The organism is Schaalia sp. lx-260 (genome assembly GCF_021083645.1).
Taxonomy (GTDB): Bacteria; Actinomycetota; Actinomycetes; order Actinomycetales; family Actinomycetaceae; genus Pauljensenia.
The window spans coordinates 1-57,428 of record NZ_JAJNRQ010000007.1; the positions used below are offsets into that span (position 1 = coordinate 1).

Annotated in this window: 44 protein-coding genes and 1 tRNA gene; 11 read left to right on the forward strand and 34 right to left on the reverse strand. The window is 51.2% G+C overall.

The genetic code is table 11. The annotated features are described in order from the left end of the window. The first annotated feature begins 900 nt into the window (after positions 1 to 900). Complete coding sequence (locus tag LRP57_RS07755; protein WP_231206030.1) at positions 901 to 2,364, forward strand: alanine/glycine:cation symporter family protein; 1,464 nt, start codon at positions 901 to 903, stop codon at positions 2,362 to 2,364. Between the two features lie 179 nt (positions 2,365 to 2,543). Here LRP57_RS07755 and LRP57_RS07760 read toward each other — a convergent pair whose 3' ends face one another. From LRP57_RS07760 to LRP57_RS07830, 15 genes are all read right to left on the reverse strand, one after another. After that, positions 2,544 to 2,732: a hypothetical protein gene (locus tag LRP57_RS07760; RefSeq protein ID WP_231206032.1), complete on the reverse strand. Its 189-nt coding sequence runs from the start codon at positions 2,730 to 2,732 to the stop codon at positions 2,544 to 2,546. A 693-nt stretch (positions 2,733 to 3,425) separates the two neighbouring features. Continuing rightward, complete coding sequence (locus tag LRP57_RS07765; protein ID WP_231206034.1) at positions 3,426 to 5,054, reverse strand: alcohol dehydrogenase catalytic domain-containing protein; 1,629 nt, start codon at positions 5,052 to 5,054, stop codon at positions 3,426 to 3,428. Positions 5,055 to 5,105: 51 nt separating this feature from the next. Then, complete coding sequence (locus LRP57_RS07770; protein ID WP_231206036.1) at positions 5,106 to 6,122, reverse strand: SDR family NAD(P)-dependent oxidoreductase; 1,017 nt, start codon at positions 6,120 to 6,122, stop codon at positions 5,106 to 5,108. A gap of 168 nt (positions 6,123 to 6,290) precedes the next feature. Then, the gene (locus LRP57_RS07775) at positions 6,291 to 7,595 is read right to left on the reverse strand and encodes a PHP domain-containing protein (RefSeq protein ID WP_231206038.1); all 1,305 of its coding nucleotides are present in this window, start codon (positions 7,593 to 7,595) and stop codon (positions 6,291 to 6,293) included. A gap of 150 nt (positions 7,596 to 7,745) precedes the next feature. Continuing rightward, positions 7,746 to 10,196 carry an alpha-ketoacid dehydrogenase subunit alpha/beta gene (locus LRP57_RS07780; RefSeq protein ID WP_231206040.1) on the reverse strand — a complete coding sequence of 817 codons (2,451 nt, stop codon included), beginning with the start codon at positions 10,194 to 10,196 and terminating at the stop codon, positions 7,746 to 7,748. A 33-nt stretch (positions 10,197 to 10,229) separates the two neighbouring features. Continuing rightward, on the reverse strand, positions 10,230 to 11,597 hold the full coding sequence (gene lpdA, locus LRP57_RS07785; RefSeq protein WP_231206042.1) for a dihydrolipoyl dehydrogenase: 1,368 nt from the start codon (positions 11,595 to 11,597) through the stop codon (positions 10,230 to 10,232). A 31-nt stretch (positions 11,598 to 11,628) separates the two neighbouring features. Next, complete coding sequence (locus LRP57_RS07790; protein WP_231206044.1) at positions 11,629 to 12,975, reverse strand: dihydrolipoamide acetyltransferase family protein; 1,347 nt, start codon at positions 12,973 to 12,975, stop codon at positions 11,629 to 11,631. Positions 12,976 to 12,987: 12 nt separating this feature from the next. After that, on the reverse strand, positions 12,988 to 13,734 hold the full coding sequence (locus LRP57_RS07795) for a DeoR/GlpR family DNA-binding transcription regulator (RefSeq protein ID WP_231206046.1): 747 nt from the start codon (positions 13,732 to 13,734) through the stop codon (positions 12,988 to 12,990). Positions 13,735 to 14,000: 266 nt separating this feature from the next. Continuing rightward, positions 14,001 to 14,432 carry an RbsD/FucU family protein gene (locus LRP57_RS07800; protein ID WP_231206048.1) on the reverse strand — a complete coding sequence of 144 codons (432 nt, stop codon included), beginning with the start codon at positions 14,430 to 14,432 and terminating at the stop codon, positions 14,001 to 14,003. Between the two features lie 20 nt (positions 14,433 to 14,452). Further along, positions 14,453 to 15,445, reverse strand: coding sequence for a LacI family DNA-binding transcriptional regulator (locus tag LRP57_RS07805; protein ID WP_231206050.1), 993 nt, complete (start codon positions 15,443 to 15,445; stop codon positions 14,453 to 14,455). Beyond that, positions 15,426 to 16,832 (reverse strand): rhamnulokinase, encoded by a 1,407-nt coding sequence (locus tag LRP57_RS07810; RefSeq protein ID WP_231206052.1) that lies wholly within the window; start codon positions 16,830 to 16,832, stop codon positions 15,426 to 15,428. The genes LRP57_RS07805 and LRP57_RS07810 overlap by 20 nt, the downstream gene beginning before the upstream one ends. Positions 16,833 to 17,152: 320 nt before the next feature. Further along, complete coding sequence (locus tag LRP57_RS07815) at positions 17,153 to 18,913, reverse strand: L-fucose isomerase (protein ID WP_231206054.1); 1,761 nt, start codon at positions 18,911 to 18,913, stop codon at positions 17,153 to 17,155. 114 nt (positions 18,914 to 19,027) lie between these two features. After that, positions 19,028 to 20,032 (reverse strand): ABC transporter substrate-binding protein, encoded by a 1,005-nt coding sequence (locus LRP57_RS07820; RefSeq protein WP_231206056.1) that lies wholly within the window; start codon positions 20,030 to 20,032, stop codon positions 19,028 to 19,030. 84 nt (positions 20,033 to 20,116) lie between these two features. Continuing rightward, complete coding sequence (locus LRP57_RS07825; protein ID WP_231206058.1) at positions 20,117 to 21,121, reverse strand: ABC transporter permease; 1,005 nt, start codon at positions 21,119 to 21,121, stop codon at positions 20,117 to 20,119. After that, entirely contained in the window at positions 21,118 to 22,635 is a 1,518-nt protein-coding gene (locus LRP57_RS07830; RefSeq protein WP_231206060.1) for a sugar ABC transporter ATP-binding protein, read from the reverse strand. Before LRP57_RS07830 ends, LRP57_RS07825 begins: the two co-directional genes overlap by 4 nt. 507 nt (positions 22,636 to 23,142) lie before the next feature. On the opposite strand from LRP57_RS07830, the gene deoD reads away from it, so the two are divergent. After that, on the forward strand, positions 23,143 to 23,871 hold the full coding sequence (gene deoD / locus LRP57_RS07835; protein WP_231206062.1) for a purine-nucleoside phosphorylase: 729 nt from the start codon (positions 23,143 to 23,145) through the stop codon (positions 23,869 to 23,871). A 118-nt stretch (positions 23,872 to 23,989) separates the two neighbouring features. On the opposite strand, the gene LRP57_RS07840 is transcribed toward deoD, so the two are convergent. Further along, entirely contained in the window at positions 23,990 to 24,784 is a 795-nt protein-coding gene (locus LRP57_RS07840; RefSeq protein ID WP_231206064.1) for a glycosyltransferase, read from the reverse strand. Positions 24,785 to 24,974: 190 nt separating this feature from the next. On the opposite strand from LRP57_RS07840, the gene LRP57_RS07845 reads away from it, so the two are divergent. Together LRP57_RS07845 and LRP57_RS07850 are read left to right on the forward strand one after the other, a co-directional pair. Next, on the forward strand, positions 24,975 to 25,841 hold the full coding sequence (locus LRP57_RS07845) for a LicD family protein (RefSeq protein WP_231206066.1): 867 nt from the start codon (positions 24,975 to 24,977) through the stop codon (positions 25,839 to 25,841). Beyond that, complete coding sequence (locus LRP57_RS07850) at positions 25,838 to 27,214, forward strand: lipopolysaccharide biosynthesis protein (RefSeq protein WP_231206068.1); 1,377 nt, start codon at positions 25,838 to 25,840, stop codon at positions 27,212 to 27,214. Before LRP57_RS07845 ends, LRP57_RS07850 begins: the two co-directional genes overlap by 4 nt. Positions 27,215 to 27,360: 146 nt before the next feature. Here LRP57_RS07850 and LRP57_RS07855 read toward each other — a convergent pair whose 3' ends face one another. The 5 genes from LRP57_RS07855 to LRP57_RS07875 are packed head-to-tail and all read right to left on the reverse strand — an operon-like array spanning position 27,361 to position 32,561. Next, positions 27,361 to 28,206 carry a LicD family protein gene (locus LRP57_RS07855; RefSeq protein ID WP_231206070.1) on the reverse strand — a complete coding sequence of 282 codons (846 nt, stop codon included), beginning with the start codon at positions 28,204 to 28,206 and terminating at the stop codon, positions 27,361 to 27,363. 31 nt (positions 28,207 to 28,237) lie between these two features. Next, the gene (gene aepY, locus LRP57_RS07860; protein ID WP_231206073.1) at positions 28,238 to 29,362 is read right to left on the reverse strand and encodes a phosphonopyruvate decarboxylase; all 1,125 of its coding nucleotides are present in this window, start codon (positions 29,360 to 29,362) and stop codon (positions 28,238 to 28,240) included. Beyond that, a complete protein-coding gene (locus tag LRP57_RS07865) occupies positions 29,352 to 30,083 on the reverse strand; it encodes an NTP transferase domain-containing protein (RefSeq protein WP_231206075.1) in 732 nt (243 codons plus the stop codon). Before LRP57_RS07865 ends, aepY begins: the two co-directional genes overlap by 11 nt. A 9-nt stretch (positions 30,084 to 30,092) precedes the next feature. Further along, positions 30,093 to 31,388 carry a phosphoenolpyruvate mutase gene (gene aepX, locus LRP57_RS07870; protein ID WP_231206077.1) on the reverse strand — a complete coding sequence of 432 codons (1,296 nt, stop codon included), beginning with the start codon at positions 31,386 to 31,388 and terminating at the stop codon, positions 30,093 to 30,095. A gap of 36 nt (positions 31,389 to 31,424) precedes the next feature. Continuing rightward, on the reverse strand, positions 31,425 to 32,561 hold the full coding sequence (locus LRP57_RS07875) for a 2-aminoethylphosphonate aminotransferase (RefSeq protein ID WP_231206079.1): 1,137 nt from the start codon (positions 32,559 to 32,561) through the stop codon (positions 31,425 to 31,427). Positions 32,562 to 33,010: 449 nt separating this feature from the next. On the opposite strand from LRP57_RS07875, the gene LRP57_RS07880 reads away from it, so the two are divergent. Genes LRP57_RS07880 through LRP57_RS07900 form a run of 5 tightly spaced genes read left to right on the forward strand, consistent with a single transcriptional unit; the run spans position 33,011 to position 37,147 of the window. Then, positions 33,011 to 33,748, forward strand: a complete 738-nt coding sequence (locus LRP57_RS07880) for an AzlC family ABC transporter permease (protein WP_231206081.1) — start codon at positions 33,011 to 33,013, stop codon at positions 33,746 to 33,748. Next, on the forward strand, positions 33,741 to 34,070 hold the full coding sequence (locus LRP57_RS07885) for a branched-chain amino acid transporter permease (protein WP_231206083.1): 330 nt from the start codon (positions 33,741 to 33,743) through the stop codon (positions 34,068 to 34,070). The genes LRP57_RS07880 and LRP57_RS07885 overlap by 8 nt, the downstream gene beginning before the upstream one ends. A gap of 44 nt (positions 34,071 to 34,114) precedes the next feature. Further along, positions 34,115 to 34,624, forward strand: a complete 510-nt coding sequence (tpx, locus tag LRP57_RS07890; protein ID WP_231206085.1) for a thiol peroxidase — start codon at positions 34,115 to 34,117, stop codon at positions 34,622 to 34,624. Positions 34,625 to 34,628: 4 nt separating this feature from the next. Continuing rightward, positions 34,629 to 35,729: an asparaginase gene (locus LRP57_RS07895; RefSeq protein ID WP_231206087.1), complete on the forward strand. Its 1,101-nt coding sequence runs from the start codon at positions 34,629 to 34,631 to the stop codon at positions 35,727 to 35,729. Positions 35,730 to 35,767: 38 nt separating this feature from the next. Further along, on the forward strand, positions 35,768 to 37,147 hold the full coding sequence (locus LRP57_RS07900; protein ID WP_231206089.1) for a M20 family metallopeptidase: 1,380 nt from the start codon (positions 35,768 to 35,770) through the stop codon (positions 37,145 to 37,147). A gap of 323 nt (positions 37,148 to 37,470) precedes the next feature. Here LRP57_RS07900 and LRP57_RS07905 read toward each other — a convergent pair whose 3' ends face one another. Next, positions 37,471 to 40,611: an LPXTG cell wall anchor domain-containing protein gene (locus LRP57_RS07905; protein WP_231206091.1), complete on the reverse strand. Its 3,141-nt coding sequence runs from the start codon at positions 40,609 to 40,611 to the stop codon at positions 37,471 to 37,473. Between the two features lie 280 nt (positions 40,612 to 40,891). Between LRP57_RS07905 and LRP57_RS07910 the strand changes: the two genes are divergently transcribed. Next, positions 40,892 to 40,965 (forward strand) — tRNA-Gly (locus LRP57_RS07910). Positions 40,966 to 41,146: 181 nt separating this feature from the next. On the opposite strand, the gene LRP57_RS07915 is transcribed toward LRP57_RS07910, so the two are convergent. The 11 genes from LRP57_RS07915 to LRP57_RS07965 form a co-directional block, all read right to left on the reverse strand. After that, a complete protein-coding gene (locus LRP57_RS07915) occupies positions 41,147 to 41,953 on the reverse strand; it encodes a hypothetical protein (protein WP_231206093.1) in 807 nt (268 codons plus the stop codon). Between the two features lie 206 nt (positions 41,954 to 42,159). After that, positions 42,160 to 45,291, reverse strand: a complete 3,132-nt coding sequence (locus LRP57_RS07920; protein WP_442984721.1) for a type I restriction endonuclease subunit R — start codon at positions 45,289 to 45,291, stop codon at positions 42,160 to 42,162. After that, positions 45,281 to 46,324, reverse strand: coding sequence for a virulence RhuM family protein (locus LRP57_RS07925; RefSeq protein ID WP_231206097.1), 1,044 nt, complete (start codon positions 46,322 to 46,324; stop codon positions 45,281 to 45,283). The genes LRP57_RS07920 and LRP57_RS07925 overlap by 11 nt, the downstream gene beginning before the upstream one ends. Beyond that, positions 46,317 to 47,513 (reverse strand): restriction endonuclease subunit S, encoded by a 1,197-nt coding sequence (locus LRP57_RS07930; RefSeq protein ID WP_231206099.1) that lies wholly within the window; start codon positions 47,511 to 47,513, stop codon positions 46,317 to 46,319. Before LRP57_RS07930 ends, LRP57_RS07925 begins: the two co-directional genes overlap by 8 nt. Positions 47,514 to 47,515: 2 nt before the next feature. Further along, positions 47,516 to 49,081: a class I SAM-dependent DNA methyltransferase gene (locus LRP57_RS07935; protein ID WP_231206101.1), complete on the reverse strand. Its 1,566-nt coding sequence runs from the start codon at positions 49,079 to 49,081 to the stop codon at positions 47,516 to 47,518. Beyond that, complete coding sequence (locus LRP57_RS07940) at positions 49,082 to 49,339, reverse strand: helix-turn-helix domain-containing protein (RefSeq protein ID WP_231206103.1); 258 nt, start codon at positions 49,337 to 49,339, stop codon at positions 49,082 to 49,084. A 575-nt stretch (positions 49,340 to 49,914) separates the two neighbouring features. Continuing rightward, the gene (locus LRP57_RS07945; RefSeq protein WP_231206105.1) at positions 49,915 to 50,910 is read right to left on the reverse strand and encodes a zinc-binding dehydrogenase; all 996 of its coding nucleotides are present in this window, start codon (positions 50,908 to 50,910) and stop codon (positions 49,915 to 49,917) included. Further along, on the reverse strand, positions 50,907 to 51,764 hold the full coding sequence (locus LRP57_RS07950) for a carbohydrate ABC transporter permease (protein WP_231206107.1): 858 nt from the start codon (positions 51,762 to 51,764) through the stop codon (positions 50,907 to 50,909). The genes LRP57_RS07945 and LRP57_RS07950 overlap by 4 nt, the downstream gene beginning before the upstream one ends. Beyond that, positions 51,757 to 52,629 (reverse strand): carbohydrate ABC transporter permease, encoded by an 873-nt coding sequence (locus LRP57_RS07955; RefSeq protein ID WP_231206109.1) that lies wholly within the window; start codon positions 52,627 to 52,629, stop codon positions 51,757 to 51,759. Before LRP57_RS07955 ends, LRP57_RS07950 begins: the two co-directional genes overlap by 8 nt. A gap of 60 nt (positions 52,630 to 52,689) precedes the next feature. Further along, the gene (locus tag LRP57_RS07960) at positions 52,690 to 53,964 is read right to left on the reverse strand and encodes an ABC transporter substrate-binding protein (RefSeq protein ID WP_231206111.1); all 1,275 of its coding nucleotides are present in this window, start codon (positions 53,962 to 53,964) and stop codon (positions 52,690 to 52,692) included. 27 nt (positions 53,965 to 53,991) lie between these two features. Then, positions 53,992 to 54,924, reverse strand: coding sequence for a dihydrodipicolinate synthase family protein (locus tag LRP57_RS07965; RefSeq protein WP_231206113.1), 933 nt, complete (start codon positions 54,922 to 54,924; stop codon positions 53,992 to 53,994). 301 nt (positions 54,925 to 55,225) lie between these two features. On the opposite strand from LRP57_RS07965, the gene LRP57_RS07970 reads away from it, so the two are divergent. Further along, complete coding sequence (locus LRP57_RS07970; RefSeq protein WP_231206116.1) at positions 55,226 to 56,005, forward strand: GntR family transcriptional regulator; 780 nt, start codon at positions 55,226 to 55,228, stop codon at positions 56,003 to 56,005. A gap of 373 nt (positions 56,006 to 56,378) precedes the next feature. Here the strand turns inward: LRP57_RS07970 and LRP57_RS07975 are convergent. Then, on the reverse strand, positions 56,379 to 57,428 hold a 1,050-nt coding region (locus LRP57_RS07975; protein WP_231206118.1), incomplete at its 5' end, for an SHIRT domain-containing protein.

Consider the following 57,428-nt stretch of genomic DNA (forward strand, 5'->3'; position numbering starts at 1 on the left):
CCACAAGAAAAACCCCGCAGCACCAAGGCCAGGCACACCACCCAACAAAACCCACCACAACCGGCAAACCCCATCAGGCGACAAACAAAAACAATACCCACCCCACCACACACACGTCAAACCAAAATTTGCGACGCTCGTCACCCCTAAAAAGAAGAAGTTCTGAGCTAAATTTTCATTCCCCTACAAACACAGAATTTTCTCAATGTACCACTCATGAAAGGATGCTAAAAAAGTTACCCACGCCTCACAAAAATTTAGGCCCACTCCACCAAAATCTTCCTCACTACATAACGGAGGGCACACTATTTCATTACATCTCTCCTAGGAATTCCAGCAAAAAGAGAATAAAAATCTTTCCAACGGCACAGGCACAGGGCACAGGGCACAGGGCACAGGGCACAGGGCACAGGGCACAGGGCACAGGGCACAGGGCACAGGGCACAGGGCACAGGGCACAGCCTCACATAGATTTGATTGACTTCACGCACTTCATGCAAAAGTCCACAAAGCCGCAAAGAAACTCGAACTTATAGGACAGGCGACATCCCAATTCTGCTGCTTTGAGAAAACTTCCCTACGTCCTAGTGGACACAGCATAAAAGATGCCCTATTTACCCACTCCCAATAGTCAGCCAACTTACATACCTCCCCTCACCCTCTACGGAATCACGACCCCATGCACAGTAAGGCACACTGAAACGCTTGCCCGGCCATCATCTGCGGAATCACGACCCCATACGTAACAACCCACACCGCAGATCTGCACGCCCACAGCCAACACATACGAAAATTACAATAAAAGATGATGATTGCTTTACAATTTCTCTAGCTTTACACCGCTGCTTAGGCACGCGAAGTATCTGAATAGTAAAAACATCGACAAAACAAAGGTGCATTATGCTTTCGCTTTCACCTGAAAACACGACATTTTTCCAAACAATCGCTGGAAAAATCAACGACCTCATTGGTGAAATCAACGGTTACCTTTACACCTATATATTGGTAGCCCTCTTGATTGGCACAGGCCTCTACTTCTTCATTCGTTCACGCGCACTTCCCCTGCGCCTTTTCGTAGAATCCATACGAGTAGTCGCCGAACGACCCGAACGCAGCGGCGAGCTCTCTTCTTTCCATGCCCTCATGGTCTCAACCGCCTCACGAGTTGGCGTTGGCAACATTACAGGTGTCGCATCAGCAATCGCGCTCGGTGGACCCGGCGCAGTCTTCTGGATGTGGGTCATCGCTACCCTTGGCGGAGCAAGCGCTTTCGTTGAATCAACACTGGCGCAGATCTACAAAAAACGAGGTAAAACCGCTGACGATCATTCAATCGGTGGACCGGCCTACTATATTGAAAGCGCCCTTAAAAAACGCTGGCTCGCAATCACTTTCGCCGTCGCCCTCATTACAACCTACATGGGTGGCTTCAACCTCTTAGCTTCATTCAATGTCGCAGAAGCTTTCACAGCCTACGACTGGTACACCCCCGAACTCACCCCTTACATCATCGGCGGCATTCTTGCTGTCGCAATGGCGGTATCAATTTTCGGAGGCAGTAAACGACTCACAACCGTTACGAGCCTACTGGTCCCCGTTATGGCAACCATTTACATCATCGTTGCTTTATTCGTCATCATCGTGAACTGGCGGAATGTCCCGCACATGTTCTCAACCATCTTTTCCAACGCATTTGATTTCCCAGCGATCTTTGGCGGCTTCACAGGTTCGGCAATGATGCTTGGTATTAAACGAGGGCTCTACTCTAACGAAGCAGGTGTGGGTTCCGCTCCAAATGCAGCAGCCTCAGCTTCGGTTTCACACCCTGTCAAACAGGGACTTGTGCAGATGCTCTCTGTCTTTATTGACACCATGATTATCTGCACCCTTACAGCCTTCTTGATTCTGTCATCCGGTATTCAAGGGGGAGAAGATTTGAAAGGCGGACCGCTGGTTATTCAGTCAATGGAAACTGCCCTACACCAATTTGCGCTCCCGTTCACCACAATTGCATTGGTACTTTTCGCTTTCACCACAATCATTGGGAACTTCTACTATGCCGAAGTAAACCTACGTTTCCTTACTCGTGCGCATGGAACACCGCAATGGCTTTTGCAGGCTTTCCGAGCTTTCGCTGTCGTACTTGTCTTTGCAGGCGCGCTATTGGATTTCTCCCTCGCATGGAATATCGGGGACCTACTCATGGGATGCATGGCATTAATTAACCTTCCCGTTATTTTGTTACTCGGATCTAAAGCTCTGGCATGTGCTAAAGACTACGAAGAACAAAAACGTGCAGGAGTGAATCCTCAATTTGTTGCCTCTCGCATCGGAATTACCGAAAAACTCGACTATTGGCAATAAGTCATTGAAATAGTTTGAACCGTGCCGCCTCGTACACATATTACGTATGAGGCGGCACGGTTCCTATATAGAGGACGCTACATCAATGTCATTGGAGCACAGATAATCATGTTGCAGTGATTGTGCTCTGTTATGAGGAAATTGTCGCTCCGAAATCATTACACGTCATGATGAATGAATTACTCATTTTCTTTCTGTGCAGGGGCATCAGAGGAGAATCGCCTTTGTTGTTTATTCGCCCGATAGAAGTAAAAAATCAGTGCCCCAACACCAATGATGACAGCGAAAATCAGAATCCACATCAAGAGATTCGAAATCAGATATTCACCAAAAGGCACCTGAAGGAAAGATTTTAAAGGATGCAGCATACGATCAGCTCCCTAAACCATAGATGCTAGCTTGATTCCCATGAGTTTCGACCCTGAAACCGACAGTGGTGCTGTAGTAACCGCCGGCAGAGTATGTTCCCAAACATTCCACAATATTTGGGCTTATTCGCTTTGTTCTCAAATCATTGATACTTCCAATAGCCCTGTGCCAAGGATCCGAAAAAGAATCAATTTGAGAACCATCAGCATATCTACTTATGTTCATTACACTGTCTTCAGATTCCAATTTTGAAGTAAAAAGAATCCTCGGCATGCGCTTCATTGTTTTCCTCCATCGGAAACAAATACAAAATAAATGCTCAGGCAACGCATGCCACCAAAGCGTAAGGCAAAGCCCTAGAAAACAACTGCGGAGCCGCGCTCAACGCATCACGATCAGATTAAGCGTTTTCCTTACACACGTCAAGCAAAATTTCAAAATATGAGCAAAATGGGTAAATTTTTACCCGCGCCAGGACCAGCGAAAACAAAGATGCCCAAAACAAAAACAAAAAACTTTGCTTCGCATACCCTACAAAACTTCGCTTCCCTACCAGCAGCAACACATTTTGACCTACATTCTTCCCCCCATCTTTGTGCCCCTGAAAACTCAAAACACGTCGGGGGTGCGCCGAAACGCACCCCCGAAACGCTCTGAGAACCACAAGCAATACCGCTCAGGTCAGAAAAAAGTCACAGTGACGACCCCACCGCTTCAGAACTAGCCGTCGCAAGTAAAGCTTCTTCTGCTTCCTTTGTCCACAAACCATCCTTCAGCAATGCAGCAACCTGCGGCAAAGTATCAGCAAGCTCAGATAACGGAGTCAGCCCCAAATCATGCAAAGACGGGAAAACCATGATTTTACCGCCAGAAGTCCGGTTCATCACCGCATGAATCGCGTCAGAAAAACCAGCCATACCCGTCACCGCATACAGTGAAATAGTCGTGTCAATAATGCCGTCCTCGATTTTACGCAACACAGTACGCATATCTGACACATCTGAACCTGACGTACCCAGCATGAAAATGTGGCGCTCAATAATGCCCTGCAAATCAAAATCACCAAATGTGCCCGCGGGAATACCGGCAAAAGCATTGATAATAGCGCCCTGAGCTGCCAAATCTACCGCTTGAGATACCAAAGCCGGAACAGGAACCATACAGCTCAGATGAGTGTACCCCGCCTGTAAAGGCGTTACCCCTGTATTAATGACTTCCAACGGCACCCCACGCGAAGCTGCCACCGGTCCAACAACCGCACGCAAGCCCTCTAAACGCTCATCCGACACATCTGTACCAGCAACACTAATCCCTGATACTCCAGAAGTCACCGCACGCATCGTATGCATCTGACCCATAGGACCAGCAGCACCAATAATTGCAACCCTATCGCCCTCACGCAGTTCACCTGTTGCAGGAATCCATGCATACCCATCGCGCGGATCATCACCGGTTGTCCCACAAAAACGTATGAAGTCATAGTGAACACGACCAATATCCAGACTCACCTTACGGTCGATCTGCGTCCCTCCAAGAACCACACACATGACAGCGCGAGTCCCCAGCAACAATGACAAAGCCTCAATCACATCCGCATTCGCACCAAAATACACGATGTCATCGAAAGTCTGATCGGCCAGACCCAATGCTTCAGCCTCAGAAACGGAGACAATTTCCGCAGGAAGATGCTCTGCCACAAGTCCAGAAATATCGCCCTGACCCACCACAAGCAAACGGCCATCATCAGCAACATGATTGCGTTCACGCCAAGCGTATGAACCTTCCACTGTTGCCCAAGGTTCAATCAAACCTACTGCAGCAGCCGATGGACCTTCTGATACATGAATCAGGAACTCTTCACCCGAAGGTGAAACCACACAGCGCTCATCAAGAACCACATATTCTTGCAAAGCACCCTCAAAGTTATAACCGAAAGCCCCATTCGACTTCGCAGTACGCAGATGCTTCCAGTCAGCCTGAACAAGCACGCGATCCCCCACCTTGAAGTGCGTGACCTGATCGCCTACCTCCACAATTCGACCCACCGGCTCATGACCGGGCACTGTTGGAAGCGACGAAGGCTTATAACCTGGGATTTCCTTCAAAGCCTGCGGATCAATACCTGAAATTACTTCCGCTTTCCGTGGGTGTGTATCAAAAGCATGAAGCAGCTTCGTATCAGAGAAACAAATACCGCATGCCTCCACTTTCAGCATCATCTGATGCGGACCTACCGCGTCCACAGGTTTCTCAGTATTCACAATAAAATCATCAGCACCGACAATCTGAATCGCATACTGACTTTCAGGGTACGTTGTCATTAGAAAATCTCCTCAAAACATGAAATGAAAGTTCTGACCTGCCGCATGCTCCTAATTCAGCATGACCTGCCCACCTGTCACAGGCACAGCTTGCCCAGTCTCATAAGCCTGCTCCACGATGTAATAGATTGCCCGCAACACGTCAATACCAGTCGCCCCTCGGCGCATCGGTACCTTCGATTCATAGAACTCTTTCACATCAGCAACTGTGCGCGCCCCCGGAACCTTACCGGAATTCAAATACTGAACAAACAGACCCTTTTCCGGATCAGACCACAAAGGCCCATCATAGAAATTCCCAGGGCAAATCGCATTAACTTTCACGCCATATTCCACAAGCTCCAACGCGAAAGATTGAACCAGCCCGATACCACCAAATTTGGACCCAGCATAGGCGGCATTCTTATTCGACCCAGCTAAACCTGACTTTGAATTGATTTGGATAATGTCAGTCAACCAGGTAGGTGCTGTTGAATGTTGACGCGCAAGTAAAGCACCCAAATGCTTCGTTACAAGGAAAAAGGCCACATAGTTAATATCCGTTGACAGGCGGAAAGCTGAAGCATCCTGTTCCAACACAGAACCGGCACGAACAATACCCGCATTCGATACCACAAGGTCAAGCCCCCCTGTGACACTTTCAATTTCCTGAACCATTGCTGCGACAGAATCTTCATCTGCCACATTCACTGTGATCGGGTGTGTCGCATGTGCCCCCAGTTCCGCAGATTTTGCGGCAGCACCTTCACCATTCAAATCAGCGATATAGACAAAACAGCCCTGATTGACAAGGCCCTGTGCGATCTCAGCTCCAAAACCCTGCGCTCCGCCTGTCACCAAAGCAACACGACCAGTAATCTCACGTTCACCACGCGAAAGAGCCGTCACCTCATACGCAGTTTCCCCATATGAAACTACGACAGGTAATTCAACAGCCGCTAAAACATGCGAAGCCTGCGAAAAATCATCTGGAAGGGTAAGGCCCGCAGGCGCATCTGTGGGACGCACAATAACCGGACGGCCAAGCGCCTCTAAAAATAAGCCACGAATTTCAGGTGCGTGAGTCATTATTTTCCTTTCATCATTGACGAGGTATAACTCAAGTCGTTATATTTTCTTTCCTATGCGTTCAGCGTATCCAAGCCGATCAGACTCATATCTTTCACAACCACGCCAGACCCATATGTGCGATATCTGTTGCTTTGACACCAATCGTCATGTCGTATCAGCACACCATCACGACACTGCTGTTGCACGCTGAGCAAGATCAGATGCCTGCGCACCCTCTGCATAAGCGCGGCCAAGCGGAGCATACTGACGAATACGTTCAGCTAGACGGTTAGGTGTCAGACGCTGCGTTCCCAACAAGGTCAAATCAGGGTCTACGCTCGCAAGAGCTTCATGAGCAACCAACGCCCAGGTTGCCTCATTCAGATCAGCAAATTCCGGACGACGAAGTTCAGGACAGTTAAATGACTGACGCGGCTGATTAATATCTACTCCGGAAATTTCAAGCATCCCGTAACGTAACGCCAGCTCATGCACTCGTCGTAACTGTTCAGACGTATTTCGCGGAGGCATGTAGGTGATCGCTCGCAACCCGCGGTCAGCGGCAGCTTCCACCAGTTCATCAAGGAATTCATCCTCAAATTTTTCTGCTTTCTTATCACCCGTCGGAGAGGCAGACACATCACCTAAATACGCATATGTCGCAATGGCGCCGATCGAATCAGCAAAAGCAACCACTTCTTCCGTTGTCAAACATTCTGTTGTCGGCTGAATGTATATGCGTTCCAAATACGAGGATTTCAGCACACCAAGGAGGTCATACATCACATGAGGATTTGCTTCATCACCAAGCAAACCACCAAGCGAGTCAGGAATTACCACTCCCATCTCTTTCAAGCCTCTGACTAAAGATTCACCTTTACCAAATCCACGAATCAGAGCAGAAGCCATAGCAGAAAGCAGATGACGCTCAGTAATCCCACCGCCAGTTGCATACTGACTTATATCCACCATGTCAGTTTGAGGATCGAAAGGTTCCAAACCTAAACTTTCAAGGATGTCATTCGCAGCCTGAGCCATCGTAAGGGTACGTTCCAAGCGAGCGCTGCGTTGAGGAGCTAACCACTCAGCTACACGATGCCGCGCATGAGAAGGAACACCCTGCACCGTCATATATGCGATACCCGCAGAATCAGGGTTATTTAGCTTACGCGAAGCAAAAGGACCATTCGGATCAAAAAAGGCACGACATTCAAAACCCGTGACGGAGCCCATGCCAAGAATTCTGGTGGCCTCAGACATTTCAGATGCTGCCGCAATAGAATCGTGGTCCACTGAACCAACCACACGCAAACCGGCTCTGCGAGCACCTAAAGCAGCTCCCGTGGGAGTGTAAGGGCTGAACGAGTAGCAGGTGTGAATATGGTTATTGGACTCTGGAACCCACTGTGGGAATACTTCCGTCGCAGCAACCTCTCGTAAAGCGTCGAGACGTTGTTGGGGGGCAAGAGCAGGATCGTTTGTTGGTTCCATTGGTTAAGCCTTCCACAGGGAAAACAGGTACCGGCATTGAAATTGAATAGGAGAAGGAGGGGAGTCTGGCTGTGTCACTTTTACTATGACAGCGGCACAGCCAGACTAGGGTAATCACACGAAAGAGGACTATTTCAGCCCTAGTAAGGGTCAGATACCCAGTCGGTTGCGACGAGCGAGTTCACCTTCAGTTTGGTTCGTTGAAGGAAGATGCCCCGGCAAAGGAACGATACGCTCATGAATCGCATCGATCATCCATTCAGGCTGAGGGAAGAAATAGGATTCCAACTCAGGTCCGGGTGTGATGCCGTTACGTGAACCCACAACAGTCACAGGAGCATCCAAAGCGTCGAAAGCTAAAGACTGAACATTCGTTGCGACTGTGTGCAAGAAATTACCACGTTCAACCGCGTCAGAGGACAAAAGCAAACGCCCTGTCTTTTTCACAGAAGCAATCAGTTTGTCATAATTCAGTGGAGCGATAAAACGCAAGTCAATTACTTCAGCGCTCATTCCGTACTTCTCTTGCAAGATATCAGCTGCTTCGAGGGCACGGTACACGGTTGCACCGATTGTTGCGATCGTAATATCGCTGCCTTCGCGCCGGATAGCGGGTTCGCCTTCAGGTGTTTCGTAGTATCCGGTCGGTACACCTTCCGGCTCAAATTCTTCACCCTTGTCATACAGCAGCTGACTTTCAAAGAAGACCACGGGATCTGTTCCGCGCAAAGCAAGGTTCAGCATACCCTTCGCGTCAGTTGGAGTGGTGGGGAAGAATACTTTCAGACCTGGAATGTGTGCTGTTAAAGCAGTCCAGTCTTGCGAGTGCTGCGCACCGTACTTGTTACCTACCGAAACGCGCAGTACCAGCGGCATCTTCAGCAAACCAGCTGACATTGATTGCCACTTCGCCATCTGGTTGAATACTTCATCACCTGCACGACCAAGGAAGTCGCAGTACATGAGTTCAACAACCGCACGTCCACCAGCCATTGCGTAGCCCACACCTGCACCAACGATGGAAGCTTCCGCAATCGGTGAGTTAAAGAGACGACGGTACGGGAGGGCTTCGGTCAGTCCACGATACACAGCGAATGCGCCACCCCAGTCACGGTTTTCTTCACCCCAAGCAGCCATTGTGGGATCAATGGAGAAACGGTGAACCAGTGACTCGAATAATGCGTCACGGAACTGGAACATCTTCATCTTCGACACCGGTTTGCCATTGTCGTCAACAGCCTTACGGATCTTCTTTTCGAGGGCTTTGACACGTGGATTGTCAGTCAAGTCAATTTCGGCTTCGCCTTCGTCCATTGCTTCAACAGGAGTGTTGGAGAACATGACTGTTTCGATGTAGCCATCGGCAACACGCGGGCAATTTTCCTCATCAGTTGCCAGTTTGAGGACCTTCACCAGTTTCTCGGTGAAAGCTGCTGTGTAGTCATCAATATCTGATTGCGTGGTCAGACCATGTGAAATCAGAAGATCAGAATAGGAAGCAATACAATCGACTTCTTCCCACAGGGCAACTTCGTCACGTACACGGTAGCTTGAGGCATCTGAAGGAGAGTGACCTGAGAAACGGTAGGTCAGCGTATCCATAAGGACAGGTCCGCGGCCTTCTTCGAGGATCTTCTTCTTGCGTGTCACAGCATCCGCAACTGCAAGCGGGTTAATACCGTCTACACGTTCCGCGTGCATTGCTTCAGGGTTCAGGCCGGCGCCTACACGTGCGAGGACTTCATAGCCCATTGTTTCACCAAAGGTTTGCCCACCCATACCGTAGAAGTTATTGAAGAAGTTGAACAGGATCGGCGGGTAGCCACCGTCCTCCTCACGCCACAATGTAGAGAACTGATCCATCGTGGCAAAGTTCATTGCTTCCCATACAGGACCACACGCCATTGCCGCGTCACCAATATTTGACACCACAATGCCTGGTTTACGGTTAATGCGCTTGTACAAGGCAGCACCGTTAGCGACAGGAGCTGAACCGCCCACAATTGCGTTATTCGGGTATGAACCAAAGGGCAGGAAGAATGTATGCATTGATCCGCCAAGGCCTCGGTTAAAGCCTGATTTACGAGCGAAGATTTCTGCGAGCGCACCAAAAAGGATGAAGTTTTCAGTCAGTTCTTTCGTATGTGCGAAATCAATTTTTTCAGCAAAGGACAGTGTTTCTCCGTCAAGGAACTCTTTCATGATTTTTTCAAGAGAGGCATCATCGATCTGACGCATAGCGGAGTAGCATTTAGCCAAAATTTCACCGTGGGAGCGGTGAGAGCCAAATAATTGGTCGTCGGGGCTAAGAACAAAAGACTGGCCCACGTATGCGGCTTCTTGTCCGATACCAAGGTGTGCCGGGCCTTTGTGATCGTAGGCGACGCCTTCCCATTCGCCGGTCTTTTTAATGGAATCAAGCATTGATTCAAATGTGCGAATAACAATCATGTCGTGCAACATGCGCACAAGCCCGTCTTGACCGTAGCGATTCACTTCGGTTTCAAGATTAAATTCGTAGGAATTCAAAGGGATTTCAGGCAAGTTCAAAGTACCACGTGCACGTACTTTTGCAGGATCAACAATAAGTGTTTTCGTCATTTTTCTTTCCTTCAGTGGAAATAGGTTTATATTTCAGAGACTGACAGCCCACGCAGCTTCACGAATGACTTCGCTGACCGTTGGATGTGGGAATACGACTTGTCGTAAGTCTTCGACGGTCAGTTCCATTTCAAGAATCGCTTGCGCACCCCAAATCATTTCAGCAGCGTATGCGCCAAGGACATGAACGCCGAGAACCTGATGTGTGCGAGGATCAACAACAATTTTTGCGGATCCTGGCGCGCGGAAACCATTTTCAGCAATAAAACGGCCTGACATCTGTGCAGGAACTTTTCCGATAAGGACGTCGCGTCCTTCTTTCTGCGCTTGTGACTGGGTAAGTCCCACACCGGCAGCTTCAGGCAAGCAGTACACGGCCCACGGAACTGTATGCCAACGCATCACTTCACCACGACGATGAGCTTGCGGATCAAGAATATTTGCCGCTGCGATTTCACCCATCCGATATGCCGCATGAGCAAGTAAGGAGCGTCCTGTCACATCACCGATGGCCCATACATTTGGCAGATTCGTGCGCATACGGTCATCGACAACAATGCCACGGTTTATTTCAAGTCCGCTCTCTTGCGCGCCCCATCCTTGTGTTGCAGGTCGTCGCCCCACTGCCATGAGGATGACATCTGCTTCAATAACTTTTTTCTCGCCGTCTTTAGAGTAGGTAACCGCAGCCCCGTCTAGACTTTCAACTCGGCATCCTAATTCAAAGGTGATGCCCGACATTGCGCCTCGTAATTGAGCGGCCATGTCATTATCCATGAAAGGCAGGATTTCCGGAGCCATTTCAATTACGGTTACTTCACTACCAAGTGTGGAAAAAAGTGAAGCAAATTCCACACCAATGACACCGCCACCAATGACAGCAAGGCGTTTAGGAACCTCATCTAGCGAAAGGATTCCTGTAGAGTCCACGACCGCTGGATTATTTTCTACGCCAGGCAGTGGCGGTATAACAGGAACTGAACCCGTTGCCAAAATGACGTGCTCTGCTGTATAGGTCGTACCTTCTGCGCTCACACGACCGGGCCCGTCGAAATGTCCGCGCGCGTGAATAACGGTGACACCTGCTTTACGTTCAGCGGCTCCGACACCACCAACAAGACCTGCAACTACCTGTTCTTTCCAGGCTTGCATACGCGCCCAGTCGAAGGTCACGCCTGTTACGTCTACACCGAATTGGCTGGCTTCTTTAGCGTGGATGTAATTTTTTGCCCCATTGAGGAGGGTTTTTGTTGGAATACATCCCACATTTAAGCAGGTTCCTCCAAGAGCTGTTTCTTCAATAAGAAGAACTTTCTTCCCTGCATGTCCAAGGCGCTCAGCAGCAAGATATCCACCCGGACCGCCGCCTAGAACAATGACATCGAAGTGAGTCTCAGTCATCTGTGTTTTCTCCTGTGTGTTGTATCAGGCGTCAGGCCAGAACCGTGACGTCAATGTTTTCAATCGCGGCCACGAGGTCACGGAGGAATCGAGCGGCATCTGCACCGTCGATCACTTGATGGTCAGCTGTAAGCGAGAATCCGATACGTTGTTCAACACCAATTGAGCCATCTGCTTTCACGTTCGGGCGAGGCGTAATCGCTGCCACACCAAGAATCGCTGTTTGAGGGCGATTAATAATCGGTGTGAAAGTTTCAACTCCGAAGCTACCAAGGTTCGACACTGTAAATGTTCCACCGCCAAGCAGTTCAGGGTTGATATTTCCTGCGATAGCTTCTGAAGCAAGCTGCTTAGAGGCTGCTGAGAACTGTTTCAGTGTCATCGTGTCTGCGTAGCGCACAACAGGAACCAAAAGGCCACGAGGAGTATCCGCAGCAAAACCAAGGTGCACATTCTCGAATGTGGTGAATACGCCATTATCGAGGTGTGAGTTAAAGGTTGGGTACTTCGTCAAGGTACGTACAAGGGCATAACCTACGAGGTCTCCAATGGTGATACCGTTCAAGCCGAGGCTTTCATCGGAATTCTTGAGCTTCTTACGCATAGCCAACAGTCCAGCAGCATTCGCAGTAACGGTGTAGGACAGTTGAGCTGTTTCATTCAGGGAAGCCATCATTCGTTCCGCAACAACTTTGCGGATTCCCTTCAGCGGAGCAGAGGTGGAAGCCCCGGGGAATTCACGTGTTTCACTTGGAGCAGCAGTAACAAAGGATTCTTGTGCGGGCGCGTTATTCAGATCTGCTGTGGTGACTCGTCCACCGATACCAGTTCCTTGTGCTGCCTGGCCGCCTTGAGCGCGCGCAGATGAAGTGAGTGTCGGATGCTCGGCAACGTGGGCCTGAATGTCGCGTTCGATGATTCGCCCATGAGGACCTGAGCCTTGTGTCAAGGTGGCGGTGTCCACTGCGTATTGTTCAGCGAGGACACGTGCGCGAGGTGAGACAGCACCATCATTCACACCGGTGGTGTACGTTGGGGCTGCCGGGGCCTGCGTTTGAGGGGTGTCAGCTGTTTTATCTGATGGGGCTGCTGTTTCTTCTGAGGCTGCACCTGCTGGCATCAGTGAAGTGATGTCTTCACCTGCTTCACCGACTATCAGGATTGCGTCTTTGACAGGAACCTCGTCACCTTCTTGCGCAAGAATCGCTAGGACAGTTCCAGCTTCTGTGCTGGGAACATCCATCGTTGCTTTATCGGTTTCAATGGAACAGAGAGTCTGGTCAACTGCGATTGTGTCACCAACTGCGACCTCCCACGACATAATGATGCAGGATTCGACGGAGTTACCCAGTTGGGGCATCACCACGATGGACGCCATATTATTTTCCTCCTAAACGATGCGCATATGAGTACGCGCTGATAATTCTTCCCTAGGGTCTACAGCTAGTTCATCATCGGTGATGATTCCACTGATCTGATCGATCCCCATGAAACTCACAAAACCAGCTCGTCCATATTTAGACGAGTCTGCAAGCAGCCATGTCTGTTCAGCGCGTTCACGCATCAGCGAACCAACTTGTCCGCCTTCGACTAGCTGTGTTGTTAAACCTCGGTCGATACTAAAACCGTCCGTCCCTAAAAAGGCGATACGTGCGTTAAAAGCGTTAATAGATCTTTCAGCAACCGGGCCTACCAGGGATTCTGATTCTGGTCTGTATTGCCCGCCTGTCAGCGTTAATGTGAAATGCGGATTTGAGCGGGCGTTAGCGAAAACAAGAACCGAGTTCGTAACGATTTGTACACCGCGCAGCCCAGAAAGATGTTTAACGATCAGAGAACAGGTCGTTCCCGCCTCGATCATAATGCGGTCATCGTCGCGTACCATTGCGGCCGCGGCCGCGGCAATACGTTCTTTTTGTTCAACACGATCAGTTTGTCGTAATCGGATATTGCGATATGTGGTAGGTCGTGCGCCGCCGTGAGTTCTGACAAGGTAGCCAAGTTTTTCTAGTTCTGACAGTGCTGCTCGTACTGTCACAGGTGAAACTCCAAGGTCTTCTGACAGTGTGGTGACACTGACTTCTCCGTCGGCGGCAAGGCGATCCAATATAGTCGCATGACGTTCTTGTTTATTCATATGCCACCTCCTTGTGCACACGAGAAAAACATTTACGTTTTATATCGTTTTATCTTTCGCTCTACCTAAGAATAGATAATAAAACGAAAGTGCGCAAGCCCACTCTCTGACATATTTTCATCCTATTTCACCTGAAAATAAGGTAAAAATCTGAAAAATATATTCCACAACAAACGAACTATAATGAAAAAACGAAATAGCGCCGTACTGCACCTAATGTCATAACCTCAACACGATGCAGAACAGCGCTATTCCTCATAACAAAATCATTCTCCCGGGTGACGAACCCCCACTGTTAACAACAAATTCGCATACAAACGCTGATCGCCTGTTGCCACAATGATGCCAACATCTTGACTACGAGCCGCATCATAGAAAGCAAAACGCGTAATCTCACCAAACTCCACATCGGGCAAAGCCTCACGGTACTGCGCGTGAGCTGGAATTTCAATCGGATCCTGATCCGCCTCTGGAACCATGATCTCCGCTTTTTCAATTGGAATCGTCTGTTTCAAAACCTCAAGAACCTGCGAAACCGTTAACATTCCAGGAGCAAGATTCAAACTCACCAACTCACAATTCGGATTCACACCCGTCGTGTGAGGATAATTCCCATCCGCCAACAAAATCTTTGACCCATGCCCCGCTGCAGCTAAAGCACGTAAAAACTGCGGGTGAGTCATCGGACCATACAGCATTTCTATACCCTTTCAATCATTTATTTTCGTACAGAACTCGAACGAATAACCAATTCTGGTTCCAAAGAAATATCCTGCGGAGGACTTCCATCCAACATTTGACGTATCTGACGGACAGCACTGCCACCCACACGATCAAAAGGCTGACGAATCGTTGTCAAAGGAGGGAAAAAACACTCCGACCCATCCATATCATCGAAGCCAACCACTCGAATATCATTCGGAATTGACACACCGCGCTCTTGTAAAGCACACATCGCGCCCATCGCCAACTGATCGTTACTGCAAGCCAATGCTGACGGCAAATCAAGAACCGAAAGCATCGCATCATAGCCCTCACGGGCATTCCACGAGTCACTGGATACAATGCGCCCTTCAATCCCCCACTCTTGGCAGGCCTCATCAAAACCCTGACGACGTTTAAGGGCATCACTCCAAGAACGTGGACCTTCCAAATAAAGAATGTCCCTCTCGCCTTGATGTAACAAGTGTTTCGTTGCCAGATAGGAGCCTTTCACGTTATCAACGATGACAGTACCAACACCATCAAGCCCTTGTTCCGACGAAAGCAAAAGCACCGTCGGAACAGACTTCCCACATCGTAAAGCCATATCGACCGTCGGTTCTTGACCACCTAAAATCACCACGCCATCCACATCAAAAGGCGCAATTTCATGAGGATCCCGATTACCCTGACCCCACGCATTAGAAACAGACACGTGAAAACCCGCAGCCGCTGCCGCATTCATTACTGACAAAAGCACTCGCGCATGCCCATGAAACATCGGCGCAGCTAAAGTCACATGCAAAACACCCGTTCGTTTACTCACAAGCGAACGAGCCGCATAATTAGGACGATAACCGACCTCATGCAATACAGCCTGAATACGCTTACGGGTAGATTCAGCTACTTCCGGATCATCACGCACCACGCGAGAAACCGTATTCACCGACACACCGGCAATACGGGCAACATCCGCTTGAGAAACGCGTTTAGAGCTGAGCTGGTTCATGTACATGCGTCTTTGCTGTTTTTGCGATAACTGCAGGGCGAAGTGCCGGATCAAGATGTCCCAGAATCTCTAACTGGGCCAGCAAAGAACCAAGGATAGAAGCTTCAACAGGTCCGGCAACCACTCTGACCTGAGCAGCTTGAGCGGTTAAATCGCACAACAAATGGTTACGCGAACCTCCGCCTACCACATTCAACTGCTGCGGCCTATAGCCTGTGATCTGCGCAAGATCATCAATCCCTCGCGCATAACGCGCAGCAAAAGATTCAATAACGAGACGCACATATTCAGCTTCGGATGCAGGTTGAGTAGCACCACGGTCAGCAAGGTACCTATTCACTTTTTCAACCATTTCACCCTGTTCGGCAAAATACGGTTCATCAGGATCAATAAGGACATCCGGTGAAGGACACTCACGAGCAGCCGCAACTAACTCATCAATATCCGTTGGATTTCCTTCACGCTCCCATTGGCGTTGCAGCTCCTGCAGGATCCACATCCCCGTAATGTTGAATAAGGGACGCACACCCCCGTCTGTCCGTGATTCATTCGTTAAACCTAATTGGAAAGCCTCAGGTGAAGTCAGTGCGTGATCTTCCATAGCGCCAAGCACCGACCATGAACCGCACGACAGCCACCAAGCATCCACGCCCTCGTCAATCGGAAGCGCATGAACTGCGCACGCCGTATCGTGCGCACCACCACGTACAACGGTCAGCTGTTCTAATCCGGGGACGCGGCACTGGCCTACCACCGTTAAATCATCATTCAGTTCCCCCACCCAATGACGCGGCACACCTAATCGCGCAAAAACTTCATCTGACCAGCGTGGCGACCCAGGTTCACATAATCCTGAGGAGGAACAAATAGAACGCGACCATCCTTGAATACCGGATAGCTTCCATGCGAAATAATCTGGCAGTAAAAGAACCTTATCTATACAATCAACAAGTTCAGGTTCTTCAATTGTGAGTGCCACAAGCTGATTCGCTGTATTAATCGTTGCAGGTGCAATACCTGTGAGAGTGAAAAACTCACGGTCATTTAGACGAGCACGAAATTCTTCATGTGTTCGCACCGTTCGCTCATCACGATACGCATGTGGAGTTCCTACAGGCTGACCCTGACGATCAAGTGGAACAAAATCCACACCCCACGTGTCAACAGAAACCGACTGTGCATCTGGAAATTGTTGAATAGCTAATGTGAGTCCATGAACCGTTTCGTTCCACAGTGACTCAAGATCCCACAACAGTGCCCCATTGACGCGTTGTGCTTCATGATAAAAACGATGGATATGAGTAACTTCAATACGCCCGTCTTTGAACGTACCGGCTAACACGCGCCCAGAGGAAGATCCAAGATCAACTGCAAGAACCGTAGTCATTTTTTCTCCGATTGTCGAATTCACCTCAAAGAAAAACCGCCCCGCACGCTTCGTATGGCCCTGCCATTTCGTTGCGTGTTCCATTTGTACTGTGAGAAGCACATGAAGTGTACGAACTTATTATTTTGCTATTTCGCTTCAGAGCTTCAGTGTCGTTAAATGTGCGCGAGAAGGATCTTCATGTGGCGTTAGATATGTCAGTGGCATGTCCCAGTTATCTGCGAAAAGCAGCAGCGCTATTACAGATATATCAGTGAACTACACGAGTGGCCTAGGGCTTATGTGACCCTAGGCCACTTTTCGTAGCTTATTGTGGAAACTTATCGGTAAAGCGGACCGAAAGATTCACATGCGCGGTAGTCGGCACTTTCAAGATCTGCGGTGCCGTACAGTGACCATGCCTTTGGACGGAAAATACGTTCTTCCGGCACATTGTGCATATTCACAGGAATACGCAACATTGAGGCCAAAGTGATGAGTTGCCCACCAATATGTCCATAGCTGATGGCACCGTGGTTTGCACCCCAGTTGTTCATCACATCGTAAACGCTTGCAAAAGCGCCTTCACCTGTCAGATTTGGAACAAACCAGGTGGTTGGCCATGCGCGGTCGGTGCGGTTTTCGATGATTGTCGATACCTCATCAGGAAGCTCTACTGTCCAGCCTTCAGCAATCTGAATAACCGGCTTACCGGCAACCAGATTGATGCGGCACATGGTCACAGGCATTTCACCTGAAGTGCGGAAGTGCGTGGAGAAACCTCCACCAGGGAAGTATTCATACGTGGCCGGATGGAATGTGGTGGCATCCAAAGCAGCCTGCTGGTCTTCAGCTGTCATTTCCCACCAAGGCTTAATGACATGCTCACCGTCACGTACAGAACGTCCAGCACCGTCAAGCGTTGTTGAACCTGAGTTGCGTAGATCAAGTAGGCCAACAGCTGCACGGCCTTCGGGTTTCCAGCCGGTAATACGTTCAATGGATTCTGGGCTCCAGTATGTACGCACGTCAGAGAAGATCTGAGGCGTGTTGGTCAGTAAGTGACCAAAGAGCATGGAAGCACCGTTCAGTGAGTCATTCTCTGTGGCAAGAATGCATGGCTGACGCTTTCCGGTCCAGTCAAAGTTAGTGTTCAGCAGGGTTTCTAAAACATCGCCATTGGGGAAATGGTCAGTCCATTGGCGTTGTCCTTGGAAACCAGCGGCAAGAGCACCGTGCCCTTGCGCTTCTTCGCCCCAGCCAGCTTCAGCGAGCTTGGGGTTACCGCGCATGAGGTCACGACCGATGAGGGTCATCTTGGTGACGAACTTCCACCATTCTTCGTGGAGTTCAGGATGACGATTGTGCTCGGGGTTGAAGTCTTCACCTTGTGTCAGGTTTTCACGAATCCACTTGTATGCGACTTCGTATTCTTCTTCGTCGTAGATTTTTTCGTCGATACGGCGGGTAAATTCCGTCATGTCGATGTATTCGTTGCGCATACCCAGGTAGGGGCCAAAGAATTCATCTTTTACAACGGATCCTGCGATACCCATAGAGACGGCACCCATTGAAAGGTAGGATTCACCTTTCATTTGTGCAACGGCAAGTCCAGCGGTTGCGTAGTCAAGGAGTCGTCCTCGTACATCTGCTGGAATGGTTTCGTCGTCGCAGTCTTGAACTTCTTTTCCGTAGATACCGAAGGCTGGGATTCCCAGTTGTGCGTGTCCGGCCAGAGCAGCAGCAAGGTAGACAGCGCCAGGACGTTCAGTGCCATTAAATCCCCAGATTGCGTGAGGCATATTGGCGTCCATGTCAACGGTTTCTGTTCCGTAGCACCAACATGGCGTGACGCTCAGTGTGAGCCCCACATTTTCACGACGGAATTTAGCGGCGCAATTTTGTGCTTCAACAACGCCACCAATTGTAGTGTCAGCAATGACAACTTCAACAGGTTCACCATCGATGTAGCGAAGATTTTCAGTAAAAAGTTTAGCGACGCGCTGTGCCATTGCCATTGTCTGGTCTTCAAGGCTTTCGCGTACTCCGCGACGTCGACCGTCAATAGTGGGGCGGATACCGATACGGGGGTGCTGAGTCATATCCCTTTATTCCTTTATGTGTTTCTGGAGGGGTGAGTTCCCCCTCGGATCCTTATGTGTGGGTGTGGAGTAGGGCGAGCAGATTGCTCGCACTCGCCCTACTCCGCTTGTACGTCACTCGTACAGGTTCGCTTTGATCTTTGAATCGTCGATGTTGGACTTGTCGTACCAAGCGAAGCCGGAGTCGATAACCTTTTCAAGCTTCTCGCCCTTGATAGCGGCGATTGCAGCCTTCACGGTTTCGTAACCGATACGCACAGGAGCCTGTGTAACAGCGCCTGCCTGTGTGCCAGCTTTGATAGCTTCAATCTGAGTCTTGCCGGAGTCGAAACCAACAACTGACAGACCAGCTTTACCAACTTCATTTGCACCCTGAATAGCACCGGTTGCAGCAGCTTCGTTGGAGCCGTAGATGCCTACGATGTCGTTATTTGCCTGGATAATGGACTTGGTTGTGTTCGCAGCCAGACCAACTTCACCGGCATATTGTGGTTCGAGGACCTTGACATTAGGAGCGTTCTTCTTCATGTAGTCCTGGAAGCCTGTGCAACGCTTCTTACCTGTCTCAGAGGTCTGGTCATGGCAAACTAAACCAACTGTGCCTTTACCGCCAATCAGTTCAACCATGTGCTTAGCGGCTTCTTGCGCAGCAGCGTAGTTATCTGTCTGGACTGTGGTCAATGGAATGTCGGAATCCACACCAGAGTCGAATGCGATAACCGGAATATTGGCAGCCTTGATCTTTTCCAGAACAGGCTGAGCTGCACCTGAGTCCAGAGCGGCGAAGCCGATAGCGGCAGGCTTAGCATCCAGAGCAGACTTGAGCATGTCAAGCTGCTGTGTCACTTGCTGTTCGTTTTCAGGACCGACAAATACAACCTTGTATCCGAATTCCTTGCCAGCCTGTTCAGCGCCTTCCTTCACTGCTTGCCAGAAGCGGTGCTGGAAGCCCTTTGACACGAGGTAAATGGTGTCGCCTCCTGCAGGAGCGGAAGCGGCTGATTGACCCGAGGCAGCAGCATTGCTAGCAGATTGGGCACCGCCATTTGAGCAGGCAGCCAAACCGAGGGCCAAGGTTCCCACCGCGGCAGCGGCAATAATACGTCCGATGGAGCGCATTGGTGTTCCTTTCGTGGTGATGACGAAGCGGGTGCTCCGCCACATCTGTGGATGGACACGTAAAGTGCCCGTGGTGTAAGGGACTCAGACCGAAGCGGCCCGTGCCCGACGGATATTGTCAACGAAGACTGCGAGAAGAACGACGATACCTGTGACGACGAGCTGCCATTCTGATGGCACACCCATCATGGTCAAGCCTTTCTTCAGAGTCTCCATGAGGAGGGCACCAATGACAGTGCCGAAAATCGAGGCGCGTCCACCGGCCAGCGAAGTACCGCCGATAACAACTGCCGCGATGACATTCAGTTCGAATCCGATACCTTCAGCAGGCTGAACGAATCCGAAACGTGCCGAGTACAAAATGGCCCCGAGAGCCATGAAGATACCTGCAACGGTGTAAATGAGGATCTTCCAGAAGCGAACATTGACACCGGAAAGGCGGGTTGCTTCTTCATTTGAGCCGATAGCGATTGAATAACGACCTAGAAGGGTTTTGTTCATCAAGAAAGCCGCAACGATAGCAGCAACAATGAAAATTAGAGCCGCGTTCGTGAAGCCAGGAATGAGTTCACCTGTTGAAAGGGCAATGTAGCCTGGGTTTTTAATGGAAATGGTTTGGGATCCTGACAAAACCAGTGATAAACCACGTGCCACCATCATCATAGCCAGTGTCGCAATGAACGGCGGTAAGCCAAGGAGCGACACATTCACACCATTAATGAAGCCCATACATGCGCCGACAAGAAGTGTGAGCACTAAGCCGACAACCAAAGGGAGACCAAATTTTCCTGCATCTTCGGAGAGGAAGAAGCCCGCAGAAACTGCTACGAAAGTCATACCTGTACCAACTGACAGGTCGATACCTGAGGTGGCAATGATGAAAGTAGCACCGAGAGCCATCACACCCATAAACGCTGCTTGAAGCAGGATATCCATGAAGATGCCAAATTGTGCGAAGTTGGGTGCCGCAAACATGAAGTACAGGTACACCACAACCAGAGCGAGCATCACGAAGATTAACTGCATCTGGGATTTAATGGCGGCGATCACAGGGTTTTGAGGGGCCGCCTTAGCTGCTGCCTTAGTCACGCGACTTCTCCATTCGCTTCAGTCTGGCCGACAGTGGCCAGTTCCATGATGTTTTCCTGAGTGGCTTCCTCATTGGTGAGGGTGCCGATAATGCGACCGTGAGCCATCACGGCAATTCGGTGCGAGAGACGAAGAACTTCCGGTAGTTCAGAGGAAATCACAATGATAGCTTTCCCTTGTGCCGCGAGTTCCTCTAAAAGTTCGTAGATTTCTTCTTTTGCGCCAACGTCAATACCGCGAGTCGGTTCATCGAAAATAAGAACTTCACTGTCACGGATCAACCACTTGGCGATAATGACTTTTTGCTGGTTACCACCGGACAAATTACGCAGAAGCTGATTGACCGATGGTGTACGAGTCCGCAATTTATCAACGTATTCTTCGGCTTCACGAGCGATCTTACGTCCTTGCAGAACCGAAGCGACAGAGAAAGTCTCCATCGACGTTAATACTGAGTTGAATTTAATGTCTTGTTCTAAGAGAAGACCATAACGTTTGCGGTCTTCTGAAAGGTAACCAATACCCGCACGTACAGCATCACGCGCACTGTGGATAGAGGTTTTACGACCATTAATTTCAATGTCGCCGCTGACTCGATGGTCAGCTCCGAATACGCAACGCGCGACCTCTGTACGTCCAGCCCCCATCAGGCCAGCAAAACCAAAGATCTCGCCTTTGCGCACCTCAAAAGAAATGTCTTTCAAAAGTTTACGAGTGGATAAATCGCTCACACGAAGAACCACTTCATCGCTCACTGGGGAAGTTTTCGGCCGAGCATCCGCAGGAACTTCACGTCCCACCATGAGCGAAATGACCTCACGCATTTCGGTTTCTTTGGTGTTGACAGTTCCAACATACTCACCGTCACGCAACACAGATACACGGTCTGTGATTTCTTCGATTTCCGGCATACGGTGAGAAATGTAAATAAGGCCTGTTTCAGGTGTAACGAAATTACGGATCAGTCCAAATAGGGTCTCTGTTTCACGTGTCGTCAAAGCAGCAGTTGGCTCGTCCATCACAAGAATACGAGAATCAAATGACAGTGCTCGCGCAATTTCAACCATCTGTAAACGAGCCACCGGCAGGTCACGACAGTAGGCGGTGGGGTCGATATCCATGTTGAGCCTAGCAAAAAGCTCACGTGCAGATTTCACAAGTTTCGCATCACTGATAAACGAACCCGTATGTGACCCTGGGCGTCCAATGTAGAGGTTTTGGGCAACAGTGAGGTCAGGAATAATATTCAGTTCCTGATGGATAATGCTCAGGCCTAAGTCACGCGCATGATTGGGGTTTTGAACCTGAACTTGCTCTCCATTTAGCCAAATTTCACCCCCCGCATCGGCTGTGTAAATACCCGTGAGGATCTTCATGAGAGTCGATTTTCCTGCGCCATTTTCGCCGCAAAGCCCAAGGACTTCACCGGCACGAAGATTGATATTCACATTCGACAGCGCTTTGACCCCAGGGAAGGTCTTGGAGATCCCCTTTAGCTCAAGCAAGTTTGTCACTATCTCACCCCTTGATATACAAGGTACAGCCCTGTACCTACGTCCTCACAAAGTCATCGTTAGCGCTAACGAAATCGAGGCGCTATCGCTCCTTTGCGACTATGAGATAACCGTAGCGCATGTCAAAGCAACAGCCAAACTGAAGAAGCCAACTGTTGCGCAATCGTTATCTAAATCATAAATTTCCTCATTTCACCAAAGTGCCCAAAATGCCTGTTTTTCTGCGGTTTTCAAGGAAAAATATGCCCTCATACAGGGCAAGACGACAGCAAAAATCTTCCTCAAAATTTCAACAGGAACAACAATCTTCTCCTTCGCCTACACAAAAAACTTCACCTGCACCCGCAGATTTTTTCACTCTTTTTCCGGTAACGTTCACATTCACAGCATTTCAAGACTTTTCAAGGATTCTCCCTACAGTTTTCCCCACAAAACACCATTGCATATGCAACCTTCTGGCGAACACAGTAAGCTTCAACACAAAAACTATCCAGTAAACGAGGAACCATGCCCACACCACATATTCGCGCACATTCTGGCGACTTTGCCCCAGCAGTCCTCATGCCCGGCGACCCAAAACGGGCAGAACGAATTGCCACCCTCATCCTTGAAAACCCCCGACTCGTCACAGACATTCGAGGAATGCTTGGTTTCACTGGCACAGTAAACGGACACCCCCTGAGCATCATGGGGTCAGGAATGGGCCAACCTTCTGCCTCCATTTACGCCACAGAACTTTTTTCACACTACGACGTACAACGCATTATCCGCATCGGCACAGCAGGCGGCATTTCACCGAATGTCGCTGTCGGTGACGTTGTCATCGCCACAGGCGCACATACAGACTCTGCCATGAACCAGCTACGTATTCCCGGAGTCAATTTTTCCGCTGTCGCTGACTTCCACCTCGCTCAAGCCGCATGGGAAGAAAGCCAACGAGCCGCCGCGAACGGGCAGCTCGACGGTAAAGTACACGCCGGAACAATCATTTCCCGCGACCACTTCTACTTCACCCCTGAAGGACAAACAGAAAAACTCGCCGCACACGGTGTTCTTGCCGTTGAAATGGAAGCAGCAGCGCTCTACGGAATAGCAGCCCACCACGGCACACAAGCCCTAGCGATACTCACCGTATCCGACCATCTCCTCGATCACTCATCCGACATGAGCGCGCAGGAACGCGAAACACGTTTCCAATCAGCCCTGAAACTCGCAGTTGCAGCAGCTTTGTCATGAAATACTCATACCTAATACATTTGGCCTGCCCACGTATATAGGCAAGCCAAATGACGAAAAAGGGACAACCTTAACCTAGACTGGCCTCTCCACATGCGCGGGGAGGCCAATCCTTTTATCACGAAGCGTTACTATCTTGACCTTTCGCGTAAGCCACATTAATTATTCGCGCCAAAGGCTCAGGCCAGAATTTCTTCAGCATTGCTAAATCCTCAGCTCGGCGACTCTGATCCTGAATCAACTTACTGGTTTCTGAATCCTCATGAATACGATGAAGCATAAGCACCTGCGGGTTATACACAAAACTCCCATCAAGACGCGATAGGTACTCCCACGCTTGCCAATCCAAGTTCGAACGGAAATCAGAACGGAAAAGAGGCTGCTCAAACACACTTGTCACAAGTGTCACCGAAGGACAACAAATAGAACAGCCCAACGATAAAGCCCGCCGCCGAACACCCTTACGTGCAGCATGTGCAGGATTCTTCAGCCCACGCAGTAAAAAGCGTTTCACACGTAAAAGCCTGTTATCTAAAACTTCATGCCCTTCACGTAGCTCCCCATAATCCGTGAAATACAACAGAGGCTGTTCTGCCTGGTTCAGCATACGTAACGCTTCTTCAGCGTAATGTGGTCGGTACACATCATCTTGATGAGCAATTGTCACCAAAGGTGTTCCAGCTGTACGCACCGCAAAATTCCAGTCACCTGCAATCCCAGCTTCACCCTCATTCACCACCACAGGGCAAGCAAACTGCGCGCAGACCGACTCAATGTACTGCGAAGGAGTCGATGTCACCACAACAATATTCGTACCGACAGTTTGCGCACGTAAGGACTGAATACATTCACCAAGAAACGGACTTTCACCATAAGCACAGACAGCAAATGTGTGGTCAGCAGGAAGAAACATATTTCACGTCCAAAACTATCGGGGATTTCAGAAACTACTACCTCTAGCATAAGGTGTACACCGACCCTTACGCGATAAACTAAGGTGCGCACGGATCGCTGATTAAAAAGCGGGTAACCGAACGCCCTAACTCCGACACATTCTTATCAAGGATGTCCATATACATCAGATCACAAGTGAGGCACTACAGATGGCGTACAAACAGTATGATGACCCTGCCGTCCTGCGTAAATTACAAGTCGTCTCTACTTTGATCCTTGAAGAATTCGATCGTGTATGCGCCCAGCTTCACATCCCCTATTTTTCCTATGCTGGAACAGCAATTGGGGCTATCCGTCACAACGGTTTTATTCCGTGGGATGATGATATTGATGTCGCATTATTTCGTGAGGATTTTGAACGTTTCCTCCGTGAAGCTCCCGCGGCCCTTGGGGACGCTTTCGAGCTGATTGACTGGCACACTGACCCGCATTTCCCCGCATGCAACGCAACACTCGCGCTCAAAGGAACATACTGTGTTCCCGACGAATTTATGAAATGTCGCTTCCAATACCCCATCAGCATCGGCATTTACGCACTCGATCAAGTCCCCCGCGACCCCAAGGCCTACCGTAAACAAGCTCGCCGCACATGGTTATGGGGGCGTTTATCTTTCCTACGAGCCACCCCGCACCCGCACCTGTCCTTACAAGGCCCACAATTAGTCGCGGTCCGCTCTGCATGTTTTATCGCACACTGGCTCATGAAACTCACAGGATTCTCCCCTGCGTTCATTCATCAACACTGGGAAAAAGCTGCACGCATGGCTGAACATGACACAGCCGACGAAAAAACACTGTACGCGGATTACACTGACATGAACCCTTTAGCATGGGCTGTCACCAAAGCGGAAGTATTCCCCCTGATTGAACACACTTTTGAAAATATCACCGTGAAACTCCCCCACGCATACGACACGATATTGCGACGCGGCTACGGCGATTACATGCAGCTTCCCCCCGAGGACAACCGTAAAAATCACCATCCTGGTCGTCTTGACTTCGGGGATTACGCATGAGTTCGTCGCCTCATGAGGAAACACCGGAGAACTTTGATAGCAACGCCCTTCAGGAAAAGAAGATCGTAAAAGTTTCCACGAACCCTGAGCAGGAAAAAAACAGCAGCTCATCTGGTCACGCCCAACAGATGAAGAAAAACTACCTGTGGAACACACTTGGCTCCATGATGAATGCTGCTGCCAGTGTTCTCATGCTCATGGCAGTCACTCGCGCAATGGGAGCATACGCGGGCGGTATTTTTTCCCTTGCTTTCGCTATTGCCCAGCAACTTCAAGTACTCGGGCACTTTGAAATCAGGCCCTACCAGGCTACAGATATGCGTGAAAGGTTTTCCTTTGGGGTCTACCTGTCTACACGCATAGTGACATGCCTGCTCATGATCGCCGGTGTTATCGCTTACGCGACCTACAGCAACGGGAAATCCTTTGAAGCTCTGCTGTTGATATTTATTGCCTCCCTCAGGCTTTTTGACTCCTGTGAAGACGTATTCCACGGTATGTTTCAACAGCGAGGCAGACTTGATATTGCTGGGAAAGCTTTCTTTTTTCGAGGGCTTGCTACGACGGTTTCTTTCGCCTGCGCTGTGATGGTAACCGGTGACATGCTTTTAGCGTGCATGCTCTCTTTCGTGGCTTCCAGCGTTGTCATGATCGCCTTAAATATTCTACCGGCGCGTTCATTTGTTTCATTAAAACCACATTTTCAGTGGAAAAGCATGACACAGTTACTTATCACATGTGCTCCGCTTTTTGCTGGCTCCTTCTTGCTGGCCTACCTAAGTAATGCGCCTCGGTATGGTATCGAAGAATTTATGACAAAGCAATTCCAAACATACTATTCAATTGTGTTCATGCCGTCCCTCGTCATTAACCTGCTCAGCGGATTCGTGTTTAAGCCACTGCTGACAGATCTGGCTGATCGCTGGTCCCAAGGCCATAAGAGCGCTTTCCTTAGGATCATCACGAAAGGTTTTGCTGTTGTTGCTTTGGCTTCTGCACTCACAATGGCCGTGGCCTGGCCATACGGACCAGAGTTACTCTCTTTGATTTACAGTGTTGATATTTCGTCATATCGCCTTGAACTTGCTGTACTCATCTTCGGTGGTTTACTCAATGCTCTCGGCGTGATTTTGTACTACGCAATCGTCACTATACGTATGCAACGTTTCATTGTTGTGGGATACGGGTGCGCGGCTCTTTTTGCATTACTTGCAACCCCCTCTTTTATTCAACGATGGGGCATTATGGGAGCGTGTATCCTATACGACTCATCAATGGCTGTTTTGGCTTTCGTTTTCCTTATCGCAACCCTGTGGGGTTTGAGGCGGCATGCTGCTCACACGCATACTCCCCCTGCTGATACGCACAACTAAATGAATCCGGCTCTCCCCTTTTTTACAGGTGTACACGTTGCCAGCATAAGGAAAACATAGGCGCCATACATGAACGCCTGCCGATAGCGATATCGACAGGCGAACCTACCACATAAGACGTGAGTTTACTTCACCCACAGCGGCCACTAGTACGGGCCAAAATCAAGTCGAGCCGGGAAATGATTCTTCCGTTTTTCCAGAGGGGGAAGCTGCATGTAATCACCAAACATATCCCTCAGCATCGAATCAATTTCTTTAGGGAAACATAGTTCCATTCCCTCAAATTGCACACGAGACAAAGGAACAATATCTTTCCAAGCATATGTCTGAGTAAAACGGTTCGTATCGCACAAATAGCCGATACGTTGTGTTTTTTGGCGGGCATATCGTGTACGCGCTTCCTTTTCACGACGATACACCCATTTCTTTGACACGCGGAAAAATTTGAAAGCACCCGCAGCAGCCAGACACGCGGCTTTCATTACAGTGCCTTTCCACCCTGACATTTGAATAACCGGGTCCGGAATACTCAACAAAATACGGATATGCGCCCAAAACCACGCATCCCAAACTTGTTTCCGATACGCCTTTTCATCATCGGCAACATTATCGAAAGCGTACATATCCAAGAAAATTCCCAAATCTAAGGGAAGTTTCGACAGTGCTTCCTCGCAAAACTCAGTTCCCTTCAACATGATACGAGTTGTTGCTAAAGGATACTCAAGGTTAATGTCAGCATTCATTACCGTGTACTTATCCGCATATTGTTGCTGAATAATTTCGATCAGAGTATCTAAATCACGGGTCGGCATACCGATGTCAATATCATCATCCCATGGAATAAATCCTTGATGACGCATTGCACCAATACCTGTTCCTGCTAAACCAAAATAGGTCAGACCGTGTTCCTCGCATATCTCCACGACATCTTTGAGAATACCCAGTTCGCATTGCTGAACATGATGCAATGTCTGATCGTCATACTCTTTCATATGAAATCCTCACTTTTATCCTGAGGTTCTTTCAGTTCAAAGTAGCCACATAGGACATGAAATTTTCTTTATTTTCACGCGCCGTTGTAGTGGGGCGACCTAAATCCTCACGCGCCCCAATATTGCACCGTACTTCAACAAAGACAGGACCCGACACTTCACAGGCTTTCTTTAACTCTGTATCAAGCTGCTCATAGGTGGCTGCTGAAGCCACATACTCATAACCACAGGAACGCGCAATACCTACGAGGTCAATATGTCCCGCAACAGTCGGCATACCACCTACCGTTTCATGAGCCTCATTATTAATCACAATATGGATGAGGTGACGCGGCTTTTGCGCACCGATCAAAGCCAATGACCCCATATGCATCAAGGTCGCGCCATCTCCATCAATACACCACAGCCTTTGCTGTGGTTTTGCCAGAGCCATACCTAATGCAATAGAGGAAGCATGCCCCATCGAACCGACCGTTAAGAAGTCACGCTCGTGGCCTTGCCCCCGCGCCTCACGGATCTCGAAAAGCTCACGGCTTGCTTTCCCCGTAGTGGACACAATCGGATCATCACCTGTGACCTCAACAATGTGACGGATAATTTCTTCACGATTCATCGGGTAATTATTTGCGTATTCCACCTTGCCAGTGAAAGAAAGAGCACCTTTCCTCACAACAAAAGCCACATCAAGCCCTTGGTCTAATAGGGAACGAAATTCACGCATTGTGGCATGTAGTTCATCAGGGGTGGTATCTTTGCCGACAATACAGTAACGAATACCCATATCATCTAAAAGTTTCAGCGTAACCTCACCCTGATACACATGCTGAGGCTCATCATGTACGCCAGGTTCCCCCCTCCACCCGAGGACGAAAATCATCGGAATTGCGTACACTTTCTCATGTAAAAGCGAAGCAACCGGATTAATCACATTACCTTGACCGCTGTTTTGCATGTACACCACAGGGACTTTTCCTGTAGCCAAATGATAGCCCGCAGCCAAAGCCACGCAGTTTCCTTCATTTGCCGCAATCACGTGATGCGCAGGATCTGTGCCGTATGTGTGCATCAGATAGTTACACAGGGCTTTCAGTTGGGAATCAGGCACACCCGTATAGAAATCTGCACCAAGGGCATTAACAAAAGACTCAACCTGCATGATTCGTTTCTTTCAGTACGTGAGCGTAGCTCGGATCGTGTGCAACAAGTTCTTCCACCGTATCAATTTCTGATATTTGGTTTGCCTGTACGGGGCATATGCGCAGATCTAATTCCTGAATATGTTTATTGACGATGTCATCCCAGAAAAGCTGTTCATGCCCGTCCTGTTGATATGCGCGCCGAATATATTCAGCGAGGTGACGCGCATCCTGCGCATTAAAGAAGGACAGGCCCACCATCGCGTACGTGTCGTTCCCTTTTTTCCCAACGCGCGTGATACGACCTGATGAATCGCAGTCAAAAACCCAGTCATCTGTGTGTCCCTGCACCATGCGGCCAAAGTAGCAGGAGCTTTCCAAAGGCTGGCACAGTATCTGCGGATCAGAAATAACAAGGTCGCCTTCGCAAATAAATGTCGGCCCCTCATCCAGGACATGCGCTGCCGCATAAATTGACGATATGTTGTTTTTTTCCAGGTACTCCTCGTTGTTAATGAGCGTCACCGAGGGGTATTTTTCTGTCAGAAACTGGAATTGTTCTTTCAGGTAGCCCACCACGATATGCACACGAGTAACACCCGCATTCAGGAGGGCACCTATCACTGTTTCGATCATAGATGTCCCCTGAACTGTCACCAGAGGTTTCGGGGTTTCCAGAGTCACAGGAGACATACGTGTTCCCAGCCCTGCTGCCATGACAATTGCCTGAGGATGTACCATCACAGTCCCTTACAGTTCATCAATGAGAGTAATGATTTCCTTAAATGGCATGAGCTGTTCGTCTACTTCCAATGCCCGATGTGCTTTGAGAATTCCGCGAGCAGTTTCCTGCATTGCAGGGAAAGCCGCACGAATTAGCTGATTCGCGTAGATCACAATATTGACTCCATGTGCGGCCAGTTCTTCCTCTGTTGCGACATTAAACGATGTCGGCACCACAACAATCGGAGTATCCGGGTCCTCCTCACGGAAACGATCACAGAATTCGTAGATTTCCGCAGGATCTTTCAGGCGACTGTGAATCATGATTCCATCAGCACCTGCACCAACAAAGGCTCGCGCCCGCGCTAAAGCATCCTCCATCCCACGTTCAAGGATGAGACTTTCAATACGCGCAATAATCATGAAGTCATCGGTAAGCTGCGCTTTTTTGCCAGCAGCAATTTTCGCGCAGAATTCTTCGATAGGTGCTTGAGTTTGCTCTACCTCTGTGCCGAAAAGAGAATTCTTTTTCAGACCGGTTTTGTCTTCAATGATGACAGCGGATACGCCCATACGTTCCAGTGTTCGCACGTTGTACACAAAGTGTTCTGTCAGGCCACCGGTGTCACCATCAAGGATGATCGGTTTAGTGGTGACTTCCATGATGTCGTCAATCGTGCGCAGACGCGCTGACATATCAACAAGTTCAATGTCAGGCTTTCCGCGAGTTGTACTATCGCAGAGGGAACTCACCCACATTGCATCAAATTGGTCGAGCCGACCATTATGGTCCACCACTGTTTTTTCTGCGATAAGTCCCGTCAAGCCATCGTGAGCTTCAATTGTTTTGACGACGGGGCTGATCTGTAAGAGTTGGCGTAAACGACGACGACGATGTTCTGGCATCGCCAGTTTTTCGCGGAGCTGCTGATCTACTTTTCGGGCTTTTTCTGTCCGCGTGTAGGAGATTTCAACCAGTTCACCTCCGAAACGTTCCAAAAGACCGAGCACATTGTCACGGATAGCTTTTTCAGGACCGTTTTGCCAATTATCGCCATGAATCACATAATCAGGTTTCAAGTCAGCAATCACGTCATCATACAAGTAGTCTTCTTGAACGATGACGCGGCTCACCCCTTCTAAAGACTCATAGAGTCGCACTCGTTCTTCTTGCGAGATCGTAGGGAATTTGTTGTAACGGATCAGAGCTTTGTCACTTAAAGCACCGAGAACAACATCTCCGTACTTTCCTGCTTGAGCAATGATATTGAGGTGTCCCTCGTGGATAACATCTGTACAGAAAGCTGTGTAAGCGATAGTCATGGGATAGTCCTTACAGTAAATGCGTGAAGCTGCTGATTAATTCGTGTAGGTTACTGGAACTGCTACGCCAGTAGCTATAAGTGCTTGTTCAAAGACTTCCCAGAAATTGTTGATATCTTCTGCGTCAATTGCCCCGAGTGCGCACAGACGGAAAGTTCCTTTATTGTCGATTTTCCCAGGGTAAATTGTGAATCCTCGTTCATAGCAGTAGTCATGAATTTTCTCGAAGTCCCATGCGGGGTCATCGGGATATATCACGGCAGCAACAAGGCCCGATTGGACGCGACGATCCAGCATTTCTTTCAAACCAAGGCGATCAATTCCTGCCCTGATTGCAGCCATCACTCGTTGATGCCGTTGCCATTTACCTTGTTCGCCTTCCTCAAAGTATTCATCGAGGGCTTGACGCGCAGCATAGATGGTTTGTACCGGCGGCGTGAAATGCATTTCCCCTGTTTTTTCAAAGAATTCATACTGCATGTATAGGTTGCAGTAGTAGGAACGCACAGGGAAGTTTTTGGAGGCTTCGATAATGTCGCGGCGACCAATCACATATGACAGGCCTGACATTCCTTGTATACCTTTTTGTGCAGAAGCCATACAGAAATCAATATTGTCCTCATACAGATTTATCGGCATGAGCGCATAGGCTGATGTTGAATCAGTAATAAAGAAAGCACCGTATTTATGCGCAAGGGCACCGACTTCCCTGACGGGATTAAGTAGTCCTGATCCTGTTTCATGGAAAGTCATGTACACGTAACCCACATCAGGAGTATCTTTCAACGCTTCTTCAATCACGTGTAAATCAGGAACATCATCAATTGGTTGTTTTACTTCAACGAAAGGCAGACCGTAGGCCGTGAGGACATCACAGGCACGTTGGCTATATGACCCGTTATTCACAACAAGGGCTTTTTTCCCTTCGTCAAGGAGGGAATTCAACACCACGTCAATACAGATCGTTCCAGAGCCGCAGAAAAGAACTGCTGTATATTCTTCAGGTTTTCCATGAACGACACGCACAAGGTCTTCGCGCAGAGGGGCCATAAGAGAGGCGAATTCTTTTTCACGAGGACAAATATCAGGAACAATCTGAGCGTATTTTACTGAGTCTGTTGTGGTTGAGGGTCCCGGGTTCAGCAGGATGTTCCTCTGTACAGTACTTGACATAAGGCATACTCGCAGGTTCATAGAGGTCATTGATCGTCTCTATCTTAGCGTGGCTCAGGCCCACATCTGGGGATGACGTGCTTTCAAGGAAGGCTTATATCCTGTTGTTTTGATTTTTTAGAGACTTTCCTTGTACGAAAGTGCATATGAGCACATATTTTACGTAGCGTATGAAGCTAAGCATGCCTTTCATTGCTGAAGTTCCAAAACCGCGTCATAACGCATGAAACACAAGAAAAAACACTCCAACCCAAGGAATACGCTGCGATACAGACACAAAAGTTCATTGCACTGACAGCCTGCACTTTGATTGCCAGCTACTTCACTTATGACCTTCAACGAGCCATGCAACTCCCCGACTCAGCCTTACACGCGGACAGACTCAGGGTAAGTGCTCACTGCGCGATACCTCTTTCAATCGGTAAAGCACACGAAATACCATTACTCATATGCCACACGTACTCCCCCACAGTGAAACTACGGATATTCCGTCACATCACAGCTGTTTCAGAGAAATCAGTCGCGGCATACACGCAGCACTTCCCGCCACTTTAGCAATGATTCCCCTAGGGCTTGCCCTCGGTGTTGTCGTGACACAATCAGGACTTGCATGGTGGTGGGGACCCCTCCTTGCCACATGCGTATATGCAGGCTCCCTTGAATTTCTTTTAGTAGGGATGCTTGCGGCACTTGCGCCCCTCAGTCAAATAGCACTCACCGCGCTTTTAGTAAATTTTCGACATATTTTCTACGCACTCTCATTCCCCATCAACAAAATTCGCGGCATCGGATGGAAAATCTACGGTACCTTTGGCCTCACCGACGAAGTTTACGCCGTCACAGCAAGCGCCCGCCCTCACAATTGGAGCCACGCCTCTTTACTTTCCATCGTCGCAAGTATCCAATGGGTATGGATCGCTTCCGTTACCTTCGGAGCCTTTGTCGGAAACTTCATTCCGCCCTACATTAAAGGCCTCAATTTTGCCGTCACCGCACTCTTTACCGTACTTACCTTAGAATCCTACCGTTACCGCCGTTCCATCCCGATCTCAGCTCTCGCCTTATGCAGCGCACTCATTGGAATCGTTACATCACCACATAACATGCTCCTCATCTCAATGACCCTTTTTGTCACAGCCCTCATTGGACGTTTTTTCCTATTAAAACGAAAGGAAAATCGTGCCTGATTACCTGTACATGCTCATTGCCATACTGATCGCCGGCACTATCACATGGGCCCTACGCGCCTTCCCTTTCCTGATTATTGTTCCCTTAAGTAAAAGCACCCTCATTGAGTTCCTCCGTGAACGTATGTCCCTAGGAATCATGCTCATACTTGCGGTATACACACTGCATGACATCGGAAACGTTTCAGGAATATCAGCCGTCGCAACCCTTAGTTCATTAGCTGTCACAGTGCTTATTCACCTGTGGAAACACAACCTCATCCTGAGTATTTTTGCTGGAACAGCACTCAACGTGCTCCTCCACTCATGCTTTGTCCCATAAAACTCGATAGACACCCGCACGTCCTTGCTGCATATACTGATGACATGGCTACAACACATCTCCAAGGAAAACTTGTCCACACAATCGGTGAACTACCCGCTCACGGCACGCAAGCACCAGAATTTACCGTAGTTGGAAGCAACCTTGAAGATATTCAATTAAGCACATACGCCGGCTATCGGATCGTCCTCAATATTTTTCCGTCAGTTGACACCGGCATATGCGCAACATCTGTTCGCACATTCAATCAGCACGCCGCAACCTTAGAAAATACGCGCGTCCTATGCATATCACATGACCTACCTTTTGCCTTACAACGTTTCTGCGCGGCAGAAGGCATCGACAATGTCACCGTCGCCTCTGCTTTCCGTTCAGATTTCGCCAACCTGTATGGTGTTCGACTGATTGATAGCCCATTGAAAGACCTGTGCGCACGCAGCATCATCATTCTTGATACGTCAGGTATCGTCCGATACACGCAACTGGTCAATGAAATCCGTCAGGATCCTGACTACGAGCAAGCCCTCGCCGCTTTAGCTCGTATACCCGCCTGACATTATGAAAATTCTTTTCCTGTACACCGGTGGCACCATTGGGATGCGTCAGACCAGCTCTGGGCTTGCACCTGCGCACGGAATTGAAGAATGGCTGAGCAAAAACATTACCGGTTCCTCAGTCTCATACACAGTCGAGTATTACAGTCGCATTATTGATTCAGCCAATATCAACGCAAAAGACTGGTATGGGATCGCCGCGATCTGTCGCACACGAGCACAAAACTACGATGCGATCATCGTTTTACATGGCACAGATACGATGGCCTATACATCCAGCGCGCTCAGTTTCCTGCTGGCAGATATTGACATACCTGTTATCCTCACCGGCGCTCAACTACCGTGGTCTGCCCCTCAATCCGATGCGCTCAGTAATGTGCGTGGAGCATTAGCCTGCGCCACCTCACAAACAGATAATTATGCTGGTGTTTCCCTATTCTTTAACGGACACTTGCATTTTGGAGTACGCGCCACTAAACGTTATTCGGAAAGTTTCACAGGATTTATTTCACCGAATTCTGTCCTGCGAGCGCAGATCAACACGCACGGTGAAGCATCACCGATCGCACCCACGACAACCGTACACACAAACACTACTTCACCTTATATTTCAGCTCTGAGCGCTGCTTCTGACGTTACTGGTCGTTCTGTTTCTTTTGAGGACGCGCAGCACCTGCCAGATATTGTGCCAATCACTATCACGCCAGCTATGAATATGCGCCGCCTCCACGAGCAGCTACTGCCTCACAACTCGAAAGTAGATGCTCCTGATGCTGTGATCTTGTTAGCTTACGGTGCAGGAAATGGCCCTGATGCGGACCCTGATTTCTGCCGTATACTTGCAGGATACTGTGACAAGGGCGGCACCCTTGTCGTTTCAAGTCAATCCCCTGTAGGTGGAGTACATCTGGGCACATATGCAGCCGGAAATGCGCTGGCTCGTCTAGGAGCCCTCAGCGGCTATGACGCTACTTTCGAGGCCCTGTACACCAAACTGTATGTACTGCACGTTGCCGGTTTCACAGGCACAGACATACGCCATGCAATGAATCAATCACTGGTCGGTGAATTCAGCCCCCAAGAACCTGCCGCAACCACCCTATAGAGCTGACGTATTCGATACTCGTGACGAAAAGGAAAAATATGCGCGACTTATCAAAGCCCACCACCCCCAGTGGCGCGCATCGGCAGCATCTGCTTGCTGAAGGCCATGAATTCGTTGCCTCGCTCCCCGCAGCGGAAGCAGTCGCCCCTCGGCATCCTGAGCATAAGAAGACATTGAGCGACATTGTTGACGCTCTTGCCCCTGAACTCATTTCCCTTTCACATGCTTTACATGCGCATCCAGAAGTGGGTTTCGAGGAACACTATGCTCTTTTGCAAGTCCAAGAGATACTGCACCGCCATTCGCTCGATTCGCAGGCGGGCGTGTATGACATTCCGACAGCACTGCGATCATCCATTGAATCTGACACTGCGCACACTAGCCTTACCCGTCCGGAAGGCGCTCCTGCGCATGTACCCACCATTGCTTTACTGTGCGAATTTGATGCCCTACCCAATATAGGACACGGCTGTGGGCACAATGTGATGTGCGCGCAATCCGTGGGCGCTTACCTTGCTCTTGCTGCTTTTCAACGTGAAAACCCGCAGAGCATACCTGGTCGGATTGTTTTCCAGACCACTCCAGCTGAAGAAAACTCCACCTGCAAACAAATGCTTGTCGATCGCGGCGCTTTTGACGACGTGGACGCAGCGATCATGGCTCATTCATACAATGTTGACCTTGCAGACCAAACATGGTTAGGAATCCGTCGTTTCCGCGTGGTCTATCATGGGGTTCCCGCGCATGCGTCTTCCGCGCCTTTCATGGGTCGTAATGCTTTAGATGCAGCTGTTCTTGCATTAAATGGGTTAGGGCTGCTGCGCCAGCAATTACCGGCTTCAGATCGTATCCACGCGGTCATTGCTGATGGTGGGGCCGTAGCCAATATTATTCCTGAGCGCACAGAACTGGAAGTACGTATCCGCTCAAAGCATATTGATACCCTTGTTGATTTAGATTCACGAGTCACAGATGTGTTCAGCGGAGCAGCGTTGATGACGGGAACCGGCGTGGAAATCATCCACGATAAAGTTCCTAACGAAATGCCTGTGCGTTCCAACCGGTATTTGTTGGACTCTTTCATAACAGCGATGCGTGAACGTGGACGTAATCCGTTACCTTTTGGTGCTGTGCCGGAAACCTTGGCTGCTTCCACAGATTTCGGTAATGTGTCTATCCGAGTGCCGGGAATACATCCGTTGGTTGCTATTGGTGGTGCTCACTTAATGTTGCATACGCGCGATATGGCAGATGCCGCATGTATGCCGACTGCGGATCAGGCAATCCTTGATGGTGCTTATGCGCTTGCGGCAACTGCTTTCGATTTCCTTACCGACGCAGATCTGCGTGAACGTGTTCAGGCAGATTTTGATGCACACGGTGGAGTTATTGATCCGCATACTCTTTTTACTGCGTAAATCTAGGCTGCTTTCGGTGTAATAGCGGCGCGGAACGAAACGGGCGGGCGATATTTTCTCAAGGATTATTGAGGAGGTGCGGGCGTATACGCTCAAGGCGCACGGGCAGGACGCACACACTCAGAGCGCACGGGTAGGACCAATGGATAAACGCGACGACATAAAGAAAAGTCGCGCACACCCTCAAGACGCACGGGCAGGACGTAATCTTGTGAGGTATTGGCCTTCGGGCAGGTACCTGAGCATAGAAAACACCTGACTGACCAGTTACGGTTCAGCCAGGTGCTTCCTTATTCATGCACTGAGAGTCTCAGGAATGATTATCAGCAGTCTTTGCGCCGACGAGCTGCTAGGACTACTGAACCTCCCATAAGTGTGAGCATTGAAGCTACAAGAACGGTTGTGAAGTCTGTGCCCGTATGTGCGAGCGTATTCTTTCGGCCGTTCTTCTTACGGGTATTCTGCGCTTCAGCATCTGCTTTGGCTTGAGCTTCTGCTCGCTTTTCAGCTTCTGCTTTGGCATTGGCCTGCGCGGTCAGCTCATCTAACCGTGCTTGCGCGCGTTCCAAGCTGGCACGCGCCTGCGCTAACTCTGCTTCAGCAGTTGCACGCTTTTGTTTTGCTTGCACATACTCCGGTGTTGTTGCAGCCGTAACCCCAGCGGCTGCTTCCTGAACAGCCGTTGCTGTCCGCAAAACCGTGGTGTATGCAGGCGCCAAGAACTCTGGCAGCGTGTAAGTTGCCGGAGCTGCCAACCATGTACGAACACTTGGCAGTGATTGGGTATTTGTCAAGTGTGTGCGTGCAGCAGCAAGAGCTGTTTCTGCGTTTTCCTGCGCGGTAGTCGCTTCTGTCACCGCATTATTTGCAGCATTAGCCGCAGCGGTATTTGCTGCAAGGGTTTGATCTGCGGCGGCTTTCGCTGCTTGCGCGGCTTCCAATGCGGCCTGTGCTTCTTCCAGAGGTTTCAGCAATGCAGCAGCTTGCGCAGCGTTACGAGCTGCTGTTTGCGCAGCTGTTTGAGCGTTATTATTTGCTGATGTTTTCTCTGCAACAGTGGCAGATGCAGCGGCCGTTGCTGCTTGGGCAGCGGTTTCCTGAGTCTGTGTCGCAGCAGCCTCAGTTGCAGCGCGAGTCTGAGTATTTTGTGCGGCACTCAGCGCTGCTTGTGCACTTTCAAGAGCTGCTTGCGCTTCCTCCAGTGCTTTCTTTGCATCTTCCTTAGTTACTGCAACTGCATCAAATTTTCCTTGCTTTTCATCTTTCTTTTCAGATGCTGTGCGAACAGCATTTTCCGCAGTTGCAACATTCTCGTCTGCTGTAGTTTTTGCTGCTTGCAGTGGGGCAAGATCCGCTTGCGCGCGACTTACGGCTTGATCTGCCTCAGCACAGGCTGCCTGCTGTTTAGGTTGCGCGGTTTCAGCAGCCTCACGTTCAGAAACAGCGGTCTCATACGCTGTTTTAGCTCGTTCTTTCGCTGCCGTCGCTTGCTCCAAAGGAAGCGCACGAGCTGCCCGTGCTTGTGCGGCATCCGCAGCACTTTGGGCCTGAGCTAGTTCAGCAACCGCAGCATCATGAGCAGACTTTAACTGAGGATCACCGTTGGTCTTTTTTTCACGCAGATCATTCATGTACTGAGTCAGACGATTCCTGTACTGCTCAACCGTGTAGGTCTGTTCCCCCGCAGGAGCCACAGCAAAAAACTGTTCAGCCACTACTGAGCCAGAGCGATACCCAAAGCCTGTGTATAGGTAGTCAGACTTCATCAAAGACTCATAATGCCCAGTTGTATTGACCAGCCAACGACCATAACGTGCCGAAAGATTATCACCATAGCCCACAGGCCCATGATGTTCGTCGTAGAACTGTTTTTCAGCCACGTACCAACCGTCATAAGCATCGTCACTCCACGCGAGGTTTTCGCCGGCCCCTTGAAGGCCTGCCAAATCAAGCCCCCAGTTACTTGAATGACCAAAACTAATATCACGAGAATAGTTCGCATTAATCTGCGCAATAGCCATTAGGTGATCGGTCACCTTCAGTGCCGAGGAAGCAGGAAAATTATTGTCACCCGCTTGACGGTAGACGTTACCTTTATCAATAAAAGTCAAAGACTTCAACATATTATCAAGCGAGGTTGCATCATTCACTGCACCCACAGTCGTGAAATTAATAATCGGTGTCTCAGCCTGTTCGCCCTGAAGATTACGACGGACTTTATAGGTCGTCTTAAATTCTTGCAGCGCTTTAGTTGAGCCGTTCTGTTCAAAGAAACCTACAGAACCTTTATCCCACTGTGCCTGAGCTTGAGCTTTAGAAGCATCAAGAGCGGTCTTTGTTTCCTGCTCTTTTCTTTGTTTCTCTTGCAATGCCAGGTTAGCTGTGGTCAGATTTCCCGCAGCCGCGACACTTTCAGTTTCAGCCGCCACAGCAGCTTTATGTGCCTCATCCGCAGTTTTCTCAGCTGCCCGCTTATCTGTCACAAGCTGATCGGCCGCCGCGCACTTTTCGTGCTCAGCAACAGCACGTGCTTGCGCCTGCTCAATGACCTGACGCTGAGCAGCAACAGCGTTGGCCGCTGCTTCCTGAGCAGCACGCTTTTGTGTCAAATTTTCACGAGCCGTTGTTAATTCTGCTTGCGCGGTATCTAAAGCTTCTTTCGCTTCACGAAGGGCCGCATCAGAATTAATGACAGCTTCTACATCCGATTTCTTTTGCTGTGCTGCCGCTAAATCTGCCGCCTTTTGTTGAGTAACCGCAGTTGCAGCCGCCAGTTGAGCATCAGCTGCTACACGAGCCGCAGTTGCCCGCATTAAAGCCGCGTCCGCTGACGACTTTGCACTCTCGGCCTCAGAAAGTTCCTGCGCCGCAGTCCTGGCCTGTGCCGCCGTTTCATCCGCGCTCGCCTGACTTGTTGCCGCCGCATTCCGCGCCGCCGTTAAATCCTGCTCGCTGGGTGCAGCCGCCTGAGCCTCGGAAAGTTTTTGCGCTGCTTGATCTACAGCATTTTGTGCCGCTTGTTGCGTTTCCTTTGCTGCTTGAGCTTTCTCCTTAGCTTGAGCAAGCTTTTCTTGTGCTGCCGAAGCAGCAGCCTGTGCCTCAGCTACGCTAGTTTCAGCTTTCTTTAGCTCATCTGACAAAGCAGCTTCAGCTGCCGCCAGCGCTTCATCAGCACCTGCCTGTGCAGCTTTCAAAGCCTGCGCTGCCTTCTCATATGCTGCGATAGCTTGCGAAGTTTCAGCTGTCACATCAGCTAAATGAGATTCAGCTTTTTCCACAGCAGCCTGCGCCTTTGCAACAGCTGCTTGCGCTTGTTCTATTGTGACAATAGGTCCTTCAGCCTCTGATGCTATTAGAGGCGTCGCGTCCTCCGAAACAGCCGCTGCAATACTCGCCGGAGCAAGCAGAGCAAGAGTAACGCCAATAGCAACCAAAGTTTGCCGAGTACGTATTGAATATTGCATTGGGCCTCGCCCCCCCCCCATTGATTATGAGTGAGATTACCTGTCAAGCCTAACAATTATCACGAAAACTCAAACCCCTCAGACGAATTTTGAGAGGAACACCAAAAGAAACACGAAGCACAATTACCGAGGAAACACCCCAGCACCTGTATCATCACGCATATCTCACATGCCACCACGCGCAGGTCACAACAAAACACTGCTGGACGTATGGACGTAAAGCACACTGATCGGTATGATGTACAAGTGCCTTCACCGGCGCACAGAATCTCAAATTCTTGCGGGCGTAGTTCATCGGTAGAATGGAAGCTTCCCAAGCTTCAGAGGCGGGTTCGATTCCCGTCGCCCGCTCCACTCTATGACCTCGGATTTGATAAGGCTGAGGTTGCGTTGGCAGGTGTACCCTTGGGAGTCTAAATTTCGGCGAGCGTTGACGACTCCATGTTTTGCCTAGATTTCCCGCTATTGCGACTTGATCCAATCCACTCTCGGCTGGGAGTATGCGGGCGTCTACGACGGGCGAGGATTACTGGTTTTATGAATTGAGATATTCATCTATTTCCTTGCGGCGATTCTTAATTCTGTCAGTCATCGCTTCTACAAGTTTTCGCCAATCGTCAAGCGACTTAATTTTCTTTTCAGGTAAAGGTATTAACTTGTCTTCGTCGTCAAGCCACTGCTCCAAGAACAACCCTTTTCTACCGTACTTATCGAAAAGCCGCCCGAATGCTTCCCTATATTCAGACAGCTCTCCACATTCCTCTTGAGGTAGGTACACGTGTTCAAGGGTGAGATCCCAGTAATCCTGAACGGTTGCATTTATTCCTCGCGCGCCGTTCAAACCTTTAGGCACGATGATGAGGTTCGCTCGCGTGTAAGCCTGACGGATAAACTCATTCAGGCTAAAATCACCATCCTTATAGAAGGATCGAAAGGCTTGTTTATCCTCTTCCTTTTCTAAATCATGAAGCAAAATGGGTGCGTAGGTTTTTATTCCTCCAATGCCATCACGTGCTCTGGGAGGAAAAAGATCTGTTAGCCCTTCACTCTTCACGAAGAGACTGAGACCTTTCCGTAGTGTGGTTGCGACTGAACACATCCAGTCACCGGTGACGCAGAGTTTTGAGTTGTCTGCTAACTCAACGAACGTCTTTTCTTCGGGGATGTCACGCCAGAAAGACCGATAAAAATCCCACTCTGTTGTGTCAGGATCTTCAACTCCTTTACCAGTTTTGTATTCCAACCAAGTTTTCAAATGAAACGTAGGATCTTCCATCTCGTTTGGAAAAGCTGAGCTACCAGGGGATAAAAGAAATTCATTGAGATCGTACTTTTCACTCATGCTTCTTACCTTACTTTGGAGGATGCTCTGATGGGTTTGTTTTCGTGGTTACATCGGGGGGTGCCTCAGAATTTTGGCGCTCAGTTGGCTCCGCTCTCCTCGGGGCATTCGTTTTTCTTTGGTGACACGTTATCTGGCCGATCGGTGAATGAGCGTACGGCGAACGTGCCCCTTCCGCTGAAAACGCGGAAGAAACACGTTCACACTTAGTCCTGCTCCTCAGTAGCTAAGTGTTCAGCTTGTTCGATGACGAGCTGCACGGCTTGCTCGCGCTTGTCCGGCGGGTACTTGTACTTGGCAAGCAGTCGTTTGATGCGCGAACGCATGCGAGCTCGCACGGATTCTTTGACTGTCCAATCCAAGGTAGCAGATGAGCGGATCGTGGCCACCAGTTCCCGAGCGATCGTCTTCAGGGTTTCATCGCCCATTTCGAGGATAGCGGAGTCATTTTGGATGATCGTGTCGTAGAGGGCGATCTCTGCTTCAGTCAGTCCCATCTGCTGGGCGCGTTCGCGATCTGCACGCATTTCCTTGGCCAGATTGACCAACTCAGCGATGATCTCTGCCGTGGTAAGCGACCGGTTGGTATAGCGCGCTAACGCGTCACTGAGCATCTCGGAGAACTTGCGCCCCTTAATCAGGTTCTTCCGGCTGACGGTGCGGATCTGATCCCCCAACAGTCGCCGCAGTAACCCCAGCTGAAGGTTAGGAGTGGTGGAGTGTGCAACAGAGTCCAAGAATTCATCGGAAAGCAGGGAAAGTTCAGGGGAGTCCATTCCAACGAACTGGAAGACGTCAATCACCTGATCTGAGGTGACCGCATCGTTGAGCATCTGCCCAAGGACGGTATCGAGGTTGCTTCCCCCGCGCCGTGATTCACCCGAGTCGGGGCTCTGAATCTTCAATACCGCGGCACGCACATCAGTGAACATGCGTACGTCGTTGCGGATGGCCTCAGCTTCGGACCGTGAGGCCACGAGTGCGAACGCTTTCGCTAGGGCGAGCACTTGATCGTTATACCGGGCGGTGAGATCCGGGTCAGACAGGACGTGATCCAGGACTGCGGCGTACTGAGCCAGACGATCCTTTGCGGGCAGGTCCGGTGAAGAATCAAAGGTGATACTGTGGAGCATCCCGCGCACCACGTCATGCTTTTCCAGCATAACGTCAACGAGCTCTTGAATGGGCACACCCGCCTGTTCACGGTCTGAGGGCGAATACACGCTCAAGGCCTGTTGGAGGGATGTGAACAGGCCAATATAGTCGACAATCAATCCACCGGGCTTGTCTTTGAATCGCCGGTTGACCCGGGCGATTGCCTGCATGAGCCCGGCCCCTTGCATGGGCTTATCCACGTACATCGTGTGCATGGACGGCGCATCGAAGCCGGTGAGCCACATGTCGCGGACGATGACGATTTCCAACTCGTCATCAGGGTTCTTCGCGCGGAGTTTGAGGTCACGTCGCTCATCTTTGGAGTGGATATGCGGCTGGAACTCAGCGGGATCAGCAGCAGAGCCCGTCATCACGACCTTGATACGGCCCTTGTCAATGTCATCGGAATGCCACTTGGGGCGTAGAGCCGTGATCTTGTTGTACAGGGCGACGGCGATACGGCGGCTCATCGTCACGATCATTGCCTTGCCGGCCATTGTGGAACGGCGCTTCTCCCAGTGGGTCACGATGTCCGCGGCAATCGCATCCAGCCGCGCCTCCGCACCGACGAGAGCTTCCAAGCGAGACCACTTGCTCTTGGCCTGCTCGGATTCTGTCTCGCTCGCCTCGCTTGCCTCATCCACCAATGCGTCAAGGCCCTTGAGCTGCTCATCGTCGAGAGCGACTTTCGCCAGACGGGATTCGTAGAATATCTTGACGGTGGCCCCATCCTCCACAGCGCGGGTGAGGTCGTAGACATCGACGTAGTCACCGAAGACTGCGCGCGTGGAACGGTCATTAGTCTCAATCGGGGTGCCGGTGAAGCCAAGGAAAGTGGCGCCCGGCAACGCGTCACGCAGGTGCTTGGCCAGGCCGGCTTTCAACCTACCTTGGCTGTCGAGGCTTTCCTCGAAGCCGTACTGGGATCGGTGCGCTTCATCGGCGATGACGACCACGTTGCGACGGTCGGTGAGGACAGGGTTGGTGTCACCGTCTTGGCCGGGCGCGAATTTCTGTAGCGTGGTGAAGATGATCCCGCCCGAGACTCGGGTCAACAGGCGACGAAGATCATCCCGGCCAGTTGCCTGTACTGGAGTTTCAGGCAGGATCTGCGCTGGCGCGAACACCTCACTGTAAAGCTGGTCATCGAGGTCGTTACGGTCGGTGATGAACACGAGGGTGGGGTTAGTCATGCGCGGGTCACGCATGAGCTTGGCAGCGTAGAAAACCATCTCGAAACTCTTGCCTGACCCTTGGGTGTGCCACACCACACCGCCGCGTTTGTCCCCACCGGGACCTGCGGCGCGGACCGTTGATTCCACAGCAGCGTTGACGGCCCAATACTGGTGGTACTTTGCGATGCGTTTAATGATGGCGCGACGTCGTTGCCCGGTTACCTGATCGGTGACCGACTCATCAGAGTAGACCACGAAGTTTCGCAGGATGTCGAGGAACCGCTCGGGGGCGAACACGCCCTTGAGCAGTACCTCAAGGGCAGGCCGGTTCGTAATGACATCTCGCCCGTCGATGGTCTTCCACGGCGCGTAGTGCTCAAATCCGCCAGTAAAGGAACTCATCGCCGCGCTGGTCCCATCAGAGATAACAGTGACGACGTTGGGGATGAATACGCTGGGGATTTCACGCCGATAGGTCTGAATCTGGTTCCACGCGTTGCGCAGAGTCGCGTTCTCATCGGCCGGGTTCTTCAGCTCCAGCAGGCCGACAGGCAGGCCGTTGAGGAAAACAAGCACGTCAGGGCGGCGGTTGTGACCGGCTTCGATGACGGTGAACTGGTTGAGCGCCCTCCAGTCATTATTCGCTGGGTTATCAAAGTCGACGAGCCGTAGGCGCACCGTGGAAGGCCTGCCGTCATCCCCGGTTATCTCAACCGGCACCCCGCGCACCATCAACTCATGGAGCCGCTGGTTCTCACTCATCACGTCCTGTGACTCTGCGCGCTGAATTCGCGCCACAGCTGCACGGATAAGATCAGGAGCAGCAGCAGGGTTGAGTCGGGCGAGTGTTTCCACCACATACGACCACAACACGCAGTCTCCGGGCGCCTCACGTAACTCACCCACGGCTGCGTCCACGGGCGCGTACCCGGTACGGTAACCGATCTCCGCGAGCCATTCTTTCGCGGCCTGCTCCACAGTTGATTCGTTGAATTTGTCAGTGAGCATCATCATTACCTGCATCGATGGCTTTGTGCGCCTCAGCGGCAAAGCGGTCAAAGTCTGAGACATAGCGGGCGTCTTGTATCTTGCGGAACTCTCCAAACTCCTTCAAAGCGTGTTCGTCGGCCAACCTTCTACTGACGGTGCCCGCATTATCGAGAATCTCGCGTGCATCCAGCGTGAGAACCTGGTCTAGGAATTCCACCCAGTTGTCCATGGTGGTGGCGATCTGACGGCGAGCCCGTGATTCTGCGAGGTTAAGATAGGCCTCCACTAAGGACCCCAGCTCCTTGAGTTCTTTCGCGGTGAGGTAGTTCTTGCCGATGGTGACGTCGCTGCGAAGAATCTTGCCGTCGGGGCTGTTCTTCCACGAGGTGAGCCCCATATGCGGTTGGGAGGCGTCGGCTCGTTGCTTGATGAGTTCCGCAGCTGTGTGACCGTGGACCGCGTAGTGCATCTTGTTCTGCACGGTGGCAAAGAACCTCTTAGCAAGCGGGGAGGAGGAATCGTAATCGACAGCAGTGGCGAAGATGTCCGTCACTTTCTGGTAGAAGCGGCGCTCGGAGAGGCGGATCTCTCGGATCTCTTCGAGCAGTTGCTCGAAGTAGTCCACGCCGAGGATCTCACCTTGTTCCATACGCGCGCGATCGATCACGTAGCCGCGCAGTGTGAAGTCCCTCAGTACCTTGGTGGCCCACTGGCGGAACTGGGTGGCACGGATGGAGTTCACGCGGTATCCGACGGAGATGATGGCGTCGAGGTTATAGTGGTCGATATTGCGCGTTACTTGCCGGGAGCCTTCGGATCGAACTATCCGGAAATTCCGGACAGTTGCCTCTACCTCAAGTTCTGCGCTGTTGTAGATGTTGCGTAGGTGTTCACTGATGGTGCGCACGTCCACACCGAACAGCTCAGCCATGAGTTTCTGCGTCAGCCAAATCGTGCCATCCTCGTAACGCACCTCGATACTGCCATTCGCTTCGCTAGTGAAGACGAGAAACTGAGAAGAGGAGACCTCCACGTGCTTATTCTCAGACATCCACGACCTCCTCATCAAGAGCTTTGTTCACGAGCTGTCCAGCCTCATCCACCCGCATCCGCCCACTCATGAGCTCAGGCAGGAGAGCATCGCGCAGTTCAGCGAGCGCTACCAATTGCTGACGCCTATCACTAACCAAATGCAGCAGTGTGAGCACGGTCGCCTGTATATGTTCCGCAAGCGATCGGTAGTCAGGGACACCGATCGTCATGAGGTCGGCCGGCCGAACGCGTTGGTGGCTACCCGACGTACCTGTTACACGATCGACGATCTCTCCACGAAACTCCGGCGAACGCACAGCAAGCCACGTGCAAGCCAGTCCATGCATGTCTCCAGCGGTCAGGTAGGCGAACTCCGGAGAACAGACGTTGACGCGGGCGCCATCGGTCTCCACCCACCACATTCGACTGATACGAGGGTTGAGGCGGGAGACGAGAATGCCCGGACGATCCATCAAGGTCTTGTTGCTCTTAATTGAGGCCACCGCAGCTTGCTCAGGCGTGGCACCCTCATCAAAGGACGGGAGACTGAACAGCTGAACCGTCTGATCGGGACTTGTCTCAGGCTTCCAGGTGGACTTCGAGAGCGAGCACACCTCGCTGAGCGCAACCATAGGAAGATCGGTTGCCCTCTGCACAGCGATCTCGTCGATGAGTTGCTCAGCGCGAGTAATCACAGTCTGGTTGGATTCGATTTTGTCGTCCAGCACACCCAGCACCCCAGCAATCCGCCTCTGCTCCGCCAAAGATGGAACCTCTGGTAAACGGAAGGATTTGACATCTGCAACATTAAGGTGCGCAACGGTCGAACCACCAACGGGCTGATTCAAACGTTCCTGCTGTTCAGGAGCAATAAGGAGAAAGTAGAGATAGTCGCTGGTTACCTTGGTTGTATCGGGCCTTAGCAGAACGGTTCGTTGCCCGGGTGCAACATTTTCTTCAACTGGGACCTTGACAATAGGGCCAACCGGCGCTTCACGAGCAAGGAGGAGATCGCCATATTGTGGGCGTAGTCGTTTGGTCCACTCATCGAACGTGGCGTCGTCTATCCGTCGCGCCAGTGAATAATCGATGCTGTTTCCACGCATTGCCGGCGTGCCGACAGCAAAGTAAGTGCCCTGTTCGTTGATAGGTGCGGTTTTATGCACGCAGTCAACAATGTTCAAACATAGATCACCCAAGACAGTCATCGTTATTCTCCGCCGAGTATTATTCGAATCTTTGCTTCGAGTTCGCGGCCGCGGTCGAGTTCGGCGAGGAGCTCGGCGGTCAGGCGCTTTATCTTCTCCTCAGCGGGCTCAGCATCAGGATCCCCTGTCTGGTCGAGCCCGACGTAGCGGCCCGGGGTGAGGACGAAGTCGTTGTCCCGGATGTCCTCGATAGTGGCTACCTTGCAGAATCCAGCGACATCCTCGTAGTTCTCGTGTGCCTCGCGGGAGCGCCACGTGTTGTAGGTGCTGGCAATGCGTTCGATGTCCACCTCCGTGAGCTGCCGCTGTGCGCGGGTAATCATCTCACCCATATTGCGAGCGTCAATGAAGAGCACTTCACCGTGGCGGTCACGGTGGCCGTTACCGTGCCGGTTCTTCGAGAGGAACCACAAGCATGCCGGGATCCCGGTGTTGAAAAAGAGCCTGTCGGGGAGCGCCACGATGCAGTCCACGAGGTCTGCCTCAACGAGTGCCTGACGGATGGTGCCGTCCGTCTTCGCTTTGGACGACAGCGCGCCGTTGGCCATGACGAAGCCTGCCGAGCCTGAGGGGGCGAGGTGGTAGAGGAAGTGCTGGATCCACGCGTAGTTTGCGTTGGAGTCGTTCGGTGTGCCGTAAGCCCAGCGTGGATCATCCTCCAAGACTGCTGACCAGTATCCCTTCAGGTTAAAGGGCGGGTTGGCGATGATGAAGTCCGCGCGCAGGTCAGGGTGTTGATCTTCGGTAAAGGTTTCCGCGTCGCGTGGGCCAAGGTCTGCTTCGATACCGCGTAGCGCTAGGTTCATCTTGGCTAGGCGCCACGTGGCGGCGGCCTTCTCCTGACCGTAGATGGAGAGAGCATCCCGGCTGCCACCGTGGGCTTCGACGAAGCGGGCCGACTGCACGAACATGCCACCACTGCCGCAGCACGGGTCATAGACGCGGCCGCTGAAGGGTTGGAGCATCTCGACGAGCAGGTTCACCACGCTGCGCGGCGTGTAGAACTCACCACCGTCCTTGCCTTTCTCTGAGCCGGCGAACATGCCGAGAAAGTACTCGTAGACGCGGCCGAGGATGTCGTCAGCCCCGTGATCGGCGTCCGCACCGAAACCGATCGAGCCGATGAGGTCGATGAGCTCACCGAGCATTTCGTCCTTGAGATCCTCACGCCCATAGTTGCGCGGTAGCACACCTGTCAGCGTGGGGTTCTCACGTTCGATCAGTCGCATCGACTCATCAATGGCCTGACCAATACCTGACAGCTTGGCCTTGGCTTGCAACTGCTCCCACCGGGCACCATCAGGAATCCAGAAGACGTTCTCGCCTGAATATTCGTCCCGGTCTTCTAAGAATGACGAGATCTGGTCTTCTTCGATGCCCTCGTCCACGAGCTCCCAAGTAAGCTCTTGGCGTCGCTCGGAGAACTTGTCGGACACGTACTTGAGGAACACGAGCCCGAGAACCACATGCTTGTACGCGGACGCCTCTTGGTTTCCTTTGGCGCGCATCGACTCTGCAGTTTCCCACAGAGTCCATTCGAGCGTCTTCGTGCTCTTCTTCGGTGGCATTTATTGTTCTCCCTTAGTGTCGTCTGTAGTCGCTTCTGGCGTCTCAAGAGGCACAATTTCGCAGATCTCGGAAATATCGCTGCCGAGGACTTCACATATGCGTGCAAGGACTTCACTTGTGGCGTTCCCGCCTTTGTCGAGCTTGGCCATGGTTGCCGGGCTGAGGCCTGCGAGGTCTTGAAGCCGTGTCTTGTTGAGGTCCTTATCAATAAGGAGTTTCCACAACGGCTTGTAGCTGAAGATGCGACTAGTTACCATCGGCCGCCTCCTACGTGTCCCACTTTTTGTCCCAGTTGTCCCTCTTGTCAGCCTCGTTCAGGGCCTCACTGCCCCTTTTTTTTGGGACCCGTACTTTGAGTTTGTGAGGTCAGGGCCGAGGTATCAGGCACTCGAAGCTGGGAAGATTCTTTTCCTACTCTACCGTCACGTCACGTCACTCAGGACTAACGACTCGGCATTAATCACCAGAACAACGGAAGGGAGGCACAAATAGAGGCCCGTTTTGACCCCAATCGGCAGAACAACAGGAGGGAACCCCTTCGGGCAGCGAGAGATTCTTCGCTCACGCGGGTTGAGCGCGCGCTGGCCGCAGAAGCACCCTCGAGTGATGAGAAGTAGAAGTGACTGCGCACGCAGGGTAATACCTTGTTTGATTCGCTGTGTGTGAGATAGAGGCCCCGCGCACAAGAGCAGGGCCCCGCTTGCTGAGGGGCAGGTCGCCGCCGCTACCGGCTCTACCCACGCACAAGAGCAGGGCCTCCGCTCACTGAGGGACACCCCGATCATAGAGAGCCACCTCAGCCAACAAATCAACATATTCAGGAGGGGCGAAGCTATTCCGCAGGCGCTTCCATACTTGGGACGAGTAGCACTTTAAGACGGCCTTGCTGGGGAACAGAATGCAGTTCAAATGCCTTCTGAGCATCCCACGGGTGGAATCGGTGAGTCACCCCGATCTCGTAAAGCTCTGGGTGTTCTGCGACGTAACGTTGCCCTTCTTCAAGGAAACGGATCCAGTCGGTTGTCGTACACGCATGCATAGAGAGATGTTTTTGGAGGAACTTCCTGAGGGGAAAGACCGCCCACTTTTCAGCAAGCCCGAACTCTACGAAGTGTCCGTGTGGGGCGAGTGCCTTGATTGCGGCGATCACCAAATCCTGATCGTGCCCGATGGCATCAACAACCACAGCGGGAGCCTCTGTCTGTTCTCCCTTCTGGACCCACTGCTCGACCGAGTCGTGAACGAAATGGTCGATACCGAAGTGCTCAGCGACTTCAGACCGATCAACTCGGTCAATGCCAGTGACCTCGAATCCTTTAGATTTGAGCACATGGCAAAAAGCTAAACCAAGAGGCCCAAGCCCGAATACAGCGGCGTGCCGGTTAGGTAGCTCGGCGGGAATCCTCGCGACGGAGTTCAGCACGGTAGCAACCGGCTGGGCGGTTACTGCCTCGATCTGAGGAAGCCGCGGATCCACTGGAACAAGGTTGCTGTCCGGACAGCGGAACTGCTCCGTAATCCCAATGTACTGTGGTAGCGCCCCGACGACGAGCTCCCCGACTTTGAGTCTGGCAGATCGGGTGGCAAGAACTTTCCCCACGACTTCATGCATCGGCGCTCCGGGCACTATTTCCCGGCTTGAGGACCCGCTCGTTCGTCCGAAGAATGTGGGGAGGTCACTGCCGCACAGTCCGCCCGCGACGAGCTCAGCGATGACTTCTCCTGGTTCCAGAGTTTCTTTATCAGGCGCATCGATCATGATGCGCTCAAATTTTTGTGGCGCTACTAGCTGCATCGCCCATATTTTTCTTTCAGTGTTGTCATTCATTTGACCGCTCCAAGGAGGAGTCCTCGGGTGAGGAATTTCTGAACAAACATGTATATAACCACGGCAGGCAGTACCGAGATGAGCGTGGCCGCCATGACGATCTCCCACGGTGTCTGGTTGTCAATGAGCCGCGCGACCCCAACCGTGACGGGAGTATTTGCTGCCTGCCGTGTCAGTATCAGCGGATACAGGTACTGACCCCAGCCTGTGAAAAAAGAGAGAGCAAACGCGGTGGCGATTCCAGATTTTGAAAGGGGAAGGACAACTCGGGTGAGAATTCTGATCCTGCTTGCCCCATCAATTGCGGCAGCTTCTTCGAGAGATAGAGGGATCCCGTCAAAAAAGCTTTTCAGTAGAAGCACGGTGAAAGCGATTCCGGTGGAAACAATCGCAAGTATGACCCCCAAGTATGCGTCATAAAGATGCATGTCACGAAGCATGAGGAACAGCGGGATGACTATGATAACTTGTGGAACCAGTTGAGACACAAAGACGATGGTCAGCATCGTTTGCCTGCCGACGAACCTGAACCTTGAGAAGGCGTAAGCCGCGAATGTGCCGAGCAGGACGCACAGCAGTGATGTCCCTACCGCGTAGATCAGCGTGGCCCGCAGGAAACTCAGCAATGGGATTCTGGTGAACACGTCGATATAGTTTTTCCACTGCCAGTCCGCAGGATAAAGGAAACTTTTACCAAGGTTTTCGTACTTGGTGAGCGAGGCGCAGAAGGCCGCATAAAGGGGAAGCATCGTGAAAGCAACCCAGAAAATGATGATGCCCCATCGAAGCGCTGCAGTGAAGAAGCGGCTTAGTGTGCTGCCACTTGTCCGTTTCCTGTTCGTTACTTTACGCATTGTTTTGCTCCTGTTTTTTCAGCGCAACCCATCCGATGAATGTGACGACCAGGAGCGTGACTACCGCGATGGCGGCTCCACCGCCGAGGTCGTTCTCGATAAACACCTTGTTGTAAATGTCGAGGGCGATAATTCGCGTGGAACGCCCGGGGCCGCCATTAGTCATCACGAACACTGAATCGAAAATCTGTAGTGTCCATGCGGTTATCATGAGGATGGAGATTGCTAGGACAGGACGGATCGAAGGCAAAGTCACGTGGATGAAGCGGCGAATGGCACCAGCGCCGTCTAATTCTGCTGCTTCGAGTAGCTCCTCAGACACGGTGCTCAGGGCTGCTGTCATTGTGATTATCATGAAGGGTGTTCCCTGCCAGATTCTTACGATAATCACCATAGCCAATGCTGTATCATGTCCAAGAAAGCTGATGGGCGCATCGATGAGCCCTAACTGCATCAAGAGTTCGTTCAGAATGCCAAACTGCGGATGGAGCACCCATGTCCACATGACGCCAGCGAAGGCGTGCGGCACGACCCAAGGAATGATGACGAGGCCTCGCACGATTGCTTGTCCTCGGAATGGCTTGTTGAGCGCTAAGCTGACGGCCATGCCGACCAGAACGACTCCGAGCACACCAAAGACGACCCACACGATGGTGGTGATGAGTGTGCCTCGGAATTCATCTGTGGTCAGGTACTTGTAGTTCTCGAAGTTGTTCCAACCCGTATAGCCTTGGATAACGTTGGAGTCACCAAATGAGAACTTGAAAAGGTTGACGATCGGCGTGCCGAGTACTCCGAACAGGAGGGCCGCCAAGGGCAGGATGAACAGGTAGGGTTCAAGCCCGAGTGTAAGAGACTTCTTCATTGAGGTCCTTCCATGAGAGGCTGGTGGATGACCTAGCGGCCACCCACCAACCATTTCGTCTTACTCGTAGATTTCCTGGTGCCTCTCACGCATGGCCTGCAGAACATCTTCAGGAGACTTCTGGGCGGTGAGTAGCTGCTGAAGCTCCTCACCGTTGACTGTCCATAATGCACCGGTTTTGAGGGAGATACCTTCCACAACGCCATGTTTCAGCGCAGCGGTAGCTACCTTCCACAGTTCGCCCTGGTAGGTCGCGGCTTCGCTCTTGAGGATGGGTGCCGACCCGTAGGCGGTGTGTTTGATCTGGTTTTCGGTTTCCATGAAGAACTCCAGAAGCTTCATTGCTTCTTCCGGATGTGCGCTATTCGTTGGAATGAACCAGCCGCCAGCGCTGATGGCTGAGGTTGAGGTCTGTCCCATTGGGGCTGGTAGCTCAGCTACACGAAATTTCCCGTCTTTGAGGCCATCACGGATCTGATTCTGCATGTGGATCAAATCGAATGCCATACCAACTTGGCCGTCCCGGAACAGGGTGCGCGTGTCAAAACGGCCGTATTCGACGACATTCGGCTGCGCGATGTCCACAAGTTCTCGCATGAACTTTAGGGTCTGGAGAGCTTTCGCGTCATACTTTGAGTCATCGTACAGGTAGCGTTTGGCCTGAGGATCCCAAGCAGAACCACCGATAGCTCCAGCAAAGAGCGATTCGTAAAGGCCTGATGTTTCCCCTCCTCCTGGTTTTGAGAACAGGGCGATGCCACTCGCATCAGTTTTTTCTGCGATCTGTCGGCCGGCTGCGAGTAGGTCCTCCCAGGTTTTTGGCGGGTTGTCGGGATCTAAACCGGCTTTCTCAAAGAGTTCCGCGTTGTACCAGAGGAAAAGCGGTGACACGCCCGCAGGCACGAGATACTGTTTACCTTCGTACTGCCCAGCTTGCAGGAGCGCAGGGAAGATGTCCTCTTTCAATTTGGGTGACAGCTTGTTGGTCAGGTCAGTGACTAGGCCTTTTGACGCGAGATCAAAGACTTCGCTGGGAAGGTGGTACATCAGATCCGGGAGGGTGCCAGATGAGGCCATCACACCTATGCTTGTGGTGGCGTCGTTCCAGCCGAGGTCTTGCATGTCGACTTTGATGCCGGGGTTTGCTTCTTCAAACTTCGCAATCATCGGCTCGAATATCGGTCGGAGGATTTCCGGGGTTCCGGTACGCATCAGAGTGAGCGTGACTTGTTCCCCAGTCCCACTGTTTTCTTTGTTGGAGGCTCCGCCAGCACATGCGGTGAGGGTGAGAGCTGCGGTTCCTAGGACCGCAACCAAGCTACGCCAAGACTTCATTGTCTTTCCTTTCAATTTTGCTGAGGGTCAGATCAGACCACACTTGGCGATGGTCTTGCGGATTTCTGTTTTCTCCTCGTCCGTTAGTGTCGGGCATGGGATTCTTGGGAATCCGCCGACGGAGCCGACGAGATCAGTGACATGTTTCAAGAGGCTTATCACTTTGTATTCGCCGCCTTCACCGGAGAAACGGACGGCAAGATCCATGTATGGGCGCAGTTGATCTCGGATTTCTTTGGCTGTTGCGAAGTCGCCGCGACTACGGGCGGCCCAGATTGCGGCGCTTTGTTTGGGCGCGAAGTTCGCCATAGATGAGATGAAGCCCGAGGTGCCAAGTAGTGCTGCCATTGGTTCAAGGAACTCGCCGTGGCCGTTGACGACCGAGAGACGGGTTCCTGCGATGTCTGCGCTTCTGCCCATTTTGTAAAAGGAAGGGGTGCATTCTTTGAAGCCTACGACGTTCTCAATGTCAGCAAGCTCGTCAATGATGTCTACTGGCATATCTAGTCCCATGACTTCCACGTTGTTGTAGATCAGGATTCCGATGTCTACGGAGGAAGCGAGTTTCTTGATAAACCCGATGATGCTGCGTCGGTCTTTCGGTGGGTAGTAGTAGGGCGCGAGTGCCATCGCGCCGATTGCACCGTGGTCTTGGGCGTAGCGGGCTAGTGTAATGGCTTCGTCGAGGTTGGTTGAGTTGCAACCGGCAACTACGTTGAGTCGATCACTGAATTCGAGGGCTACGTCGAGGACGCTGTTGCGTTCGTCTAGGCTCATTGCGCCGCATTCGCCGGTGCTGCCGCCTACGACAATCACTGAGTTTGTGGAGTCTACTCCGTTTTCGATCATGTAATTGAGGTTCTTCCGGTAGCCTTCCGCATCGAAGGTACCGTCTTCAAGGAAGGGTGTGATGCTGATTGCGCAGATTCCATGAAGACCTTGTTGAAGGCGTTTTGCCATTGCTGCTCCTATGCTAGCTCATACATTTTTGGTTCGATCCAAATCCATCTTTGGACTAGACCTAAATGACAGCATAGACCAGACCTGTGAAACTCACAAGAAGAACCAGGTGTGTTTGATTGATAAGGTAAACTCTTTGTCGGCGCTAGGCTCTAGTTCGGGTCAGGAAGCCTGAGCTTTGTCCGTGCGCTCAGGGCATCAACCATGGGTTGCCCAACGTGGCAGTACCGTCTGAACAGTAGTGTGGAAACGCTGCTTTAGGGCGGTCCCCTCACAAACCAACAGTTAAGAGAGGGAATCTATGAACCTTCTGCCGAACAGTGTCGAGCCTCGACTTCACGTCGTTGGTACTGAATCCCAAGGTACCCAGAAAGCCCATCTACGCATCGCCGCGGCCATCGAGCAAGAGGTACGAGAGGCACTCCTCCCCCATGACTGTATCCCGCCTGAACGGGAACTTGTGGAGCGCTTCGGTGTGAGCCGCACAACTGTTCGTAACGCCATTGATACGCTGGTTCAGCGGGGGCTCCTCTATAAGATTCCAAAGTCCGGTACCTATGTCAGCGAACCAGGACCTACCATGTCGCCGCTGACTATATCGTCCATTTCTGAGAGTATGGGCGGGTTTGCTCAGGACACACGCATCGAGGTGACTGAAATCCTCATTGGTGAAGCCCGTGGAAATGCGGAGATTACCGAAGTGTTAAATCTTCGCCCATCTGACCTGACTATTACGATCCGCCGGCGGCGTTACATTGACGATAAAATCGTTGCTTTCGAATGCAGCGTATTCCCGTATGGGCTTGTCCCTGGCATCGAAAAGGAGCAGCTTGACGGGCCACTCTACGAGCTACTCAAGACGAAGTGGGGGCTGCAGGTTGAGCGGCTTCGACAGAAGGTCCGCGCCACAGCGTTGCGCGGGCGGTATGCGGAGTCCCTCCATGCCGAGACAGGGTTACCAGCACTGCACGTAGAGCGCATTGGCTATACCAGGTCCGGCATCCCACTGGAACGCTCGATCTTTATTTACCCGGGAGAAAAGCCAGCAATCGAAGTGAATATCATTGGTAATCAGGACTGACTGACCGGGGAGCAGGTTCGGTGTGACCTGTGCTTCCGGCACGTTACCAAATCATTCCGTGATGACTTTAACGAGGAAGTCTCTGATTAACAGGGATTAGGCAATCGTGACAGCAGTAGCGATGCCGCGTTGGAAGGAAGTCTCTGATCGACAGGAATTAGGAAACACAGGCTAGTTGTGTCGATTCCGTGGTTTTTGTTTTTGTTTGTTGTGGAAACACTAACGCACATGCTGCGCTTGAGGGTGGGCAGCCTACTTTTCACAAGTGGTTTGTTGCTGGTTTTCTTGATAAAAAGCGTGTCCTTCTCGCCTTAAACAAGCAAGAAGGACACGCACGCTCAACGCGATTTCTTTTGCTGAGAGCACTCAGGCACTAGCCCCTGGCACGACGCTCCACACCACGCGCCACAGTGCCACAACCAGCCAAAGCACCCACCAGCACCAACAACACCAGCACACCCGTACCCGTATTCGCTAAATGACGAGAAACAGGACGCACAGGAACAACAGTCACCTCATCAGACAAGTCATCCGAACCCGGCTGGTCTAAGGCGCCACTTTCAGCCCCAGCATCAACCGCCTCGCAACCAAGCTGATCGCGCGCAGGAGCACTCCACGACCAACGCGTACGAGCACCCTCAACAAACACAAACCCAGGCAACGGCTGCGCAGTCACAACAACAGTAGAACCATACTCATACGCATGCTCACCCGCATCAACCACACGACCATCCATCCTGTACACAACACCCTCAGTCAACGGAATCGTCACAAAAGGCGCAACCACACACGAAGAAGGATCCGACGCAAAAGGAGCAACCGGAGCAACACCCACCACTGGCTCAGACGCGCCACCCGACTGCGGCACATCGCCAGACTGCGGAGAATCGCCAGACTGCGGTAAGTCGCCAGACTCAGGCATATCACCAGACTGCGGCATATCGCCGGACTGTGGCATATCACCCGGCTGCGGCTGAGGCTGCGGCTGAGGTTGAGGGGTTGGGGTTGGTTTCGCAGTGAAAACCCACGTACCAACAAAAGCCACATCCTCAACCCCAATAGTGCGAGCATTCTCATCCCAACCCTGGAAAGACCACACACCGTCAGCCACAGCAACCACGGCCTCAGCAGGAGCCGGAGCAGTCACCTGATCGCCCTTCACACCACTCACAGGCGCAGGCGCAGCAAGTGAAGCAGGCAAATCCATCCCCGCAGTAGCACTACGATACGTGAAGGTCGCGGCGTGCTGATTACTCGCGAAAGTCCACGTACCAACAAAAGCCACATCCTCGGTATCAATAGTCTGGCTCTCGTGATCCCAGCCGGTAAAGGTCCATACACCATCATTATCAGCATCAGCCACAGTAGCCGACTCAGGGGCCGGAGCATTCACCACGGTTCCTTGAGAACCACTCTGATTATG

Bases quoted from the DNA above. Each gene is read 5' to 3' on its own strand.
- LRP57_RS07805 (WP_231206050.1), bottom strand. From the start codon at position 15,445: ATGAACCAGCTCAGCTCTAAACGCGTTTCTCAAGCGGATGTTGCCCGT.
- LRP57_RS07810 (WP_231206052.1), bottom strand. From the start codon at position 16,832: ATGACTACGGTTCTTGCAGTTGATCTTGGATCTTCCTCTGGGCGCGTG.
- lpdA (WP_231206042.1), bottom strand. From the start codon at position 11,597: ATGACTGAGACTCACTTCGATGTCATTGTTCTAGGCGGCGGTCCGGGT.
- LRP57_RS07770 (WP_231206036.1), bottom strand. From the start codon at position 6,122: ATGACTCACGCACCTGAAATTCGTGGCTTATTTTTAGAGGCGCTTGGC.
- LRP57_RS07915 (WP_231206093.1), bottom strand. From the start codon at position 41,953: ATGAGTGAAAAGTACGATCTCAATGAATTTCTTTTATCCCCTGGTAGC.
- LRP57_RS07895 (WP_231206087.1), top strand. From the start codon at position 34,629: ATGAAAATTCTTTTCCTGTACACCGGTGGCACCATTGGGATGCGTCAG.
- LRP57_RS07795 (WP_231206046.1), bottom strand. From the start codon at position 13,734: ATGAATAAACAAGAACGTCATGCGACTATATTGGATCGCCTTGCCGCC.
- LRP57_RS07935 (WP_231206101.1), bottom strand. From the start codon at position 49,081: ATGCCACCGAAGAAGAGCACGAAGACGCTCGAATGGACTCTGTGGGAA.
- LRP57_RS07820 (WP_231206056.1), bottom strand. From the start codon at position 20,032: ATGCGCTCCATCGGACGTATTATTGCCGCTGCCGCGGTGGGAACCTTG.
- tpx (WP_231206085.1), top strand. From the start codon at position 34,115: ATGGCTACAACACATCTCCAAGGAAAACTTGTCCACACAATCGGTGAA.
- LRP57_RS07970 (WP_231206116.1), top strand. From the start codon at position 55,226: ATGAACCTTCTGCCGAACAGTGTCGAGCCTCGACTTCACGTCGTTGGT.
- LRP57_RS07900 (WP_231206089.1), top strand. From the start codon at position 35,768: ATGCGCGACTTATCAAAGCCCACCACCCCCAGTGGCGCGCATCGGCAG.
- LRP57_RS07790 (WP_231206044.1), bottom strand. From the start codon at position 12,975: ATGGCGTCCATCGTGGTGATGCCCCAACTGGGTAACTCCGTCGAATCC.
- LRP57_RS07920 (WP_442984721.1), bottom strand. From the start codon at position 45,291: ATGCTCACTGACAAATTCAACGAATCAACTGTGGAGCAGGCCGCGAAA.
- LRP57_RS07755 (WP_231206030.1), top strand. From the start codon at position 901: ATGCTTTCGCTTTCACCTGAAAACACGACATTTTTCCAAACAATCGCT.
- LRP57_RS07800 (WP_231206048.1), bottom strand. From the start codon at position 14,432: ATGCTGTATGGTCCGATGACTCACCCGCAGTTTTTACGTGCTTTAGCT.
- LRP57_RS07955 (WP_231206109.1), bottom strand. From the start codon at position 52,629: ATGAAGAAGTCTCTTACACTCGGGCTTGAACCCTACCTGTTCATCCTG.
- LRP57_RS07930 (WP_231206099.1), bottom strand. From the start codon at position 47,513: ATGACTGTCTTGGGTGATCTATGTTTGAACATTGTTGACTGCGTGCAT.
- LRP57_RS07765 (WP_231206034.1), bottom strand. From the start codon at position 5,054: ATGACAACGTACCCTGAAAGTCAGTATGCGATTCAGATTGTCGGTGCT.
- LRP57_RS07855 (WP_231206070.1), bottom strand. From the start codon at position 28,206: ATGAAAGAGTATGACGATCAGACATTGCATCATGTTCAGCAATGCGAA.
- aepY (WP_231206073.1), bottom strand. From the start codon at position 29,362: ATGCAGGTTGAGTCTTTTGTTAATGCCCTTGGTGCAGATTTCTATACG.
- LRP57_RS07815 (WP_231206054.1), bottom strand. From the start codon at position 18,913: ATGACTCAGCACCCCCGTATCGGTATCCGCCCCACTATTGACGGTCGA.
- LRP57_RS07965 (WP_231206113.1), bottom strand. From the start codon at position 54,924: ATGGCAAAACGCCTTCAACAAGGTCTTCATGGAATCTGCGCAATCAGC.
- LRP57_RS07865 (WP_231206075.1), bottom strand. From the start codon at position 30,083: ATGGTACATCCTCAGGCAATTGTCATGGCAGCAGGGCTGGGAACACGT.
- LRP57_RS07840 (WP_231206064.1), bottom strand. From the start codon at position 24,784: ATGTTTCTTCCTGCTGACCACACATTTGCTGTCTGTGCTTATGGTGAA.
- LRP57_RS07940 (WP_231206103.1), bottom strand. From the start codon at position 49,339: ATGGTAACTAGTCGCATCTTCAGCTACAAGCCGTTGTGGAAACTCCTT.
- LRP57_RS07950 (WP_231206107.1), bottom strand. From the start codon at position 51,764: ATGCGTAAAGTAACGAACAGGAAACGGACAAGTGGCAGCACACTAAGC.
- LRP57_RS07775 (WP_231206038.1), bottom strand. From the start codon at position 7,595: ATGGAACCAACAAACGATCCTGCTCTTGCCCCCCAACAACGTCTCGAC.
- LRP57_RS07760 (WP_231206032.1), bottom strand. From the start codon at position 2,732: ATGCTGCATCCTTTAAAATCTTTCCTTCAGGTGCCTTTTGGTGAATAT.
- LRP57_RS07850 (WP_231206068.1), top strand. From the start codon at position 25,838: ATGAGTTCGTCGCCTCATGAGGAAACACCGGAGAACTTTGATAGCAAC.
- aepX (WP_231206077.1), bottom strand. From the start codon at position 31,388: ATGACTATCGCTTACACAGCTTTCTGTACAGATGTTATCCACGAGGGA.
- LRP57_RS07880 (WP_231206081.1), top strand. From the start codon at position 33,011: ATGCCACACGTACTCCCCCACAGTGAAACTACGGATATTCCGTCACAT.
- LRP57_RS07925 (WP_231206097.1), bottom strand. From the start codon at position 46,324: ATGTCTGAGAATAAGCACGTGGAGGTCTCCTCTTCTCAGTTTCTCGTC.
- LRP57_RS07945 (WP_231206105.1), bottom strand. From the start codon at position 50,910: ATGAATGACAACACTGAAAGAAAAATATGGGCGATGCAGCTAGTAGCG.
- LRP57_RS07780 (WP_231206040.1), bottom strand. From the start codon at position 10,196: ATGACGAAAACACTTATTGTTGATCCTGCAAAAGTACGTGCACGTGGT.
- LRP57_RS07960 (WP_231206111.1), bottom strand. From the start codon at position 53,964: ATGAAGTCTTGGCGTAGCTTGGTTGCGGTCCTAGGAACCGCAGCTCTC.
- LRP57_RS07845 (WP_231206066.1), top strand. From the start codon at position 24,975: ATGGCGTACAAACAGTATGATGACCCTGCCGTCCTGCGTAAATTACAA.
- LRP57_RS07905 (WP_231206091.1), bottom strand. From the start codon at position 40,611: ATGCAATATTCAATACGTACTCGGCAAACTTTGGTTGCTATTGGCGTT.
- deoD (WP_231206062.1), top strand. From the start codon at position 23,143: ATGCCCACACCACATATTCGCGCACATTCTGGCGACTTTGCCCCAGCA.
- LRP57_RS07875 (WP_231206079.1), bottom strand. From the start codon at position 32,561: ATGTCAAGTACTGTACAGAGGAACATCCTGCTGAACCCGGGACCCTCA.